We start from the raw sequence: 57,671 nt of genomic DNA, 5'->3' as shown, positions 1-57,671 counted from the left end.
TAAACCCAACTTCGATAATCGGAGCCGAAACTTCGGTAGATAGCTTATTGAAACGAGGTGTAAAAATTCAGAAGATTTTCGGTCCGGAGCATGGCTTCAGAGGCAATGCAAGCGCCGGAGTAGCAGTAAACGATGAAATTGATGAAAAAACCGGAATAAAAGCGGTTTCACTTTATGGAAAGCACAGTACACCAACCACCGAAGATTTGGCTGATATAGACATTATGGTTTTTGATATTCAGGATGTTGGCGTTCGTTTTTACACGTATATTAACACATTGCAACATGTAATGGAAGCCTGTGCAGCCAACAAAAAACCGCTGTTGATACTTGATCGCCCCAACCCGAACGGCTATTTAATTGATGGGCCGATTTTAGATCCAAAATACAAATCGGGCATTGGTTTACAGCCCATTCCAATTTCGCATGGCTTAACAGTTGGCGAGTACGCTCAAATGCTTAATGGCGAAGGCTGGCTTAAAGACAAGGCAAAATGTGAGATTACGATTATCAAAAATGCCAACTACAACCACGACATGGAATATACCTTACCGGTAAAACCATCGCCGAACTTGAACACCGCACAGTCTATACTACTTTACCCATCTACTTGTTTGTTTGAGGGAGTATATTTAAATCATGGCCGCGGTACAATGTTTCCTTTCACCATTATTGGTGCGCCATATTTAAAGGGCAAATATGATTTCAGCTTTACGCCAAAAAGCATTAAAGGAATGTCTGAATCGCCATTGTTTCAAGATCAGGTTTGCTATGGCTTAGACCTGAGAAATTATGATGTAGAAAAATTGCGGGCATCGAAACAGGTAAACATCTCATGGCTGATCGAGCTTTACAATGCGTCTCCAAGAAAAGAAGATTTTTTTAACACCAAACTGAGTAAGGCTTTAGGAACAATTGAAAAGCTGGTGGGTGATGGCAATTTCAGACAACAGGTCATTGATGGAAAGAGCGAAAAAGAGATCAGAGCAAGCTGGGAACCCGGCTTAAGTGCATACAAAACAATGCGCAAAAAGTACCTGCTTTATGAGTAGAACAATTGAATGAAGGAGCGAGTGAATGATTGAATTATAGAAGTCATCCGATGAATATGTGCACTACGCTGAGATTCATCGGATGACTACATTCCAAAAAGTACCTGCTTTATGAGTAGAATAATTGAATGAAGGAGTGAGTGAATGATTGAATTATAGAAGTCATCCGATGAATATATGCACCATGCTGAGATTCATCGGATGACTACATTCCAAAAAGTACCTGCTTTATGAGTAGAACAATTGAATGAAGGAGTGGGTGAATGATTGAATTCTAGAAGTCATCCGATGAATACATGCACCATGCTGAGATTCATCGGATGACTACATTCCAAAAAGTACCTGCTTTATGAGTAGAACAATAGAATGAAGAGGTGAGTGAATGATTGAATTCTAGAAGTCATCCGATGAATATATGCACCACGCTGAGATTCATCGGATGCTTACGTTTCCAAACAATAGCTAAATGAGTTTGTTATTAAGTGGAATTGACATTTATAACTGCAATTCAATCATTCTCTAATTCAATAATTTATATTATGAGCGGTCCGAAAGAAAAAAGTGATAAACCAGGCAGTAATTATGAGCAGGAAGTGCCAAAAGGTCGCGAGCCTGTAGACCACAAAACTGTTAGACAACCGAATGACAGCACGCCAAATAAGGCACCAAAAACGAACGATCCGGCAAAGCAAAGGGAACAAGAAGAACAACCTGTTCATTCAATTAAGAAAGCGCCGAAGGAGTAATTATTGGTTGATTAGTTTATTAGTCATTGGTTCATCGGTTCATTTGCTAATTGGTCATTGGTTATTGGTCAATGCTAATTGGATATTGCCCATTGCTAATTGCCAATTGCCCATTGCCCTACAACTCAATCGGATTGATCTTTAAGCTAAAGTAAAAAGTGGATCCTTTGCCTTCTTCGCTCTCGACCCAAATTCTGCCGCCCTCACTCTTCACAATCTCTGCCGATATGTACAACCCTAACCCCAAACCGGGATAGGTGTGCTGTAAATTTCCCGATACCCGGTAAAACTGATCGAACACCAGATGTTGCAGTTCTTTCGAAATGCCGATTCCATAGTCCTGAACGCTCAAAACGATTTCATTATCTCTGGCGTAACTGCTTACATCAATGCTATTTGCATCAGACGAATATTTAATTGCATTGGCAATAAAATTTGTAATTACCTGCCCAATTCTCTCTTTATCGGCATAGGCTATTGCATTGCTATTTAAATGCATGTTGATATGGTGCTTGGCTGAAATATGCTGCATTTCTTCAACAATTTCTATTACGGCCAAATCAAAATCGAAGTTTATTGGGTTAAAGGTCATTTTACCCGATTGAATTTTGGTTACGTCGAGCAAATCGCCAATTAAACCCGTTAATCGGTTTAGCTGCAGGTCCATTTTGTGCACCATTGCCGCCTTTTTCTCATCGCCATCGTTCCTGATCATCCGCTCCAGCACCTGCGTATAAGCTTTAATGCTGGTAACAGGTGTTTTTAATTCGTGACTGGCAATCCCTAAAAATTCATCTTTTTGTTGTTGGAGCTGCACCTGTTTGGTTACGTCCATAGCCGCGTGTAAAATGGCATACACTTGTCCGTCGGCATTGCGCAGCGGTTTGTAGGTAAAATTGAACCAGCTTGTTTTCGGTTGACCATCAACAACCAGGGTGGCTTCCTGCTGATCGGCATGGTACGGAACTCCCGTTCTATAAACTTCTTTGATGATGCCAATAAATGGCTGGCTCTTAAGCTCAGGAACGGCGTCTTCTAACTTTTTACCCAGTATGCTCTTATCTTTGCCCCAATAGTTAAGCATTTCATCGTTTACGAGCGTAAGTACAATATCCTCCGTTTCGTAGTAAGCGGTAGCCATAGGCGTATCCAACAGCAGGTTTCTGAACCGTTCTTCGCTTTTGGCCACTTCCATACGCGATTTTACCAGGGTGGTAATTTCATTGGCCACCACCATAATGCCGGTTACTTCATTGTTGCCATTGCGGATAGGATCGTAAACGAAGTTGAAATAGCAATCTTGCAGTACCCCATCTCGCTCAATCTTTGCCATTGTTTCGTAGCCATGATGCGAAACACCCGATTCATATACACTGGTAAGCAATTTAGGAAAAGGCTGATCGATCAGTTCCGGCAATCCGTCAATAAGTTCCAGTCCTATAACCGATTCGGTTTTGCCCCACAAATTAAGTAAATCGGCATTTGCCTGTTCAATTACAAAGTTCTTTCCTCTTAAAATACCTATCGCAACGGGCGCATCCTGAATCATCTTTCTAAAAAGCTCTTCATTGGCTTTAATTCTTAACCGTGCATTTACCAACTCGGTAATGTCGGTAGCATTGTTCAAAATTCCCCAAACATTGCCATCGGTATCTTTTAGGGGTTTATAAATAAAATCAAAGTAAAATACTTGTAAAGTGCCGTTGTTGATCAGCTCAACCCGGTCTTCTTTTCCTTCGTAAGCGACGCCAGTGTGGCGTACCCTTTCCAAAATCTCAAGAAAAGGCTGATTTATCAGTTCTGGTAATGCCTCGCTTAGCGGTTTACCAATTACGGCTTTATCTCTGCCCCACGCTTTAAGCAAAGCCTTGTTGGCCACCTTAATAACCATTTCTTCGCCAACATATAAGCCAATTGGCATTGGCGATTCTTCGATCAGGTAATAAAAAATACTGGCGTTGTCGTCGAGGTTGATTTGCATACAAGAAAAAAACAAATATAATAGTTATCTATTTATTTGTGGATTTTAGAAATGACAATAACACTTTTTCATCATGCGCCAAACCAACTTTGCTGGTGGCCTTGTTTTTATTCATCATTTTCAGGTATTTCTCCAATTCATTATTCTCGTAGGCGGTAATTAGCAAGGGGTAAACATAAGAGCTTTTACAAACGGCCCGCGTATTCCCAAGTTTTTGGGCAACACAATCCAAAACCTTAACTATTGTTTTTTTCGAATTCAATTGCAAATCTTCATCTACGCTGCACTTGGCAAATTGACGTAAGGCTTCGAGCGTTCCACCCCAGGTCCTAAAATCTTTCGCCGTAAAGTCATCACCCGTAATTTCTTTGATATAGCTGTTTATTTTGCCCGAATCGATGCTTTTATGCTCTTTTCCGTTGGTATAAAATTGAAATAGCTCCTGCCCCGGAATGTCGCGGCATTTTTTCACCATTCTGGCCAACGATCGATCGTTAAGTTCCAATTGCTGCTTAACCCCTTTTTTGCCTATAAAATCCATAACGATTTTACTGCCGTTGATTTTTACGTGCTTATCACGAAGCGTTGTTAACCCAAACGATCCATAAAGCTGCTTATAACTCTCGTTCCCTACCCTAATCAGCGTTTTTTGCAATACATCGACCGAAATGGCCAGCACCTTTCTTTCGTCAAACTCTTTTCGGCGCAAATCTTTGGCCAAATTCTTGCGGGCATTCGGCAAAGCCCTGCCAAACTCCAGAAGCCTGAAGTATTTATGCTCAGAGCGGCGACTTGTCCATTTGGTGTGATACTTGTATTGCTTCCGCCCCGCTGCATCTATCCCCGTAACCTGCAGGTAGGCATTTGGTTTATTGGCTATCCATACATTTTGCCACGCTGGCGGTATAACAAGTGCCTTTATACGGGCAAGGTGTTTCTCATCGGAAACCTTGTTGCCGTCTTTGTCTTCGTAATAAAATTTTCCGGGTTTGCCCTTTCGATAAAGACCAGGCATCGTATCGGTTACATAAACTAATCCGCTCTCTTTAACAACATCTTTGCCTTGTACCATTTTTAGCCTTTAAGTATGGGTTTATTTTTAGTTATTTTGTAAAACTTTAATGTGGACAGCCACGTTATTTTCAGAAACACAACATCTATCTATGAAAATAGTTTTTATGGGTACGCCCGAATTTGCCGTTGCTTCTTTAGATGCTATCGTGAACGCTAATTTTAACGTTGTTGCGGTTGTGACGGCGCCAGATAAACCCGCCGGACGCGGGCAAAAATTAAACGAAAGTGCGGTTAAAAAATATGCCGTAGAAAAGGGCATTCCGGTTTTGCAGCCCGAAAAACTTAAGCAACCAGAATTTATTGCAGAGCTGAAATCTTACCAGGCCGATTTACAGGTTGTTGTGGCTTTTAGAATGTTGCCCGAAGTAGTATGGAACATGCCGCCCAAGGGAACCATTAATCTGCACGGCTCCTTACTTCCCCAATATCGTGGCGCTGCACCCATTAACCATGCCATTATTAATGGTGAAAAAGAAAGTGGCGTTACCACATTTTTTCTGAAACATGAGATTGATACGGGCGATATTATTTTAAGCGACAGTGTTGCAATAGCTGACAATGAAACGGCCGGAGAGTTGCACGACAAGCTTATGGGAATTGGTGCGCAATTAATAGTGAAAACGTTAAAAGCAATTGAAGCGGGCGAAGTAAGTGAACAGCCGCAGCCGCAAAGTGATGCATTGAAACATGCACCGAAGATTTTTAAGGATGATTGTAAAATCAACTGGAATTGTCCTTCGCAAACGGTTCACAATTTAATACGTGGTTTAAGCCCGTATCCTACGGCCTTTACCACGCTGAACGACAAAACTTTTAAGGTTTTTAAAGCCGAAATTGAAGATAAAGAGCCTGCAATAGCTGCCGGAGGTTTTTTAACGGATGGAAAAACGTACTTAAAGTTTGCAACCAAAGACGGTTTCATCAAGTTATTAGATGTTCAATACGAAGGGAAGAAACGGATGGCAATTGAAGATTTTTTAAGGGGAATGCGGTTGTAATAGGCTCAGTGTTGTCACCTCGCCATTGTTCCTAAACGTGCAAATGGATGTTTAGAACCTATTTCAAAGAATCGTCAATTTTCTTCAAAATGAGCGTTTAATGAACTATAAAACGGTCGGTTAATATTAAATGTTGTGGCTTCCTTTGCTGAATATGAAGGGGAATTAATAAGAGAGCGAACAAATGCAGGTTTACAGTCTGCAAGAGCAAGGGGGCGCACTGTTGGCAGACCAAAAGGTTTTACAAAAGATATCATTTCCAAATTGTTAGTTATGCCCTCTGTTTATAAAGCTGGTGACCAAACACCCAATTAAATTTGTAAAAGACTTCAATTGACAAGAGCGACATTTTACAGATGTGCCAAAATACTTGATACGCACAGTAACGGGGAAATAAAACAGATGCGGGTAAAAAAATAATTACGTGTATATAATGTGTATTTTGTATATTTAACACGTAATAACAAAAGATGATGAGAAAAAATATAGATATTGACGAAAGCGTACTTACAAAGGTTAAAATACTTTCAGCATTCGAGGATTTAAGCGTAAAAGCTCTTTTAGAAAAAGCTGTTTCTTTTTATGTTGAATATAAAGAAAACGAGCGTTTAAAAGCATTAACCAATGAAGAAAAAGAAGATTTAGGATTGCTGTTACTGATGCAACAGGCAGACAGAAACGATATCGCAACTCGTGAAGAAGTAATGAATATTTTAGACTAATGGAAGTAGTTTTTTTACGATCATTTGTTAATGATATTAAAAAAATCACTGACAAATCTCTAAAGGCAAGAATAAGAGATTTTATACTTCAATTAGAAAATGCGGATACATTAAATGATGTCACTGGTATAATCAAGATGCAAGGTTTTTCAACAGCTTATCGCTATCGTATTGGAGATTATCGTCTAGGTTTTTTTAAAAGTGAAAATTTAATAGAATTGGCCCGATTTGTTAAACGCAATGATGTATATAAGGTTTTTCCTTAATAACTAATTACCGGCTAATAGCCCCGCTTTTACCCATAGTCCTCGCTTTGGCCAACCCTCATCACCCCGGCCCGCTCCGGGCTATTTGGCGCTATCGGGTTTAACAACAGCGAATGGTGTTTGCCTGAGAAACCATTTAAACGGCATCAACATATTTCGCGGGTTAATCCACTTACTTTTGTTAGCTTTGAAAATTGCCAACTCCGCAGCGTACTCACTCGCAGAGTTGGCAATTAGGCAGTACTATCGGTTATAAACATCGAAAGCACTTTCGACTTTTTTCAAGCCAGATCGTTGTTTTAAAAACCCGCCAATTCCGAGTCCACCGCTCATAGCAGCGAGGATGAAACTTACCGTGTAGTTTTTCGACTTATAATCTGGCAAATGCCCGAATGTAGGTGTATTCTGCTTTTTAAAACCTGAGTTAGAAAGGAGCGTAATTGCACTTGCAAGAAAAGCCGCACCAGCGCCTACATACATTGCAGTGCCAACCCTCATGCTTTTTCTATATCCTTTGAGCAAATCCAAACTCTCTTGGTTGTCGGCCATGTCGTTGCTTAGGTTGTAATAGCTGATCTTCTTTAAATCCGAAAAACCTTTGTTATAAAACATTCTTGCATTAACAGATTGTTCGCGGCGATGTCTAAAGTGGTAATTGTCCAAATCAAAAGGAACGGGATCGTAAGTTACTTCTTGATAGAGGTTAATTTTCCCTTCCATTATGCGTTCAGCAAACGAAACCCGACTAAAAAGATCATTATTTCGGGTGTTGGCAAAGAAACCATCTTCGTTGCTAAAAAACTTAACCTGTTTTATCGGTACCCGCCGAGAATCTGCCCGAAGTGACCAGGAGCCAGTAAAATCGGGACGAAGCCGAATCTTTTTGGCATAGATTGCAGAATCGGAATAGAGGTACAGAAAATTTTCGGAATCGTTCACCTGCGAACGAGCGTTGAGGCCATAGCAAGCCATGACCAAAATGAGTAATTTTTTCATAATGATTTACATTTGTGTGTGTAATCAATATTACTAAAATTTTCGACGAAATTTATGTAAGAATAAAATATGGGCGACTGGCGGCTTTAAATCCATCGGAAACTGATGTGCGGTATGTCCTTTTGTAGGTTGGGGATTCTTCCTTCGTCAGATCCGATAGCTATCGGATGACAGAGTAAATGAAAGAAATAGGAACGCTTGTTTTTGATTAATAGACTTTCTTCGTTCTGGATTTGTATGTTTTATTCATTTAAACCAGCATCAATATCCATTCGCTGATGTAATATTCTAATAATCTCTATCGCGTTTTCTTCCTGATTGATTTTATAGAAAATAATGTGAGATTGTATGTTCGAACGTAAATATCCTTTTCTTACGTGGTCATATTTTTTTCCAGCCTCCGGGTTTTCGGCTAAATATTCAATTTCATCAAGTAATAAATTATAATATTTGTCGGCTTGACCTGCGGACCAGGTTTCGAAAGTATAAAGCCAAATATTTTCTATGTCGTTTTGAGCCTCGTCACTAATTTTATACCTCATTCTTTTGCAAGATGTTTTTCATGAAGCGTCTTTAAAACAACGTCTCGATTAAACTCATTTGCAAAGCCAGATTTTTCTCCCTTTTTCAGCTCATTAATGAGTTCGGCTTTTCTAGTTTCTTCATACTCAAACATTCTCAATGCTGCTCTTATAACTTCGCTTGCCGATGAAAACTTTCCGGATTTAACTTGCTGACTGATAAAATCCTCAAAATAATCGCCTAACAGTATAGATGTGTTTTTTGCCATGACTTCAATTTTCTATAAAGATACCAATTTATGGTATAGAGTGAAAGAAGTTTGTCAGTTTGATCTTAAAGGAAAGCTTATAGCCTGATGAACTCGGCTTTCAACTACAACACATTCAATTTCTCGCTTAAAAATTTAGATACCTCGTTAAAATAACGTTTCCGGCCATAGCCCATCACCCATTGTACGCCCTGGGTAGCGTTGGTAATAAAAACTTCCTCGGCTTCTTTTAAAATTTCGGGGTTGATCTGCGCTTCAATAAGGGCGATATCATTCATTTTGCAGATTTGCATCATTGCAGTTCGCATTACTCCACTTACGCATCCCTCGGTTAATGCCGGCGTATAAATTTGCCCCTTGTACACTACAAATACGTTGGCGCTGATACTTTCGCACAGAAAGCCGTTTTGGTTCAGAATCATGGCTTCATCCAGTCTGTTTTGGCTTTTGAAAAGTCCGGCCATAACATACAACAGCGCATTGGAGGTTTTGAAGTTAGCCAGTTTGTTGATCGGCTTGGTGAGCTCGTCAAAAACATCGATAATCAAGCCTTTGCTGTTTAGGCTGTAGCTTGTTTCTTTCAGTGCAAATCCCTCCAAAATATAACCAGCCTTGTTTATTTGCGGTGTATACACACCTGCGCCCCCTCTGTATATCGAAAGCCGAAAGCGGGCATTGCCGTTCCAACGATTACGCTTGGCCAAATCGGAGGTTTTCTGGCGGATAAAATAATCATCCATCAGTGCATAACCTTCCATTTTCAAGGCTTTCATGCCAGCCACCAATCTATCGGCGTGTAAGTCGGCAAACTGAAGCTTGTTGTTAATCATTCTCATGCTTTCGAAAAGCCCATCGCCAAATTTAAAGCCCCGGTTTGAAGCGGCTAAAACGGGTTTTTCTGCGTCGTGAAATTCATCATTAAATAAAAGGTATTCCTGAGGCATATATTATGATGTAACAATATAGTTTTCCCACTTGGTAAGTGCAGCTTTAAAATCGGCTGGAAGCGGAGATTCGAAAAACATATATTCTTTTGTTGTAGGATGAATAAAGCCCAAACTTTGCGCATGTAACGCCTGTCTGGGTAACAAATCGAAGCAATTATCAACAAACTGCTTGTACTTATTAAACGTGGTTCCCTTTAAAATCTTATCGCCACCGTACATTGCATCGTTAAATAGCGGGTGCCCAATGTGTTGCATGTGCGCCCTGATTTGGTGCGTACGGCCGGTTTCGAGTTCGCAGCTAATTAAAGTAACATAGCCAAGGCGTTTTAACACCTTATAATGCGTAACCGACCATTTACCTTTTTCTTCATCATCGTAAATATCCATTACCCGCCGGTCTTTAACGCTTCTGCCGATGTAGCCCGTTACGGTACCATCATTTTCTATATCGCCCCAAACCAGGGCAATGTACCTTCTGGTGATGCTGTGATCGAAAAACTGTTTGGCCAAATGGGTAATCGATCTTTCATTCTTGCTGATCAGTAACAGGCCCGAGGTATCTTTATCAATTCGGTGTACCAAACCGGGGCGGCCATCGTTGCCTGGTAGTTGCGGCAACTGCTCAAAATGGAAAGCAAGCGCATTAACGAGGGTGCCCGTGTAGTTGTTAAAACCGGGATGAACCACCATGCCCGCGGCTTTGTTAACTACAAGTAAATCGCTGTCCTCGTAAATAATGTCAATGGGTAAATCTTCGGGGTAAACCTCGGTATCGCGTGGCGGATGAGGCAACACAATCGAAATCTCATCGAAAGGCTTTACCTTATAACTGGCCTTAATCTGTTTCTGATTGACTAATACATTTCCCGCGTCGATGGCATTTTGAATACGGTTACGCGAAGCATTTTCTACACGAACCATCAAAAACTTATCGATTCGGAGCAATGATTGCCCTTTATCTACAATGATCTTAAAGTGTTCAAATAATTCTTGTTCTTCCTGCTCTTGCAAATCGACCGCATTTTCCATTCGGCAAAAATAAACTTTTAAGCGCAAGATTTTGTAATTAAAAAAACAGCTTATATTTACGTTAAATCTAATTTTCCCGAAGATAAAATATGAAAAGACATTACTTAACAAGGACTGCGCTGATGTTATTTACGCTGACCTTGGCACAAAAGGCAAGCGCCCAGCAAGATGTGGGCGACTTATTTATTTCCGGCCCTGCCGATGCCACGAAGCTGGTAAACGCCTATTTCGACCCGCTATACAAGGGTTTGGGGATAGGTTTAACGGATGGGTGGACGAACACAGCGAAATCAAAAGGTTTTTTGAAATTTGATGTCAGGGTTTCTGTTTCTGGAGCTATGGTACCGCAAGCGGCCAGAAGTTACGACGTGAACACGTTGGGCCTCAATAATATCAGACCGGCGGCAGGTTCATCGTCGATTGGGCCTACTGCTTTTGGCGATGATGAGCTTGGGGGCAAAATGGAGGTTTACACCAGCGATGGCTTGCCGACTGGAAAGTTTTTTAATTTGCCTGAAGGCGTAGGCTTTCATACCGTTCCATCGGCACAAATCCAAGCCACATTGGGCCTGCCAAAACATATCGATTTAACGGTTAGGGCAATGCCGAAGATTAAATTTGGCAGCGATTTGGGAAGCCTTTCTATGATTGGTATTGGCGCAAAGGTTGAGTTGCTGCCGTTGATAATGGGTAAAACGGAAAAGTTGCTCCCTGTTGATTTAGCTGTTGCCGGTGGTTTTACGCAGTATAATTACAAGCTGGATTTGAATATCGATGATGCCCCAAGCTCGGATCAGCGGATAGATGCGAAATTTAAGGGTGTTAATATCGATGCCGTTGTATCGAAAAAAATCGCCTTTTTTACGCCTTTCGCCAGTGTTGGTTATCAAACATCAAATACGGACTTAAAAGCGTTGGGAACTTATAATTTTGAAACCAGTGCAACAACATCGGCCACTTATGTAGATCCGATTTCGGTTAAACAAACCGATATAGACGGGTTGAAGGGCAGTTTGGGCTTTCAGCTAAAATTCGGTTTCTTTAAGGTTTATAGTTCGTACACCCTAGCAAAGTATAGCATGTTTAATTTTGGTTTGGGTTTTGGAACGGGCGAATAGAAATTTCTCTGATGCGGCTTTTGGCTGTAATCCTGATTTTTTTGGAGCGCAAAGCCTGTAGTCCTTCGGTAAGGTTTGGTCCCGTGCCAAAGGCACTCCTTTTGGAGCCAAGGCTGTAATCTTTTATCAGTTCATTACCAAACAAAACCGTCATTGCGAGGCTGGGTATGAGCGAGCCGAAGCAATCTTTTGTACTTATTGGCTCAAAGATTGCTTCACGCTACGGCAAAGGCCATTTCTTCGTTCGCAATGACGAAATGCGAGCCAAAATTCACGTTATTATAAATTAACTAAGTAATAAAATCGCATTATTTTTGCCAAAAACACCTGAGATAATCGGGTGTTTTTTACTTTTATAGCGTGTTCGAAAATATTAATAGTCCCATACAAAAGATTAGCCTGGCGCCGTTTGATAACTTGTTTGTTAAACGCGATGACTTAATCGATCCGTTTATCTCCGGAAATAAATGGCGAAAGTTAAAGTATATCCTAATCGATGTAAAGGCGCAAAAAAAATCGCATCTGGTTACTTTTGGGGGTGCTTATTCTAACCATTTAGTGGCTACGGCCGCAGCCGCATCGCGATCTAACCTAAAGGCAACTGCTTTTGTTAGAGGCGAGCAGGTTCACAACGAAATGCTCATGCTATGTAAGTTATTTGGCATGCACCTCATTTTTGTAGATAGGGAAAGCTACCGGGATAAACAATTACTATTTGAAGGTTACTTCGGCAACGATGCGGAAGCCTATTTTATTGACGAGGGCGGCGCATCGCAGCAAGCGGTAATTGGCTGTGCAGAAATTATTGACGAATTGCCGGAAAGCTACGACCATATTTTTTGTGCCGCAGGTACGGGAACGACGGCCGCAGGGCTTTTAAATGGCATCGAAAAGAACAAGTTAAAAACAAAACTGCATGTTATTCCGGTGTTGAAACAGGGCGATTTTATCCGAGATGAGATGGAAAAGTATATTTCTATTTCCGATCAGCTGCAATTACACACCGAATATCATTTTGGAGGCTATGCTAAAACTACACCGGCGCTAATTTCTTTCATAACAGATTTTACAACAGCCACTGGGCTACTGATTGACCCGGTTTATACAGCGAAAATGTTCTTTGCTTTGGTTGATTTACAGAAGCAGGGAATAATAAAGAAGAACGAAAAGATATTGGCCATCCATACGGGAGGTTTGCTGGGTATGTTTGGAATGAAGGAGAAGTTTAATTTAGTATGATAGTCGAGCGTTACGAACTCAGTGGGCGCTTGGTTATTGTTGCGCTCCGCAGGTATTAATCGATTGGTTGAATGTGCCTTGAGTTATTTTTTGGAAATGAACGGTACAAAGTTGATGGCGGCCTGTAGCCCCGCTCCCGCTTCTGCCGATTGAAGAAATCGGCATCCCGCTTTGATCGGGTTTATAAACAAAGGTTGCCCCAATCTGCTTGAGGTAATTTTTTGTACTTTTTTAAAAAGAAAAGGCTCCTCAGTTAACTGAGGAGCCTAATAAGATTTCTAAATCGTCCCGTTGATTTAATTCTTAATGTAAAGGTGCGCTTTTAACATTATCCAAAAAACAAAAATCGATGTATGAGGATATTTAGTAGATTTAATCCGCCTTTTATAACTTTTGATTACAAAATGATCGATTTCCGCGGCAAAAAGTCAAAACTAATGTTTAAGACAATTTCCAATCCGGGCGTTCGTAATGGCAGGTGTAACCATAAGGGATTTTTTGTAAATAATCCTGATGGTCTTCTTCTGCAGTCCAGAAATCTGTAGCAGGAACTACTTCGGTAACAATTTTGCCCGGCCAAATGCCCGATTTTTCCATTTCCTCTATCAAAGCTAGAGCTGTTTGCTGTTGCTCTTCGTTTAAATAAAAAATCGCCGAACGGTAAGAAGTTCCCACATCATTTCCTTGTCGGTTTTTTGTAGTTGGATCGTGGATTTGAAAAAAATATTCCAACAGCTTTCGGTAGGATATGATTTGAGGATCAAAAATAATCTCAATACCTTCTGCATGCGTTCCGTGGTTTCTATAGGTGGCATTTGGAACATCGCCACCTGTGTAGCCAACGGTTGTATCTATAACTCCAGCTTGTTGGCGAATGAGGTCTTCAACTCCCCAAAAACAACCGCCCGCTAAAATGGCTTTCTCTGTGCTCATATTCTTAAGTTTTATAAAGATAAATCAATATTTTTATCAGTGTAACACTAAGATCGGGAACAAAATTGGCTTTCATTGCAGCTCAATAAAAAACTTACATAAACTAAACGTTTGAGGTTGTTTTGAAATTTCAATATTGACTATATAGGCTTATAGAACATATAGCTTTTTCTAGAAAACCCATCCTCTATGATCTCTGTGCCTTGATGGTTAATTTAAGCCTTGCGCATTCCAATCAGCTGCATTCTAACTTTGACCACATAGAAACATAGTAATATAGCTTTTTTCGGACACCTTCTCCTCTATGATCTCTATGCCTATATGGTTATTTTAAGCCTTGCGCATTCCAATCAGCTGCATTCTAACTTTGACCACATAGAAACATAGTAATATAGCTTTTTCTGGACAACCCGCCCACTATGGTTTATATGCCTATATGGTTATTCTAAGCCTTGCGCATTCCGATCAGCTGCATTCTAACTTTGACCACATAGAAACATAGTAATATAGCTTTTTTCCGACACCTTCTCCTCTATGATCTCTATGCCTATATGGTTATTTTAAGCCTTGCGCATTCCAATCAGCTGCATTCTAACTTTGACCACATAGAAACATAGTAATATAGCTTTTTTTCCGACGCCTTCTCCTCTATGATCTCTATGCCTATATGGTTTACACCTTTGGGCTCACGCTGATCAAGCATCGCTTTATTTATAAAAACAGTTTCTCGCGGTTAAATCTTCCCATTCACCCGGTTCTGCTTTAAACTGTAACGTAATTTTCTGTTGTGGCTGGCTTTTTACCGAATAAATCGTAACTGGATGATAACCCTCCTCTAAAATCACATCTCTCTGCACTACTTCACCAGCTTTGTAATTAAAATCTGCATCTAGAAGATTCGCTTCATGAAGTTTTACGAAAGCTTTCCCGCCTGTTGAAACTTTAAATGAGTAAAGCCCTTTCTTATCGATCTTGATAAATGTTTGATACACCATTATGCCTTTCGAGGTTTTAATTGAGTTCAACGATTTAGCCGTACCACATTTAGCAGCAGCCTGGTCGCTCAACGACGGCACATAATCGAAATCTCCTTTAAAAAATGACCATTTTAAACCTTTCTTTATATTGCCAGTCAACCCAACTCCCGGCACCGCAGCATTATCGTAGGGTCGAGGGGCTTCGGGGTCTGAAATTCTGGCCTGCAGCACTTTTGCTTTCATTTGCGCTTGCAACTTATCGAAACCGCTTTGGCTTGCCAGGTTATCTTTCTGCTTCGGATCTTTTACGACATTGAAGATCTCAAAGTTATCGTCGGCTGATTGAATATCATACCGAACGCCAACAAAATCGCCAACCCTAATGAACTGCATCTGATTGCGTTTTCTGTTTGCATGGTCTGGCTCAAACTCCTTAAAGTCGGGAGTTTTGCCCGCTTGAAAATATTCGCTATATACCAATCCGTTTTCCTGTTTGCCAATATCGGTTAACGATGGAAGCAGGGAAACCCCTGTTGAACGGACTGGCGCAAAGGTTTTGGCCGCCCGGGCAAACGTGGGCATCCAATCAGACAGCATGGATGGTGTAGCAACCACCTTGCCCGCTGAGATACTTTTTGGCCAAACCACAACGGCCGGCATCCGCACGCCACCCTCCCAACAATCGCGTTTAATGCCATCAAAAGGACCGTAACTTTGGAAAAAAGTAGGCTTTACGTCCACGTAGGATTTCGGCAGATAAGATTCAATTGAAGGACCATTATCTGAAGTAAAAACAATCAACGTGTTATCGCTGATCTTCAAATCAAGCAGTAATTTTCTAATGTCTCCAACCGCATCGTCCAAACGTCGTACTGCTGTTGCATATCGTTTATACGTATCAGGCCACGGCACATTCGGCGTTTTCCGGTCATTATCATCATCATAAGTGGCATTGGCATAATCGGCATGCACATAAGAGTCGACGGTTCCCGAGGCGGTGCTGATCATTTTTCCTTTTTGGCCAATCCATTGTACGCCACCGTTCAATCCGCCACCTGTGGGGTAACTCTGTGTGGGCAACTCGAGCACCGCATGTGGTGCATCGTAGGCTAAATACATAAAAAAAGGCTTTTTATCCTTGTTGTTCTTCTCAAAACCGATGATATAGTTTTTGGCCTTTGCCGTCCATAAATCGGTGGTATAGCACTTCTCAAAGCCCTCAGAAACCTCTTTGTAATTGGCCCAAATTTCCTTTTTTCCTCGGTAAATGCCCTCTACAGGGTAGTGCTCGTGACCATCTGCATGGCGCATGTACCCAAAGTAATCGTCAAAGCCCCGTTTTAAGGGATGAGCAGGCCAGTTAAGTTTTTGCTTTTCATCGGTACCTTGTAAGCCCCACTTGCCAATTGCAATAGTGGCATAACCCGCGTTTTTTAACATGGTGGCCATAGTATGGTTGTTTTCCAGCGCCTTATCAAATTGATTATCCCGCACATGCGCATTGCCTTGATTAACTCCCGTTAATAAAGAAGCTCTTGATGGTGCACAAACCGGGGCATTTGCGTAGTGCTGGGTTAGGATGGCACCTGATTGCGCCATTTCATCTAAATGTGGCGATTTTAAGGCGGGAAGCTGTTTTAATCGCTGGTTTTGAAAAAATACACCTAAATCGCCATAGCCAAGATCATCGACCAAAATGTAAATGATATTCGGCTTTTGCTGTGCAAGTACACTAGCGCTTAGTGATGAAAAAACAATCGTAAGTAAGAGGACGACTAAGGTGTTGCTTTTGTATTTATTCATATTTGTAAATAAAGGAACCAAAAAAATACGGTAATGCATAAAAACCGTTGCCTTTAATAAAACAACGGTTAATCTGCCGGGCCTATTTCCACCGGGGTTTTGTACAATCTTAGGGTTGAGGACGATTTGGTTTGATGGAATTGGGTACAGATTGGGCGAAATGCGCTTTCAACTCAATATGGCCGGATACCAAAGAGAAGTCAAGTTTTTAAAACTTGACTTCTCTGGTCTGTTCAATGCGGGCTATTAGATGATGCTCCGATGGTAAATCGAAGCGAATAATTAATCGTTACATGGCTTGCTTAATCATCTTCGAAATTAGGTAAGCGGGCGTAACCAAGGTGCAGGTTCTGCTAAATCTGGCAATGTTTATTCCCAAAAAATTTCCTTGAAAATCGAACACCGGCGAGCCACATTCGCTATTTTCTATCGCACCGTCGTGGGCAAAAACGTGTAGAAAGCCATCGCGGCGTGCCGATTTGCCGCCCCTGAACTTTTCTGCCGGATGGTTTGATGCCGGTTGATGCTGTTCTGCCAACGCGAAAGTCTTTGAAACCGTTCCACGCTCGTTCTTCCAGCTCATTGTAATTAGATCATTGGGCCACAGCTTTAAAATTTCGGGTGCAAATTCACTGGCTTTTGTAATCGCCTTGCCGTTAATGCTCACCAGCTCGTCGCCAACCTTTATGCCGGCAGTACTTGCCGGCCCATCGGGCTTAATTAACGAAAATTGTGCCGGCTCTGAATTAAACATCACCATTGCGCCCAAATATGGCAAGCTAGTTTGCTTCGCCAGGCCAAAAAGACTACTGCTTAAAACACTCGGTAAAGTTTGTCCATCGGCCTTGGCCGAGTACACCATTTTGCCCATTTGTACCAACGCAGAATCGGCAGTAACATCTTCAATGTCGATGCCCCCTTTAGTGGTGTGCTTTACCTCCAATAAGGCCAAATCATTCGGCTGATCTCTTGAAACAATTAAAATTTCAGCTCCGGTATTAGATACCAACTTGGGTTCCTCACCCATCAGCGAAAGCTTAGTTACCACAAATTGTCGCGTTACGCCATTATTGTTTTTTGCAGTCAATAGCGTTCCCTGAACCTCTTGCATTTTGCCCTTTAACGTGCTTACAAGTTTAACACCTCTAATACTTTTGTTTGCCGCCTTTTTAAAGTCAGGATGCAGGTTATTTTGCTTATTTTCTTTTTGGATTACAGCAGCCAGAGGATCGGTCGCAATGGAATCTGGCTGATCAGGAAACGAAGTAAACGTTCGCTCCTGTTGAAGCGCAGTCCAATATTTACGGTATAAATCTACCGGGATTTCAAAGTTCTGATCCTCGGCAACATCAATCGCACTATGCAGGCCAATAACCCGTCCGTGGTAATCGAACAAAGGACCTCCAGAATCGCCAGGCTCCATTTTGCACGTAGAGCGGATAAAGCCATATTTATTTTTTACTTCTGCCACCTCTCCCAGCCTTAGGGTTGGCAAAGTTTGGTTCAAGGTTTCAGGGTATGAAATGCTGATACACGGTTCGTTTGGTTGCAAGGTACCCGAATAACCCATTTCGGCGAATGGCCAAACGCCATTATCGGTAATTTTCATCATCGCCACATCGGGCATGCCCGGCGTTTTCGGATTATCTATCCGGCCCAGGGCCAGGGCAATACATTCCTTTCCGTCAGGAAAAAATACTTTATAATTTTTTCCGGGAATAGTGGTGTGCGCTGCCGTTAAAATATAACCGTCGGCACTTACCACTACGCCGCTAAACTGGGCGCTGGTTCGCTGATTTTGCTGAACGTCAAAGCCCCACATTCTAACGCTTGCAGGATAAGCCTTTTTAACCGCTTCGCCGATGATCTTTTCAAACTGCTTAACGTGTTTTTTCTGCGCCCGGGCGTTTGCCGCAAATAACAAGGCGAAGAAAATATAAATGATGCTTCCGTATCTTTTTTTCATGATTTTTTTGAATGAGTTTTGACAGTTTCACTTCTTAAAGGAACGGTTGTCATTGCCTCGAAAGGGCTACTTTGTAGCGAGACACAGCCTGTCCCGATTTCTCCTATGATGTGGGCATATCTCCTTTCGACTGTTCGTCTTTCCCGCGCAGGCGGGAATCTTAATGCAAGGCACCCAATTTTTGCACATTAAGATCCCCTACCGATAGCTATCGGTACAAGCTACCAATGACAGCACCGGTTTTGTCATTCTGACGAAGGAAGAATCCGCAACCTACAGCTTACCGTCATTGCCCCCTTCACTTGCCTTCTTTTGGCAGTGGTTTATTGGCGTTTGGCATTTCATCGCCTTGGGATTTACTTCGTAGCTGCTTCGCGGTCTTCACTGCTTTCATAACCTCTCCCTGGGAGCGTTCGGGTTAAAAGCAATACCTCTGCGTTCCCTCTCCTCGAGGAGAGGGATGTATAGACGGAGAAAAAACCACCGACATTAAAAGGGAGAGGTTTAGGGCGCCAAATTTAATACTGCCTTTAGGCTCCCGCTTTGCCTTTTGATACAGCTCCCTCAGTTCCTTATCCTCAGCTACTTAAAAATTTCTGCCAGTTTTGTGTTTAGGGGTTCTCCCCTTAAGCCGTTGCCGATTATTTTACCATCAGCATCGACCAGAAAACTTGCCGGCACGGCACGCACACCGTACAGGCGACCCACTTCGTTGTTCCATCCTTTAAGGTCCGAAACATGCGTCCATGCCAGGCCATCTTTTTCAATCGCTTCTAACCAGCGTTCTTTTACGTTATCGAGCGATACAGAGAGAATTTCGAAGCCTTTATCTTTATAGGTTTGGTATTGTTTTACCAGGTTTGGGTTTTCGGCCCTGCACGGGCCGCACCAGCTGGCCCAAAATTCTACCAGCACTACTTTTCCTTTAAAACTGGCTAAAGAAACGGGCTTGCCTACGGCATTGTTCTGTGTAAATAAAGGTGCTGCATTTCCAACAGCGGTAATGCCATTGGCTTCAATGCGCTGGGCAAGTTCCTGGCCCATGTCGGTGGCTTTCAGTTCTTTTGAAAGGGCATTAAACAATGGCTGCACTTTGGCTACGTCAACCTTGCTTCCGGCGGCTTCAGATAAGGCCACCAATGCAAAATAAGAACTCGGGTGCGCCTTTGCGAAGGCAAATTGCTTATCGGTACGGTCTTGCAGGTTTTTACGGTAACGTTGATCTACTGCTTTGATGTAAACCGGATCTTTTTGTTGTTCGGGAGTTCCACTGTTAAAATCGATATTTACAGCCTTGGTTAACGCCATAATGGTACCGCCAATTTCTTTGTTATAGGCTTCCGATTCATTGTAAATTTTCGATCCGGTAAACAATGCATTCTGTAACGAATCCTTTGAAGTAACCATAACCTGTTCTTTTCCAAAGTAGAAATAAATTACATCGCCGGTATAAACCGCTCGGCCTTTACCGTCGCCGGTATGATCTAAGGCCATGCGGGCATAGGCGATCCCCGAAATGTGACCAGAAAATTTGAAGCTTCCGTTAACTACCGCAGCCGAATCCTCGTGCGATACGCCGTTGTCCATATAATCGATATAAGCCATGGCTGGCTTCCCCAAAGTTCCTATTTTGCCAGTTAAACTAAAATTTGGTGCTTGTGCCAAAGCGAAAAATGGCGCCAGCAGGGCGAGTAATATTAATCTTGTCATTTTCATATGTAGTTTTTTATTTTACTTCGGATGCAGCAGCGTCCGAAAAGGTTTTGTTTTTTGATTAAGGTTTATTTTCTGATTACGATATCAACCGGAGAACCAGGTATGCCGTTTATAGTCTGAGAAATTGTGCCGTTTTTGCCTACGCTTACATCAACCGTATACACCGTGCCCAATGTGCCAACCGTTAGCGTATTATCATCTGTGCTGATTTTCAGCATGCTAATTTTCTTGCCCGCAAAATCTGCATCTAAGGCTTTAAGGTCTTCATTAAGTGGGTTGTAGCGATAAATTTTATCGTTTGAAGTGAAATAAAACACGTTTAGGCTGTTGCGTTGCCATTTGGTATCGGCATTTACCAGCGAGGCGCCCTTAAAAATGCGCTTGCTTTCTGCCTTGATCTGTCTGTTTACCGAATCGAACGTGTAGCTGAAAGCCAACTCAACGATGCTTCCATCTGGGGCTTTGAAAAAGGCGTAGAATTTGCCCGCCTGGCCAGTTTGCATGTATAAAAGCTCATCCATGCCAATGTTTTTCGGATCGAAGCTTTTACCATCTGCATCTACCAGATAATCTTTACCCAAATAGCTGCCATCTCCAGAAAACGTTACAAAACCTTTAGATTTGGTATCAAAGCCAAAATAAAAACTGTTAGTGCGGCTAAAGTATTTAGATAGATTGTAATCTCCCTCCTGGGCATTGGCAAACTTGCCATAATCGGGTGCAAATGGAGCTGTAGACATTACGCCTACGTATAACTTTCCGTTTACAACGCCCGTAGGTACGGTACCCATGTAAGCTTCCAACCGGCCGACATTTATGGTCGGCGGAGGGGTAAAAAACTGATCGTTAAAATAGGCTTTCCGCAAAAGGGTACTGGCATCGAGCAGCGGACTTTTTTTAGCCGGATCGTTACACAAAACCCAAAACTGCTGATTGGTAATTGGCTGATAAGGCAACGGATCGGAAAAGTAAAGCTGAACGGGATTGGATGGCAAATCTTCATCGTGAAACGATTTATAGATGTCTGCCAGCACGGTTTTGTTGTCTGGTTTTACAAATGAGAGTCTCGCCACGCCATTATCGTCACTTAGCACCAATTTACCCACGCTAAACTGTGTGGTGCCCAACACTTTAAACGGCACTACATATTTTAACCCGTTTCTATTATCAGTAATGGTTAGTTTGGCTGTTCGCAGGCCGGGACCGAGGTTGTACACAATCTTTAAAGGATAGCCGGTATATATGGCATCTCTCAATTCTTCGGCAACCGAAATTCTCCATTCAAACGAAAGGTCCTTCTGCGGATCGGCATCGGCTAAGCCAACTTGTGGGTTAAGAATTAGTGAATCGCCCAAAAGCGCTGCAAATGTCGAATCTCTAAAGGCACTTAATGTAGGCGCCGAAGGCGGATGATAATCGTAATTGCCTAAATCCTTTTTGCAGGCGGTATATAAAACAGCCATTACGGCCAGTAGTAAAATCAATTTAAATTTCATGTCTACGTTTGTTTAACGAAGGTTAAATAATAAGCTGTTTGCCATTCTCATCAACAAAGAAATAGCTGTTTACCTGAGCAAAATATTTGAGCACAAATCGTTTGCCTGGCGCAGCCTCGGCATAAAACTCGTACTCGTTGCTACTTTCCTTTTTAACCAGCACGTAGCCCTTATCCGGGTTTCTTGCTATCCACGTTGCCGGGTCTTTTAGAAAAAAACGGAAGTTATCGATGTAATAAAGCGTACGCGGGATCTGAAGATAGGCATCTGGTTTGGACATATCGACAAGGTCGACGGTTCCGGATGCAATTAAGAACAGCTGATGCTTGATGCGCCCGTATTCGCCCAGTTCCGATTGCCAGTAAATCCACCAGCTTGGTCGTTCCAATCGGTTAGAGAAAATTACTTTTTTGGTGCGCAGCGGCAAAGGCAAATCTGCAGCAAAATCGCCGCCGGCAGTGGTTCTTAACCCCAGCGTTACCGATTTGGTCTCCAAAGCTGCGTCGGTGTTTTTAAGAATTACCGGAATTTTAAACGTCGATGAATCTGCAGGCAAAGTATAGCTGGTTTTCAGCGCCTCGTAATGCGTTCCCTTAACGGCCGTAGTTAGCGAATCTACAACGCTCAGTACAAATTCGCGACTATGCGATACCTTTGGGCCCGTTACAATAACGGGCACCCAGAGCGTATCTTGCGCCAGGCCGGGGTTATAGGCAAACGAATAGCTGATTGTTGTGGTATCCTGATTTTTATCTTTATCCAAATAGTGCAGGTAAACATTATCGGCAGATAAATAAGGCATCATTTCATTCTTTTTGCAAGCCCAAAATACGAGGCTTAAAAGCAAAAAATAAATCATTTTCTTTTTCATTGTCTCGTCTGGTTTTTAGTTTCTGTAAGCTTGCTCATCAACAGGAAGCGGGAAAACAAATATTTTATCCGAAGGTGGATAAATCAATCCCACAGTGGTAATAATGCCCAGGTTAAGGCGCTTGTGCATAAAGAAATTCTGGCTTTCGCCATAAAACTCCTTCCGATACTCGCCTTCAAGTAAGGTGATAAAATCGTTTTTAGCAACCGTGGCATCAACGTTCGCACCAATACCGCGATGTATCCGAAGTGTGTTAAAATACTCAACCGCGGTACTGGGGTTGGTATCAAAACTGGCTTCGGCGGCAATCAGGTACATTTCGCTCAGGCGCAATGCTGGTGCAACCAGGGGATGCAAATTGGCAATTGGCGAAGAGTTTACCACGTATTTTTGCAGGTAAAAACGATCGGCCGTTCCGCTGGCCTTTACCAGTCTGAACCATTGCTTATAGCGCCAATCGTCCGCACCTACCGTACCCAAATTGTAAATTGAATTAATTTGATCGGCAGTGGCCGAATAATCGGGATTATCCCTCGAAAAGAGCCCGGTTAACTGATCTTGCGACTTTGGCACAAACCACCCGAACAAAATTTCGTTATAAAAAATACGATCGCGTTTTGAGATGTCGTTGTTGAAAAAATCTTCTTTAACCGTCCATGGGAATTTTTGCGAATCGATGACTTCTTTGGCGCTACTCAAGCTATTTACCTGGTCGCCTTTGTATAAGTAAACCCTTGCCAGTTCGCCCACCACAGCGAAATAGTTCATGCGGTGCCTTCTGTTCTGTAAAAACAAATTCGAGCTTTTTAACTCAGTGGCCTTTTCGCCATTGGGATAACCTACCACATAGCTTGCCGGTATAATCGGGTCTGTGCCCTTTAACAAACTTTTTGCTTCCTGCAGGTCGGCAATTACTTTATCAATTACCTCAGTCACGGCAGAATACGGCGTGGTTTTGGTACTTACCGTGGTTACGTAGGGAATAGCCTTAAAACTGGGATTGCTTTTATAAGCGGTTCCGAACATACGGAGAAGATCGAAATGCATGTAAGCCCTTAAGGCCAGCGCCTCCCCTTTTACGATTTCGTAATTCTGATCTTTAAAAATTCCTTTTCGTTGATCAATTATCTCCAAAATTTGGTTTACGTTGCCAATTTGTTTGTAAGCGTTGGTCCAGATCACACTGATCTTGTCCACATAACTGGGCAAGGTATAATCAAAAGCGGCAATGCGCTGATAATCGGCACTGCTAAACTGGTAGTTTTGCGCCATGATATCGAGGTTGCTAAAGGTGAGGTTTCCACCGTAAAGGCTCGCCCCGGCAAAGCCCACATAAGCACCATTCAGCGCTTCTTTAAAACCTTCTTCTGTGCTAAACAGCTCTTCTTTGGATACCTCCGATTCGGGCTGGATATCCAAAAACTTCTTACAGGAAGATAAAGCGATCAGGCTGATGAATATAAATAAGTATTTTTTCATGTTCGTGTGTTTAGAATGAAGCCAATAACGAAACGGTTAAACTGCGGGCAAAAGGATAGCTCGTTCCTCTTTCCATTTCAATGCTCGAGGTACGGAAAATGTCGTTCAGTGTGAGTGTAGTGCGCAGGTTTTGAAAGCCGTATTTTTTGATAAGTTCACGCTCAAAATCGTAAGAAAGATATACCGAACGCAGCTCCAACAAATTATCTTTTTGGATAAACCTTGATGACACGTTGGTAATGGATAAATCGGCGATGTTCTTAAAAAAGGTTTGATCGCCTGGCTTAATCCAGCGCTGATCGAGCACTCTGCTATCAACATTGAAACGTGGATCGGCATTTTCGATGCGATCTACCAGCGTTTGGTTGTAGCTGTAACCGCCGAAACGATAGTAAAAACTTAAGCTTAGCATAAAGCTTTTGTAAGTTATGTTCGGGTTAATATTGCCTTCGGCCTTTGGCGCTCCATCTGCAAGCGGCGCAATGTCTTTAACATCCCAGACGTAGGTTAACGATCCATCTTTCTTTAAGAAAATTTCCTTACCCGTTTGCGGATCGATACCAAGCGATTTCACGGCATAAATCATACTCATCGACTGTCCTTCGTTGTAGCGAAGCAGTGGCGTAGACTGTGCTTTCTTATCCGGGTTGGTTTGGTAATCGTCGATCTTTTCGTTAAGCGTTTTTAGGGAATTGGACAGACTTACGAGCTTATTCTCGTTGTGTGCCAGGTTTCCGGTAATATTGATGTTAAAATCGCGGGTTTTAAGCGCGTTGGCAGTAAAATAAAGCTCGTAACCTCTGTTAGATACATCGCCGAGATTTTCTTTGTAGGTGGTAAAACCTGTAGATGGCGAAAGATCGATGTCGGTAATCAATCCTTTGGTTAACTTGTAGTAATAGCGTGGCGAAATCACAAAGCGATCTTGAAAAAGACCTAAATCGATGCCAAGATCATAGGTTTTTGTTTTTTGCCATTGCAAATTACTGTTTCCATAACCTAAAACCTGTGCGCCCAGGCCTGTAGAATACCAGTTGTTAGGCTCGTATTGATAAAGCGATCGCGATAAATAAGCGGGGAAGGAAACCGAGCCTACAACACCTGCGCTACCTTTTAAGCGCAACTGGCTTACAAATGGCAGGTTCTGCATAAAAGCTTCCTTGTGCACATTCCAGCCTAATCCGGTTGACCAAAACGGCGCAAAGCGTTTATTTGATCCGAAAGTTGATGACCCCTCGTATCTAAAAGAAGCATCCAATAAATATTTGTTCTTAAACGAATAGTTGCCTGAGAAAAAAGCACCAGCCAGGCGGCTTTCGGTTACGTTGCCTCCGGGGGCCGAGTTTTCTTTATAAATGCGGGCAAAGCCGATGTTGGTAAAGCGATCGTTCGAAAATCCCTGAGCCTCAACTAGTTTGTCGTCCGATCGTACAGCAACGATGTTTGTACCCAAAACAAGGTTAAAATACTGATCGCCAATTTGTTTGTTATAACCTAAAGTAGCCTTACCATCTATCGCCAAACGGTCGCTCTGTAACAAGGTGTACGATCCCTTGTTGTTCAATTTATCGGCAGCGTACTCATAAAACACGTTGCTCAACGGCGACACAAATTTATCGTTGCTGGTTTGGCTTTTGTTTAAACTGATCTGACTTTTGAAGTTTAAGCTGGGCGTTAATTTCCAGTCTACAGAAAAGGCATCGATTATTTCGAGATTTGACGATTTATCAAAACTGGCCAGCGAGCCCTCAAACAGCGGGTTAAAAACGTAGCGTGGTTTTATTTGCTCGGCGCCCGATTGATGGGTGTCTATTTTCCATGCCGCCAGCTCCTGAATGATGTTGCCATTTACATCGGTTTTAGGGTAATAAGGATTCATTCTTACATAGGTAGAAAAATCGCCATAGGGCGAATTGTGTCCATTTACCTGTGTTACCGTTACCTCGTTTCTGAACAAGAGCTTCGAACTTGGGTTATAAGTGAAATTCATTCCACCGCTATACCTGTTCCTGTCCGATTCGAGCATTACTCCCGGCGTAGTCTCGTAGCGCAAATCGACACCATACCTAAATTTCTGATCGCCTCCCTGAACGTATATTGCGTGCTTTTGGCGGTAGGCGGTGCGCAAAGCCTGCGATAACCAATACGTATCTACTCCACTGGCCACATTTTTCAGCCTGTTAAAATACTCAGCGTCAAGTTCATCCTGGTTATAGGCGGCATCGCGACTGGCATCGTACAAGCCTGCAAGTTTCTCGTAAGCCAGCTTGTCGGTAGCGTTTAACACATGGTAATCGGTTAAATCGGGGGCGTTTACACTCAGCTCATAATTGTAAGAAAGCTGCAATTTGCCTGCAAGCGGTGCTTTGGTGGTAATTACGATAACCCCATTGGCGGCTCTCGATCCGTAAACCGCAGTTGCGGCAGCATCCTTCAGCAAGGTTACCGATTCAATCCGGTTGATATCCAAATCCGTTACCTTTTGCAAAGTCACCTCAAAACCATCCAACATAAAGGCAGGCAGGTTATAGTTACTGGACAGGTTGTTACGATCGAGAATGTTGTTTGTATCTTCAATTGTTGGCAACGCGGTTGCCCCCCTGACGTTTATTTTAGGTAAGGCATTTGGATCGGAACCAAAAAGATTGTTATCCAATACCTTAAACGAAGGGTCGAAAGTTTGAATACTCTTTAACAGGTTCTGCGGATTGTTTCGCTTCAAATCATCGCCCTTAATGGTAATTGCGTTACCCGTATAGTTTTCTTTTTTGATGGTTTGATAACCGGTTATCACCACATCGTTCATTTGGGTCAGCTTGGGAATAAGTTTAATGGTCAGGCTTTTTGTTCCTGCTACCTTGGCTTCAAAAATCTCGTAGCCAACATAACTGAAAACGAGTGTGGTGCCATCATCAACACTTACCCTAAACGTACCTTTTTCGTTAGTTACCCCGAGGCTGATTCCGTTTTTTACCGAAATGTTTACCCCCGGAATGGTTTCTCCGGTTGCCTGATCGATAACTACGCCCCTAATCTCAATCTTGCTGGCCACCTGCGTTACCGGTTTTGGCAAGTCGTCGCTCTTGCTGATTACGATGGTTTTGTTAACAATGTTAAAATTGAGTCCTTGATTTTTCAAAGAGGCATTTAACGCTTCGGTTAATGAAGCATTCCGAAATTCGATTTCAACGTCGGGTTTGCCCTGAAGCAACTGCCCCTTGTAAAAGAAGAAATAACCTGTCTGCTTTTTAATTTCCTTAAAGATGTTTTTAAGGGATGTAGTTCTGCGAGACAATGTTACGGTTTGAGAAAAGCTGGCCGCCGATAAGTGAAGTGCGCCAACGAGTAGTAAAATTGTAGTCAATTTCATGACCAATAAAAATTTAATCCTTACCCTCCGCATTTCGCACGCGGGGTTGTAAAGGGTAGTTAATTTCATACCTTTGCATTGAATGAGGTTAATAATGAGCAGCTGGGTCTAAAACAGGCTGCTTTTGTCCAAATTTCTTCCGGGGGCGTTGTCGCGCTTCCGGTTTTTCTTTTTAAGGCAGATCTAAATTTCTGGTAGTTTTTTCATCATAAAGTTCGGTTTGGTTGTTGATTAATTTATTTTGGTTTTTGAGGCAGTTGCAGATCAGTTTCCGATGATGGTTATCACCTTTCCTTCGATCTCGATATTCAGGTGGTTCAGTTCCAAAATCTTAAATACATCAGAAAGGTTGCTGTTTCGGGGGATTTCTCCAAAAAACTTTTCGGTGGTAATTTGTCCTTTGTATACCACATCGATATCGTACCAGCGAGAAATCTGTCGCATTACGGTTCTCAAATCGTCGTTGTTAAAGGCGAAGATGTCGTTCTTCCAGGCCACTTCCTGATCGGTATCCACATTTTGGCCCAGCGATAATCGGTTAGTTCGCGTATCAAGCCTAGCCTGTTCGCCCGGCCGCAAGTTAACAGCACCCGTTTCGTTGCTCACCTTTACGGCACCTTCTAACAAGGTGGTTTTTGCCATCAGTTCGTCTACGTAGGCATTAATATTAAAATGCGTGCCCAGTACTTCAACAGTCTGACTGTTCGTTTTCACCCTGAAAGGCCGGCTTTTATCTTTTGCTACTTCAAAATACGCTTCGCCGTTCAGCTCAACTAAGCGTTCGCCCTTTGCAAAAGAGTAAGGATATTTTAACGAGGTTGCTGCATTTAGCCACACCTTGGTACCGTCGGGCAAACTCACCTGGTACTGGCCACCACGCGGTGTAGAAATGACGTTGACGCCTGTAGCACCTGTTGGATTATCTTGAATAATGTATTCTAATCGGCCGTCTTTGTCCTTGCGGATAATGATTCCGTTTTGACTGGCAATTTCGCCATTTTTCGCCTGATCGAGATCAACGATACTTCCGTCGGCTAGCGTCAATATGGCTCTGTTCCGTCCCGGAAGCACATCTTTGAGCTCCTTTTTGGCCAACAAAGCCGGTGCTTGAGGCTTGTGGTTATAATAATAAAGCGCAATGGAAAAACATACGAGCACTGCCGCAGCAACAGCAACACGTTTGAGGCGCACTAGTTGCCTAACCTTTTGTGAGGAACGTAGCCTTTGAAAAACCTCACGCTGGCTGGCCTCAATTTCGGCATAACCGGGCGCATCTTTTTTAAATGGCAATTGAAGATACCAATCTTCAACAATAGCTTTTTCTTCTGGCGTACAATTGCCAGAAAGATATTTTTCTAAAAGCTTTTTTGCATTATTCTCCATTAAAAAAGGAAATTTAGTTTGGTTGATTACAGTATATACGGCGAAGCCTACTAGCTGGGGGTATATAAAAAGAGATATTTTTTATCTTTTTTGAATTAACATGGATTTTGCCAGAAAATTGGCCACAAAAAGATACAAAACAAAATTTATTGATGTATTTTGAGGATAAATGCAATGTAAACAACCGCACCGAGGCGCGATCTTAAAATACGCAGCGCATTTTTAACCTGTGTTTTAACAGTTAATTCAGAAAGGCCGAGTTCTTCGGAAATTTCCCGATGCGTTTTGTTTGCTTTGCGACTTAAAATAAAAATTTCACGCATTTTGGGAGGCAGTGCATCAATTTCCTGTTCAATAAGAGCAGCCATTTGCCGCTCCCGAACACGATGATCGGTACGAACATGATCCTGATCCATAAAATGCTGAAGAGAATCGACATATTTATTTTCTACCTTTTGATGGGCAAATACATCCAACACCCGATTTCTGACCGCGGTGTACAAATAAGCAGAAAGGTTTCCATCGGGGTCGATTTGCGCTCGTTTTAACCAAAGCGACTCAAATAGCTGGTGAACCACGTCCTTTGCCTCTTCATCATCGTTAAGGCGCTTGCTGGCATGGATAAACAATAAGCCATAAAACCGATTATAAACCTCGGTAAAAGCCTGTTCGTTACCCTTGGTGAGCAATAACGCCAATTCACGATCTGAACATAAATGATAAGGATGCATAGACTTATCACAAAGATAGTTGAATTTTAAGGAACTTGCTAAGCCAAAGCACTTCAGCATGTTTTAATATTGAACACCGACATTACAAGCTACGAATGACAGCGCCAGTTTTGTCATTTTGACGAATAGCCTGTCCCGACTTCTCGGGAAAAAATCCCCGTCTGAACGGACGGGCAGGCGTGACCTACATCTCACCGTCCTTGCCCCCTTCACTTGCCCTCTTTTGCCAGTGGGCGTTCGGCGTTTCATCGCTTGGAGATCCTTCCCCGAACTATCCGATCGTGTGGACACATTTCCTTTCAACTCATCGTCATTCCCGCGCAGGCGGGAATCTTAATGCAAGGCACCCAATTGTTGCGCATTAAGATCCCTCCCGAAGTTTCGGGAAGGATGACGACCGTTCTTGGATAACCCCCTAAAATTTTATCGTTATTTTGAGTTTTCGTAGTTTGAAAACCACGTTTCAAAGATGCGTCCACACGATAGGAAGTATCAGGACACGCGTTGCACTATCATTGACGTTTTTTGCAACAATTTAAAAATCGTCATTTCGAGCGCCCGCCTGATCCGGACGGACAGGCAGCCGAAAAATCTTTATTCAGGGTTCAAAGATTTCTCCACTTCGGTCGAAATGACGACCCTTTCTAGGCGTCCTCCTCTAAAAGCGTCACTAATATTGATTTCATTTCTAATAATTACCCCTCAGGATGACAGCATTGAAACCTGTAATGCTAACCGATGCTCTTTGCAAACCAACCTCTGAAAATGACCACCGCTCTTAAATAAGGTATACAAAAAAATCATGTGCCTTGCACAAAACACGACGAAAACTGACGCTTTGCGCATTATTTTTCGCCCATAACCCGTCTATTTGGCGCAGCTGAAAAACAAATATTTTGCAACTCCGCTCCTTCAAAAACCAAGTTTAATTCATTTAAACGCATATTGCATTTTTTGTCGATCTTTTTTGACTCAAAAAATCGTGGTTTAAACCATTTAAAGTGTCTTTTTTTCGCATATATGGCTTTAAACAGTTTAAACTCACTTTTTAGCTTTTTGAGTACAAAAAGTGCCTGAATTTGGATTTTAGGCACTTTTTACTAAATTTGAAATATACCAAGACCAAATTTATGTATCAATTAACCGTACCTGCCGATCGCGTGCGCGAATCATTAAATAAACACATTTTAGCCGATGGCTTCGACCTTACCTATGATATAGAAAAAAGTCAGGGCGCCTATATTTACGACGCTAAATACAATAGAAAACTGCTTGATTTTTTTACCTGCTTTGCCTCAGTTCCATTGGGTTATAATCATCCGAAAATGGTTAACGATGAAGGCTTCAAGAAAAACCTTTTGCTGGCGGCAATGGCCAACCCATCTAACTCTGATGTTTACACACAACAATTCGCTCAGTTTGTAGAAACATTTTCGGCGGTGGGTATTCCCGATTATTTGCCACATGCTTTTTTTATTGCCGGCGGTGCTTTAGCGGTAGAAAACGCCATTAAGGTTGCTATGGATTGGAAAGTTCAAAAGAACTTTGCCAAGGGCTATAAAGAAGAAAAAGGCGTTAAGGTGCTGCATTTTGAACGGGCTTTTCACGGCAGAACCGGTTATACGCTGAGTTTAACTAACACCTTGCCCGATAAAACCAAATGGTTTGCCAAGTTCGACTGGCCGCGGGTAGCCGTTCCTGAGGTCAAGTTTCCGCTTTCTGGAGATCATTTGGCAAAGGCCATTGAGACGGAAGAAGAATCGATAGCGCAAATAAAAAAGGCCTTTGCTGAAAACAAGGATGAGATTTGCGCCATCATTGTTGAGCCCATCCAATCGGAAGGTGGCGACAACCATTTGCGAGAAGAATTTTTAATTCAACTGAAAACCCTTGCCGATGAAAACGACGCTTTTTTAATTTACGATGAAGTACAAACCGGCGTTGGCCTAACGGGCAAATTTTGGTGCCATCAGCATTTTAGCGAAAAAGCCCGCCCGGATATCATCGCTTTTGGTAAAAAGATGCAGGTTTGCGGCATATTGGTGGGTAAAAAAGTAGATGAAATTGAAAAGAACGTATTTAACGTGCCGAGCCGCATCAACTCTACATGGGGTGGCAATTTGGTTGATATGGTACGCTCAACTCAAATTCTTCAAATTGTTGCCGAAGATAATCTTTGCGAAAATGCGGCCACACTTGGTGGATATTTAAAAGATAATTTAGCTGGTCTTGCCCAAAAATTCGATAAAATGAGCAACGTTCGCGGACGCGGTTTACTTTGCTCGTTCGATTTCCCAACCAAAGAAATGCGAAACGATTTTATTACCAAAGGACTCGAAAATAACGTGATGTTTTTAGGTTGTGGCGAAAAAACAATTCGCTTCCGCCCAGCACTTTGTATTGAGCAAAAACATATTGACGAAGGCTTGACGGTTATGGAAAAAATATTGCCTTTATTGTAGCGATGAGCAGAAAATCTTTAATTTATTCTATCACAGCGATCGTTCTATTGATTGTTTTTTTTATGGTTCGTGCTATTTTCAACCAGCCAGGCATCGACGATATGAAAGCTGGTTTTAAGGAAATCGTAAAGTACAGAAACGCAAATAACACTGGCCCGGTACAACGGATTTATGTGGTAACGGTTAAAGATTCTGTTTGGAGCGAAATGAAGGATTATGGAAATTTAATGCCCCACACCAAATATGGCAATACCAAAGTGTTTTTTTTCATGGAAAACTCCAGCGTACCCCAAACGTTGCACCCCGGCGACGTTAATTTTGATCCTCAGTTTAACAGTTCATGCGTCGCACTATTCGAAAAGAGCGCCATGAGTCAGGTAGCGTTTAATAAATATCCGTTTTGATGGCTTTCTGCACAGCCTATCATCAAATTTCAGTGGTCAATAATCAATTATCAAGGAAGTCATCCGATGAATACCTGCAAGCCGACTATATTCATCGGATGACTTAATTAGATTGACAGATATTCGTTTCCTAGTTTTTTCTCGATAAGTTGCCGCCTTAAGTAAACCGATGCTTTACGCATACCCGTCATGTGCGAAATTTTAAAATAAATTGTTTAGACCTCTTATTTTTTTTAGGGAAATGAACGTGCAGCTCATTTTGGCATCTTACGCCCCGTGCCAAAGGCACTTCCTTGGAGCTTTCCCTCCTGCCAATTAGAAAAAAATTGGCATCCGTTCCAATCCTATGGTGTGGACACATCTTTGAAACATCGTTTTACGAGCTGGAATAATCAAAATAACAATAAATTTTATAGCGTCTTCTAATAACGGTCGTCATCCTCAGAGGTCAGTTTTTGAAAAAACAAAGGAGTTAGGATGAGATTTTTTTCAGCGAATCATCATTGCGAGGCCAGGTTCGTGCGAGCCGAAGCAATCTGATTTACGAAATGAGATTGCTTCGTGCCTCGCAATGACGATCTTTCATATGCCTGTCATTGGTAGCTTGACTGGGGATCCTAATGCGCAAAAATTGGGTGCCGAGCATTAATCCCGTACGTACGGGACCGCCTGCGCGGGAATGACGGCAAGAAAACGGAGATGCGTCCACACGAAAGGTTCCAATCGGGTTTAGATACAACAGCCGCTGCACAGAAGCATCGTTAATAAACCCGACAGCAGCGGCAGCCCCGAAACCTTTTCGGTGAGGGCTACAGCGCATGGCGGGACTAAAGAACCGATGTAAAACTGATGTTCATTTCCAAATTATTGCCTGCAGCACGGCTCCTTTCTAAACGCATTACGGTTCAACTAGGCCAAGTCATCCGATGAATACCTGCAAGCTGCCTATATTCATCGGATGACTTAATCACCAGTGAACCAATAACACCAATTAACCAACCCAAACAAATCAAAACGCATAACTAAGCTAAGTCATCCGATGAATACCTGCAAGCTGCCTATATTCATCGGATGACTTAATCACCAATGAACCTAAACAAACGCCGAGAAACCGGTAATAGCCCGGCCAACGATTAAGGTATTGATTTCTTTTGTGCCCTCGTAAGAGTAAATGGCCTCGGCATCGGCAACGAACCGGGCTACGTTATATTCGAGCAGTATGCCGTTTCCGCCCATCACTTCACGGGCTTTACTTACCACATCGCGGGTACGCAACGAGCAAAATACCTTTGCCAGCGATGCGTGTTCATCTTTCAATAAACCCTGATCTTGCAGCTGCGACAGTCTGAAGCACAAGGTTTGCATAGCCGTTAAATTCGATAACATTTCTACCAAATGGTTTTGAATCAGTTGGTACGACGCAATTGGTTTACCAAATTGTTTACGGGTTTGGGTGTAAGCAAGCGCATTTTCGTAGGCGCCACGAGCGCAACCAACAGCTTGCCAGGCCACTCCTGCCCTGGTCATCTGCAAAACCTTGGCAGTATCTTTAAACGAGTTGGCGTTTTGCAAGCGGTCAGCGTCTTCTATTTTGCAATTTGTTAACGTAATTATTCCATTTTGAACGATTCGCAAAGCCATCTTATCCTGCATTTTTTCGACTGAAAAACCAGGGTTGTCTTTTTTAACAATGAAGCCCTTTACCTCGCTGCTGTCCTCATCGCGAGCCCAGATGATGATGATGTCGGCGAAAGTGGCATTTCCAATCCATTTTTTCTGCCCGTTCAGCATCCATTTTTCACCAACTTTTTTACACGTCATGGTTAAGCCTCCGGCAGCGGCCGACCCAACTTCGGGTTCTGTTAAGCCAAATGCGCCAATTATTTTAAACTGTTGCATTAGCGGCAACCATTGTTGTTTCTGCTTTTCTGAGCCACATAAATAAATGGAACCCATTGCCAGGCCGCTTTGAACACCGAAAAACGTGGAAATAGAGGTGTCGATTCGGGCCATTTCCATGGCCAAAATGCCTTCCATTAAGTTCGATTTGCCGGGACAGCCGTAGCCTTTGTAGGTTAAGCCACAGATATTGAGCTCGGCTAGCTTTGGAATAATCTCATACGGAAACTCAGCCTTGTTCCAATAATGGTTTACAATGGGTTTCACTTCTTTCTCTAAAAATGCCCTAACTTTTAACTGCAAAGCCCGATCTTCCTCATTCAGCGCCTCATCACCCAAATGATAAAAGTCGCCCTCGATTGGCGGAAGTTCTCTTTTTTTACCAGATCTGCCCATCATTTTCATCATTCCTTGAATCTGTTTCTCATCCAGGTTTGATATAGTTTCGACCATTTTGGGTAAATCGACTTTTTTTGATAACGCGTCTAGCTTATCAAAATCTACATGTTTAAATAGCTTGTACGCATTTTTGAGTGAAGAAAGTATATTCGCCATTATTATTCGTTTTGAGAATAACAAACGAGTGCTGATTTTGTTGGCGAGGGGTTGTTGTGGTCACTTTGAACCTTTCGTCATTTCGATACTATTGCCCCTTCTTGGTACTAATTGGCAACAAATATCTCAACCGATGAAGGATCGCTTTTCAATATGACGGTGTATTTATAATCCATCATTTCGAGCGCAGCCGAGAAAATCTGTTTGCTAAGTACTGCTACCCTTCATTTTCACGTCATTTCGACCGTAGCGGAGAAATCTGTTTGCTAAGTACTGCTGCCCTTCATTTCCCGTCATTTCGAGCGCAGCCGAGAAATCTGTTTGCTAGGTACTGCTGCCCTTCATTTTCCCGTCATTTCGAGCGCAGCCGAGAAATCTGTTTGCTAAGTACTGCTGCCCTTCATTTTCCCGTCATTTCGAGCGCAGCCGAGAAATCTGTTTGCGAAGTACTGCTACCCTTCATTTTCCCGTCATTTCGACCGTAGCGGAGAAATCTGTTTGCTAAGTACTGCTGCCCTTCATTTTCCCGTCATTTCGACCGTAGCGGAGAAATCTGTTTGCTAAGTACTGCTGCCCTTCATTTTCCCGTCATTTCGACCGTAGCGGAGAAATCTGTTTGCTAAGTACTGCCGCCCTTCATTTTCCCGTCATTTCGACCGTGGCGGAGAAATCTATTTGCTAAGTACTGCTGCCCTTCATTTTCCCGTCATTTCGACCGTAGCGGAGAAATCTGTTTGCTAAGTACTAAAGGATCGCTTTTCGATATGACGGCGTATTAACGTTCTTCGCCTAAAACCTTACCGCAGATCGAACAAATTATCAACGCCCAATAACTTTCTTGAGGTAAAGCCCTCGCCAAAAGTGGCGCCAATACTCTTACCGAACTCCCTCGAACGGCCAATAACGGTTTCAAAAAACTCTGGCGACGAAATATAAGTTTGTTGTCCCGCAACATCTGGATTGTAAAACTGCGTTTTAAATGCCTTAATCGACTCAATCTTTTTGTCCATATGATCAGAAATATCGACAATGATATCAGGCTTAAGATAACGGTCCTGAATAAATTGAAGCAATAACCGAGGGCGGTGGGCAGTTTGTTTAGCTCCGTCAACCTCAGTTTCAATCTTGGGCAATCCGGATAGAAAAACAGCATCGTACACCAAATCGCCTGCTCTACCGTGATCTGGGTGGCGATCTTCCAACGCATTGCTTAAAATAATTTCTGGTTGGTATTTTCTGATGGCCTTTATGACTTCCAAACGGTGAAATTCATCATTTTGAAAAAATCCATCACGCAGCCTTAAGTTTTCACGGGCGTGCAAACCTAAAATTTTGGCCGAATCAGCAGCCTCTTCATCCCGCGTTTCGGCGGTTCCCCGGGTTCCCAGTTCACCGCGGGTTAAATCTATTATTCCTACCTTTTTACCAAGGGCTATGTGCTTCAAAATCGTTCCCGAACAGCAAAGCTCTGCATCATCGGGATGAACGGCGATAACTAAAATGTCTAATTTCATTAATTTATTGTTGGTGGTCTTCAGTCAGTAGGCGCTGAATTTTCTTTTTAATCTTTGAGCTCAGGGGCTTGGTAAACGGCAGATAATAATCTACAAGTTCGCCCTTTTTGTTAATGAGGTATTTATGAAAGTTCCATCGCGGTTTAGAGCTTAGACTGGCATTCTGCTTCTTATCGCCTAAAAACTGATACAGCGGATGAGCATGTTCGCCACGAACCATAATTTTATCAAATACAGGAAATGTTGCACCGTGATTGACCTCGCAAAATGAAGCGATTTCCGCCCCGTTAAGCGGCTCCTGCTTACCAAAATCGTTAGATGGAAAACCCAAAATTTCGAAATCGGGATTGTCAATTTCGTCTCTCAACAATTGCAGCTCCTTTAACTGTGGCGTAAAACCGCACTCGGAAGCCGTATTTACGATTAAAAGCACCTTGTTGCGGTAAGCAGACAAAGGCTGGTCTTCGCCATTGATCTTTTTAACCTTGAAAGAATAAATATTCGGAATGCTCTCCTGCATTATAATTATTGATAAAAACCCGAGGTACGGATGATGGATTCGATATCCCTGTCCTCATTTGGATCGTAAGTACTTTTTAAATTGTGGCCAACCACACGTGCAATAATCTGATATGAAAATGCTGCAAAGCCGCCCTTTGTTTGTTTAACAATATCGTAGGTAGTTCTGCCTACTTCGCGGTCGATCAGCTTGGTTAAAATTTGCCCTTGCGTAATGGTCAGTTCCTTTATCTCCCGGTTAAACATGTCTTTTATTTCCTTATCGCACTGTTTAACCAATTTTTTTTGCTCCTTTTTTTCGGGTGTATGGGCAATATCCTGTTCTAATTGTTCGTACCGGCGCTTGGCATACAAGGCATAGGGCATCACCTTTAATACGTTATAGCGCAACCGGTTAAAAGCGGCCTGTTCGGCAGGCGATTTCCAGATCCTCGCCGCGTAAATGCTCACATCCTGCAGTTGCATCCAGGGAATCATTACACCATGATCATTTGTAGAGGCCACTCTGATGGTGTCTGCCTTGCCCAATTTCGGAAAAACCGGAGCAATAGAATCTTGCGCTTTTAGCTTTACGCTAAAAATCATGACAATAAACAGAATGATTAGCCCTTTAAATTTCATAAATTTATACTTTTACAAAGTTAGGTGTTATTTCATATATTAGTTGTTCAACCAAACTAATATAAGTTTTATTACTAAATAAGACGCAAATTTTACGCAAAAAAAACAAATGAAAACAGAGTTAGTGATTGATTTAGAGGCGGAAAAGCAAGAAATTCTTAAACGATATAGGGCATTATTACGGGCGAGCAAATCAACTTTACAACGGGGCGATAAAAAAGAAATCAGGAAAGCTTTCGATATGGCGCTGGAGAGCCACAAAGATATGCGCCGTAAATCTGGCGAGCCTTATATTTACCATCCTATTGCCGTGGCGCAGATTGCTGCCGAAGAAATTGGCCTGGGCACAACCTCCATTGTGTGTGCCTTGTTGCACGATGTTGTAGAGGATACGGACATTACGCTCGAAGATATTGAGCGAGAATTTGGCAAAAAAACCGCGAAAATTATCGATGGACTAACCAAAATCTCGGGCGTTTTTGATACCAATAGCTCGCTACAGGCCGAAAATTTTCGGAAGATGTTACTTACGCTTGCCGATGATGTTCGCGTTATTTTAATCAAGCTTGCCGATCGTTTGCATAACATGCGTACGATGGATTTTATGCCTCGCCATAAACAGCTTAAAATTGCCTCAGAAACCATTTACCTCTACGCCCCACTGGCCCACAGGTTAGGGTTATATGCCATAAAATCAGAGTTGGAAGATCTTTCAATGAAGTATCTCGATCCTGACACCTATAAATTCATCGCCAAAAAGTTAAACGAAAAAAAGGCTGAGCGTGCGCTGTTTATCAAGAAATTTGTTGAACCAATTGATGAAATCGTTCACGAGCAGGGTTTAGTAGCTGATGTGTACGGAAGGCCCAAATCTATCCATTCGATATGGAATAAGATGAAAAAGAAGAACATTCCCTTCGAAGAGGTTTATGATCTTTTTGCCATTCGCATCATCCTTGATTCGGCCATAGAAAACGAAAAAGCGGATTGTTGGAAAGCGTATTCAATTGTAACGGATTTGTACCGCCCCAATCCGGATCGCCTCCGCGACTGGGTGTCATCGCCGAAGGGTAATGGCTACGAAAGTTTGCACACTACTGTAATGGGACCCCGCGGACAGTGGGTTGAGGTTCAAATCCGCACACAAAGAATGAACGAGATTGCCGAAAAGGGATTTGCAGCACACTGGAAATACAAAGAATCGAGCAATGATAATGGCCTGGATCAATGGATTCAAAAGGTTCGCGAAATGTTAAGCAACCCGGAAGCGAATGCATTGGACTTCCTTGATGATTTCAAAATGAATCTTTTCTCTGATGAGATTTTCATTTTTACGCCAAAAGGAGCCTTAATCCAACTCCCATTGGGTGCAACCGCTTTGGATTTTGCATTCGAGATCCATACCGGAGTCGGCGCAACGTGTATTGGGGCCAAGGTAAACCATAAACTGGTTCCTATTTCCTACAAACTCCAAAATGGAGATCAGGTAGAAATCATCACCTCGAACAAGCAAACACCAAAAGAGGATTGGCTGAATATCGTGGTTACCGCGAAGGCAAAATCGAAGATAAAGTCCTCGCTCAAAGAAGAAAAACGTAAAATTGCCGACAATGGCAAGGAGATTTTGGAACGTAAAATGAAGTCGCTCAAAATTACCTACAATACCGATAACATTCAGAAGCTGAGTTACTTCTTCAAGCTGCCATCTACGCAAGAGCTTTTTGTAAACGTGGCTTTGGGTAAAATAGAACTCAAGGATATTAAGGAATACCTGAATACCGAAAAAGAGGTAGAAAGCCGCGGGCCCGAGCGTCCTGAAAACCTTAGCGTCGAAGGAGTTAAAAGCAAAATTAAAGGTGGCGATTCGGACATTCTGTTAATTGGCGAAGATATGCAGCGCATCGATTACACGCTTGCAGCTTGTTGTAACCCAATTCCGGGCGATGACGTTTTCGGTTTCATAACAGTTAGCGATGGCATCAAAATCCACCGGACTAATTGTCCGAATGCTGCCCAATTAATGGCAAATTATGGCTATCGGATTGTAAAGGCAAAATGGAACAAGCAACAGGAACTGACTTTTTTAACCGGTTTGCGCATTGTAGGGATAGATGATGTTGGTTTGATAAACAATATTACCCGGGTAATTTCTACCGATTTTAAGGTAAATATGCGATCGATTACCGTTGATACCAATGAAGGCATTTTTGAGGGATCGATCATGATTTTCGTTAACGATACAGAGCATCTGGAAAACCTGATTAAAAATTTGTTGCAGGTAAGAGGAGTTACAGGCGTAACAAGGTTTGATGCATAGTCTTGAGTCGGGAGTCGTGAGTCCGGAGTCGTTAGTCCGAAGTCAGAAGTCCGAAGTCCGAAAGTCCGAAGTCCGAAAGTCGGAGGTCTGGGTGCATACGACACGACTTTAGACTACAGACTAAAGACTGTCGACTAAAGACTATGGACTAAGCACTTCGGACTTCCCGACATATTACAACAATTCAACAATCAAACACTACAACAATCAAACAATTTATATACCTTTGAATGGAGTTTAAAAACTATGTCTGAACAAAATACAAATGAGCTCGTTCGCAAGATTTTTGAGGCTTATTTAGAAAACAAGAATCTACGCAAAACACCTGAGCGTTTCGCCATATTGGAGGAAATATATTCCAGAAACGACCACTTTGACGTTGAAACCCTATATATTCACATGAAGAACCAAAAGTACCGCGTAAGTCGTGCTACGGTGTATAACACGTTAGAGCTATTGGTTTCATGCGATCTGGTTACCAAACACCAGTTTGGCAAAAACATGGCGCAATTCGAGAAATCTTATGGGTACCGCCAGCACGACCACGTAATCTGTATTGAGTGTGGTAAGGTTGTAGAATTCTGTGATCCCCGTATTCACCAAATCCAAACCATGGTTGGCGATCTATTAAAGTTTGATGTAAAGCACCATTCTTTAAACCTCTATGGTTTCTGCTCAGATTGCAGCATGGCCCGAAAAGTAAGCGAAAGCACCGAAGCGGCCAAGGTTGAAGCAAACTAAATCAATTTACAAAATAAAACCAGCTTAAATTTTTAATAATGACGCAAGTAGATGTACTTCTCGGCCTGCAATGGGGCGATGAAGGAAAGGGAAAAATCGTTGATGTACTAAGTCCAAAATACGACCTGATTGCCCGTTTTCAAGGCGGCCCAAATGCCGGACATACGCTAGAGTTCGATGGCAAAAAATTCGTTTTAAACACCATCCCATCCGGAATCTTCAACGAAAAAACCATGAACTTAATTGGTAACGGTGTAGTTATCGATCCCATCATTTTAAAAAGAGAGTTAGATAATTTGAAAAAAGCTGGTCACGATCCGGTTGCCGAGGGTAAATTAGTTATCGCCCGTAAAGCACACCTGATTTTACCAACCCACCAGTTATTAGATGCGGCCAACGAAGCACGCATGGGTAAAAACAAGATCGGTTCAACCCTTAAGGGAATCGGCCCAACATATATGGACAAAACCGGTCGTAACGGCTTACGCGTTGGCGATACTACCTTACCCGATTTCAAAGAACGCTACACCAAACTGGTAGAAAAACATACCGAAATCCTTTCTCATTACGAAGGTTTTGAATATGATCTTACCGAAAAAGAAGCTGCATTTTTTGAGGCAATCGAATTTTTAAAAGCAATTCCACATGTAGATAGCGAACACTTCGTTAACGGTTACTTAAAAGATGGTAAGGCTGTTTTAGCCGAAGGTGCCCAGGGTACATTACTAGATGTAGATTTTGGTTCATACCCATTCGTAACTTCAAGCAATACTACAACTGCAGGCGCTTGTACCGGTTTAGGCATCGCACCTAACAAAGTTGGCGCAGTTTACGGCATTTTTAAAGCCTATTGTACTCGTGTCGGTGGCGGTCCGTTCCCTACCGAATTAGACGACGAGGTTGGCGAAAACCTACGTGCTTTAGGTCACGAATTTGGCGCAACAACAGGCCGTGCACGCCGTTGCGGATGGATTGATCTTCCTGCACTGAAATATGCCATCATGTTAAACGGGGTGACAGAATTAATTATGATGAAAGCCGATGTTTTAGATACTTTCGACACAATTTACGCTTGTACACACTACGAATACAATGGTGAAACAATCGATTATATGCCTTACGACATCATTTCAATCGAACCAAAACCGGTATTGAAAGCAATTGATGGTTGGGCAACCGATGTAACCAAAATCACTTCTGTTGAACAAATACCAGCAAAACTGACTGATTACATTGCATTTTTAGAAAAAGAATTAGAAGTACCCATTAAGTTCCTTTCAGTAGGGCCTGATAGAGCACAGACTTTAGCATTGAGATAAAACGCCTTCTCGCCGCAAACCGTTGACTGAAGTCAACGGCAATGGAGTGCAAAATATCTATCATCAAAAAGCCTTTAAAAAGCAATCCAAAATTGGGTTGCTTTTTTTTATACATCAAGTCGTCATCTCATCCGCAGCCCTCATCTCGGCCGCAGCGGAGAGATCTTTTTAACTCGCTCTTTACCTTCTTCAACCGTTGACTGAAGTCAACGGCAGTGAAGTGCAAAGTATCTATCATCAAATCGCTATCAAACCATTACCGTCAGTTTCAACTGACGGAGCCAAAAACAATCCATAATTGGGTTGCTTTTTTTATACATCAAGTCGTCATCTCATCCGCAGTCGTCATCTCGACCGCAGCGGAGAGATCTTTTAAACTGGTTCTTTACCTTCTTCAACCGTTGACTGAAGTCAACGGCAATGAAGTGCAAAATATCTATCATCAAATCATTGCCGTCAGTTTCAACTGACGGAGCCAAAAGCAATCCAAAATTGGGTTGCTTTTTTTCATGAATTAATCGTCATCTCGACCGCAGCCGTCATCTCGACCGCAGCGGAGAGATCTTTTTAACTCGCTCTTTACCTTCTTCAACCGTTGACGGCAATGAATTGCAAAATATCTATTATCAAATCATTACCGTCAGTTTCAACTGATGAAGCCAAAAGCAATCCACAATAGGGTTGCTTTTTTATTTTGGAAAGGAAAAACAGCAATTTGCTTATAACATTCTATTTATGTAAATTTGAGTATAACACATCATTATGGCAATTATCTTAGAAAATGAAATGCTTAATTATTTTACTCAGCTAGATGATGCCGAAAAAATGTCTGTGGTCAACATGTTGAAAGCGTTTATAAAAAGTAAAGGCGAAAATGGCAATATTACTTTAGACCAATATAATAATGAACTTTTAGCTGCAGAAACTGAATTTAAAAACGGCAATTTCATCACGCAAAATGAGCTATTGAAAGAAATCAAAAGTTGGTGAAGAACACTTTAGAAATTGTTTGGACTAAGCCAGCGCAAAACCATCTGAAAGAAATTCACGATTATATCAGCAAAGAATCTGATAAGGCTGCAATCAAGGTGATTAATGATTTAGTTATTGCTGTTGAGAATATTGCAAAATACCCCGAAAAGCATAAAATCGACCAGTATAAAAAAGATAACGATGGAACCTATCGTGCTTTTGAAAAACATCATTTTAGAGTATCTTATCGTAATGAAAACGAAATAATTCGAATATTAAGGGTTAGGCATACCAAGATGAACCCTAAACAACACTGACTTTTCTTTTACAATGTCGTCATCGGCTGCTAGCTAAGTCATCTCGACCGCAGCGGAGAGATCTTTTAAACTGGTTCTTTACCTTCTTCAACCGTTGACTGAAGTCAACGGCAATGAATTGCAAATGCCTATCATCAAATCGCTATCAAACCATTACCGTCAGTTTCAACTGACGGAGCCAAAAGCAATCCATAATTAGGATGTTTTTTTTAGGAATTATTCTCAATCGCAACCGTCATCTCGACCGCAGCGGAGAGATCTTTTTAACTCGCTCTTTACCTTCTTTAACCGTTGACTGAAGTCAACGGCAATGAATTGCAAATGCCTATCATCAAATCGCTATCAAACCATTACCTTCAGTTTCAACTGACGGAGCCAAAAGCAATCCAAAATTGGTTTGCTTTTTTTATACATCAGGTCGTCATCTCATCCGCAGCCGTCATCTCGACCGCAGCGGAGAGGTCTTTTAAAGTGGGTCTCTGACCAGAATCCCAATATCCTCAAAATTCTCTACATCGCATCTTTCCACTTCTATTGCGTTTACTTACCTTTGGCGCATCTTGGAAACCCTACAAAACACATCCGATTTTAAACAAAGCGCATTGCGTTGGGCAAACCAGTATGATGTGTGCTGCTTTTTAGATTCCAATCATTATAAAGATGCCTATTCGGCTTACGATTTTATCCTTGCTGTAGATGTTCAGGCAGAACTAAAATGCGCTAACGGAAACGCATTCGAACACTTAAAAACATTTTACGAACTCCATAAAAACTGGCTATTCGGTTTCTTTAGCTACGATTTAAAGAATCAGACCGAAGATCTTCAGTCGAACAACGCCGATTATCTAAATTTCCCTGACCTCTTCTTTTTTGTTCCCAGGTATTTAATCGCTTCAAAGGATGGGCAGTTACAAATGCTCATGGGTGACAACGCCATTTTGGAAGAAATCAGCAACTTCATTATTACCGAAAATGACGCAAACGAATCGATAAAAATAAAACAACGGCTTTCCAAGCAAAATTACCTGGAAAAAGTCGACGCCTTAAAAGACCATATTGCTCGTGGCGACATTTATGAGGTAAACTTTTGTCAGGAGTTTTTTGCAGAAAATGCGACAATTAACCCTTTGCCAACTTTCGAACTGCTGAATAAGGTATCTCCCACCCCCTTCGCTGGCTATTTCAAGATTTATGAGCAGTACATTTTATCTGCAACACCCGAGCGATTTTTGTGTAAACGTGGTTCAACTTTAACGTCTCAACCCATTAAGGGAACGGCACGGCGAAGTAACGATCTGGCAGAAGATGAGCAGATCAAAATTCAGCTTAAAAATGATATCAAGGAGCAATCAGAAAATGTGATGATCGTCGATCTCGTCCGTCACGACCTCACCAAGTCAGCCGTTAAAGGCTCTGTGAAGGTAGATGAACTGTTTGGCATTTACAGCTTCCCCCAGGTACACCAAATGATTTCAACCATCAGCTGCGAACTAGATGCGCAAGTCCATTTTATCGACGCAATTAAAAATGCTTTTCCGATGGGTTCCATGACGGGTGCACCGAAAGTTAAAGCGATGAAATTAATCGAAACCTACGAGGAAACCAAAAGAGGAGCTTATTCCGGCTCCTTCGGTTGCATTACGCCCGAAGGCAATTTTGATTTTAATGTCGTAATACGAAGTATCCTTTATAACGCCAGCAGTAAATACTTATCCTTTCAGGTCGGTGGTGCAATTACATTTCAATGCGATGCAGAGAAAGAGTACGAAGAATGCTTACTAAAGGCAAGCGCAATATTGAAGGTATTGGGAAATTAGTTCATTGGTTCATTGGTTCATTGGTTCATTGGTTCATTGGTTCATTGGTTCATTAGGGTGAACAGCTCCCTAACGCCATTGTTTTTGTGAACTGCATTCAACCAGGTGCAACGCCTATTCATCAAAAATCTGTCTTTCAAAAATACAAAAGGTGAAAAGTTTCTGCATCACGCAAAAACCTTTCACCTTAAATCATTGTATTTTTCACGTTTCTTAGGCACCTAGACTTTGCTTGGTCTTTTATCTTTAGTCTTTCAGCTTTAGTCTTTTAGCTACCTTAAACCTTTCTATTTTATTTCTTATAATATTTCATCGCCTCTGGTAAATCTCTTTGTATTTGCGCAATACGCGATTGATCAGTCGGGTGGGTACTTAAAAAAGCTGGTGGTTTTTGTGAACCTGCACTGGCTTGCGCCATTCTTTGCCAAAAAGCGACAGCATTACTGGGGTTATAACCGGCCATTGCCATGAAAGACAAACCCATTTTATCAGCTTCCAACTCTTGATTTCTGCCATATTTTAAAATAGTCAACTGTCCGCCTATACCGTAAGCCTGGTTGATATAATCAGCGTATTTTGAATTAGATGACGCTGCTCCTACTAATGCTCCTCCAACCTGTGCAGCTTGCATTTGAGAAGCTCTTTCGGCAGAATGCTGGGCAATAGCGTGCGCAACCTCGTGTCCCATTACAGTGGCCAAGCCAGCTTCATCTTTCGTTACCGGTAAAATCCCCGTGTAAACTGCAATCTTACCGCCCGGCATACACCATGCATTGATTTCCTTACTATCGATCAAATTATATTCCCATTTATAATTTTTTATCTGCTCACCGTAACCGTTCTGGTTCATGTATTGAGTTACTGCGGCGGCGATTTTTTGCCCAACGCGTTTTACCATGGCAGCGTTGCTATTGCCCGCTGAAATTACTTTCGTTTGCGGGTCACTCAACAATTGTTGATATCCGATTGCAGCTTGTTGTTGCAAAGAACTCTCATCCACTAAGCTTAACCTGCTTCTGCCTGTTAAGGGAACAGTAGAACATGAGTTGAATAGTAAAATTCCGGCAACACTTGCCGATAAAAATAACTTTTTCATAAATTTTGTCGTTAATGTCAATCCTTTCTGCGATTTTGAATAGTAACAGCGATTGAACAAATATGTTTCGAAGAATCGTATCGATTGATCAATTCGTCTTTTTCCTGAACAAATAAACCTTCGATTCTTTGCCTTTTAACAGTCTTTCGAGATTTTTCTGGTGCGTAACCAAAATTAAGATACAAACTACCATTCCATAAAGGACTTCGGATTTGATAGAGACCTGAAACAGAAATACAACACTTAAGGGGAAAGTAAATCCCGCACAGATTGAACTTAGAGAAACGTACTTTGTAATTAGTAAAATAACTACGAAAACCAGTACACAGAGCATCGATGCTTCGAAATTTACTGCCAGTATCATCCCAAAAAGAGTGGCAACACCCTTGCCGCCCCTAAAACCTGCAAATACCGGAAATAAATGGCCCATTACAGCAGTAACGCCCAGGGCAAGTTGGTAGTTTACAAAAACAACTGAGTTTTGGGGGCCTGTTACAGAAAGTCCGATGAAATAGGCCAGATTTGTTGCGGTATAGCCCTTTGCAATATCAATCACCATTACGGCGATTCCAGCTTTTTTGCCTAAAACCCGAAAAGTATTGGTTGCACCGGCATTACCGCTGCCATACTCGCGTACGTCAACGCCATAAAAAGCCTGGCCGAGCCAAACAGCCGTTGGTATTGATCCAAAAAGATACGCAACTAATAATGCGCTGAGCGAATAAACCGTAACCATAGCCTACAATGATACAAAAAATAAGCTTTCAATTTTATACGAATTCACCTTAATATGCTTTTAAACTAATGTCGAGGCTTTTAACAGAATGGGTAAGTGCACCCATTGAAATAAAATCGACTCCGCAAGCCGCGTATTCTGCCACATTTTCCTCAGTAATTCCGCCCGAGGCTTCGCTGATGAATCGTCCATCAATCATTTTAACAGCTGTCTTTAGGTTGTCGAAAGCAAAGTTATCGAGCATAATTCGATCTACTCCGCCAATAGCCAGCACCTCCGACAACTCCTCGAGGTTGCGCACTTCGATTTCGATTTGAAGCTTCTTGCCATTCTCAGCAAGGTATTTTTGAGCCGATTTAATAGCATTTGAAATCCCGCCCGCATAATCAACATGGTTATCTTTAATCAATATCATATCGTAAAGCCCGATACGATGATTAACGCCACCACCAATTCTTACTGCCCATTTCTCCAGGTAGCGTAAACCGGGTGTAGTTTTACGAGTGTCTAAAATCTTAGTTTTCGTATCTTTTAACAGCGAAACGATACGATGAGTTTTCGTTGCGATACCACTCATCCGCTGCATGCAATTCAACACCAAACGCTCCGCGATTAAAATAGAATGTGTACTTCCCGAAACCGTTAAGCCAATATCGCCAACGCTAACCTCAGCACCATCGTTAAGCAAAACAGTAACCTTTAAATCGCTGTCTACTACTTTGAAAATTTCAACGGCAAGTTCCATTCCGGCCAAAATCCCATCCTCTTTAATAATCAGTTTAGCCTTGCCCTGCGTACCCGCTGGAATTGTTGAAAGAGACGTATGGTCACCATCGCCAACGTCTTCGGCAAGTGCATTTTTTATGAATTGATCGATCAGCTGAATGTCCAAAATATTGATTTTATACAGCAAAAATAAGAATTATTTATTAGCTGACAATTTTAAGTTGGGATACGAAGTTGGGAGTCCGGAGTCAGAAGTCCGGAGTCTGGAAGTCCGAGGTCCGAAGATAAAAGCTAAAAAATAAAGCGTAAGAAAGTTGGGAGCGCGGAGTTGGGAGTGCGGAGTTCGAAGTCCAAAGTCTGAATCTCAAAGATTAAAGCGGAACGCAATTCGCAAGTAACGAGTCGAAGTCTGCTCCTCGCCCATGGAGATCAATGCTATTAAATTAAGTTATCATTTGTCAGTCTGAGCGGAGTCGAAGACCTTTTCTGTATGATAAAACAAAAATATCTTCGTTGGACTGCGCTACCATTGACGTGTTTTTGCAACACACTGATAAACAGCGCCACAAGTTAACCACCCCAACCTCCCGAATTGGTCGGGATAGGCTCTCCTAAAATGGGAAAGGAGTAGCAACTGCACAACCATTTGGCCTCGAAAACATCAAAGATCACACTTTCCAACTCCTCCCGATTTCTTCGGGAGACAAGTGCCAAAGGCATCGCTTTGGGAGGGCGGTTGTTTTATACGTTATTCATGTTGAATCTTTTTCTGAATAATTTAAACTTAGAACAACAATATTTTGTAGTTTTATCCTTAACTCAATACATCAAAATAGAGAGTTGCAAGAGGCTCCTAATCTTTCGCTGGTTCTATTCTCAGCTCGGTAATCAGATAATTGCTATTAAACTTTTTCATTGTAACCGAAACCCTAAAGGTCTCTTTCGATGTGCTCAGCAAAATGACGCCAAAGCGATAGTTGGGATTGGTGTTTATCTTATGAAAAATACTTGTTTTAACCGGCGGGTGCTTAATAAAAAAATCTTTCAGAATCTGCTCGCCCTGTGCTTTTGAGTATACATCTTCTTCGTCAACGATTATCAGTTCAATGGTAGAGGCGAAATTTCTTGCTATTTCTTTAGCATTGCTTGATTTAAAATACGACGATAAATCATCAATAATATCGGCCTGAAACGGCTTTGAACTAAATAATGATGATAAACTAATAATGAGTATAAATAAGCTTCGGGTCATTTCTGTATTTTATACAGAACCATGTAGCTAAAATTATGCCATTAGCTCATCAAAAAAACCAATTCATAATTTATATAAGCTTCAAGAAAGCTATATTTGTCCTATTAATAAAACGAAAAACATTATTTTTCGGAAAATGTTTTTCGTTAGATATAAATTTTTTTTAGAAGATGATAAATAACAAGAAACTCGCACTCATAATTTTAGACGGTTGGGGCTACGGAAAGCAAGATAATTCTGATGCTGCTTATGCTGCCAACACCCCATTTTTCGATTCATTGTTGCAAAATTATCCCAATTCGAAGCTTGAGGCCTCTGGCGAAGCAGTCGGACTGCCAGCCGGTCAAATGGGCAACTCTGAAGTTGGGCACATGAATTTAGGTGCCGGACGTGTTGTTTATCAGGAACTGGGAAGAATAAACAAAGCGATTGTTGACAGAGAATTGCACAACAATCCGGTTTTGGTTTCAGCCTTTAATTACGCAAAGCAAAACAACAAAGCGGTACACTTTATCGGGCTTGTTTCAAACGGTGGTGTACATGCACATATTGAGCATTTAAAAGCGCTATGCGACGCTGCAAACGAAGCACAAGTTGAAAAAACGTTCGTTCATGCTTTTTTAGACGGACGTGATACCGACCCGAACTCGGGACTTGGCTTTATTACTGACCTTCAAAACCACATTCAAAATACCAATGCAAAGCTGGCCACAATGGTGGGCAGATATTATGCAATGGATCGCGATAATCGTTGGGAACGTGTTAAACAGGCTTATGATGTAATGGTGAATGGCATCGGCGAAAAAGCTACAGACGCCGCAGCCACAATAAAAAAATCGTATGCAGATGGCATAACCGACGAATTCCTTAAGCCTGTTGTATTGACTGATAATAATGGAACAGCTGTTGCAACCATTCAAAATGATGATGTGGTCATCTGCTTCAATTTCCGCACCGATAGAGGGCGTGAAATTACTACCGCACTTACACAAAAGGATTTTCCTGAACAACAGATGCACAAATTGCCATTGTACTACGTTACGATGACTACATACGACGAAAACTTCGCCAATGTAAATGTTGTTTTTACCAAAGACGACTTGACCAAAACCATCGGCGAAGTATTGGCTGAGAACAACAAAAACCAGATTCGCATTGCCGAAACCGAAAAATATCCACATGTAACTTTCTTCTTTTCGGGAGGCCGCGAATCAGAGTTCAACAATGAAAAACGCATTTTAATTCCATCGCCAAAAGTAGCCACTTACGATTTGCAGCCAGAAATGAGCGCCGCAGGAATTACCGAGGCAATTACGGCAGAAATGGAAAAAGGATGGGCTGATTTTATTTGCCTAAACTTTGCCAATCCCGATATGGTTGGCCACACCGGGGTTTTCGATGCCGTAGTAAAAGCAGTTGAAACTGCCGATAAATGCGCTCAAACCGTCGTTAACAAAGGACTCGAGCACGGCTATTCGTTTATTCTTTTGGCAGATCATGGCAACTCAGAATACATGGTAAATGCCGATGGATCGGTAAATACTGCGCACACCACTAACCTGGTTCCCTGCATATTAATTGATAATGACTACAAAGCCATTGCCGATGGGAAACTTGGCGACGTTGCCCCTACTATCTTAAAGATTTTGGGCGTTGCCATACCTGAAGAAATGACGGGTAACGTTTTAGTATAATGACTAAAAACCTTTATGTCTTGTTGTTTGCTTCGATTTTGTTTTCATGTACCGAAAAAAAGACTGAAGCAAACAACAAATTACTGTATTTCGATTTGCAGGGCTATTTTAAGAAAGAAAGCCTGCGAATGAAAAAGGCAAATCCGAGCGTTTTTAAAACCGTGAGCATAAACGGTGCAACAGAAAGCAAGAAGATCAAAATTGCCGATTGGGAAAGAGAATTTGCTGTCTTTATCAATGCCGACATCAACAAAGCCTCGTGGAAAGGTAGTTTTCAAACCAATGTAGCTGATAGCAAAATCAGTTATATCACTAACAACAAGAAAATTCCTGTAAAAAAGGTTACAATCGCCCGTCGCGATTCCACTGTAAGTATGGTGCAGATCATTATTCATAATAAGAATGTGCTGTTCCAGTCTAACGATACCCTAACTTATTATCCTGACAGTTTGTACGACATTTCAAAGAAGCAAAAAATCAGGATTCTTAACGAGAAAAATTATAAAATTACAGGCAGGCTTAAGTAAAAAAGCGGATGCTTTACATTTGTTCTGATATTGTGTAAAGCTGATTAAAGCCGTTGCTGTCGCGTTTATTAACAGCAGTTAGCTGCTAAAGAAGTCAAGTTTTTCTAGCCAGGCGTTTAGAAACTTGACTTCTTTTGTTAGTCCATTGCACCAACCTTATGTTCCTAAACCTGATCGAAGCGGGATGCTCTCCAATCCTTTCTCGGGAGCAGAAGCGGGAGCGCAATGTCATTTAGTTAAGCTCGACGGGTGTCATCCGATACCTATCGGATCTGAGCCTTTCGACTTGAGCTTGTATTGAGCGTAGTCGAAATGCTCAAGATAAACTCAGTCGAAGACCTTTTCTGTAGGAAAAAACAAATAAACATCGCCCTTCGACTCAGCTCAGGGTGACAGTGTTTTTTGTTTTTTCCTTAACTAAATGACGTTGAGGAGCGGGAATGAGAACCGCCACAAGCAGTGAACATACATTTCATAAAAAAGCGTCTCTAAAATTGTCAGCTGCCAGCCTGTCCTATTTAATCTATTATAACGTAGTAACCATCCATTATAATTAATCAAGAAAATTCTGTATATTGTTGCTAACCAATATAAACCAAGCGTTATTTATGATTTTCCTAACCCGTTGCATTGCAATTATTTTCGTTAGTATCCTTTTGATCACAAACCTGGCCAAAGCACAATCAAAACCAAACATTGTTTTTATTTATACCGACGATCAGGCCTACTATACCATCCACGCGTTGGGCAATAAAGAAATTGAAACGCCCAACCTCGATCGCCTTGCAAGGATGGGAAAGAGCTTTACAAATGCTTACAATATGGGGGCCTGGCACGGCGCAGTTTGTGTTGCTTCGCGATCGATGATTATTACCGGTAGAACCATTTGGAACGTTAAAAAAATTGAAGATAAGCTACCCGGTTTTTCTGAGACTACCTGGCCAAAAATGATGGAGCGTGCCGGTTACGAAACCTACATGACCGGAAAGTGGCATGTTAATATCGATCCAAACAAAATATTTCAGCATGTTACCGACGTTAAGCCGGGAATGTTGCCCTACGGAACGCCCGAAAATGCAAAACTTCCGGGGTTTGTGAGCAACAAAAATTTTAACACGCCGGGCTACAACAGACCGCAGAGCGCTAACGATAATACATGGTCGCCCTCTGATGAGCGCTTCGGCGGATATTGGGAAAACGGAACACACCAGTCGGTGATATTTAAAAAGAACTCAATCTCACACATCGAGGCAGCCGGCAGGCAAGAAAAACCATTTTTCTTGTATCTGGCCTCCAATGCTCCTCACGATCCACGTCAATCGCCAGAAGAATATATAGATAAGTACCCATTAAACGGCATTTCTATGCCTAAAAGTTGGTTGCCCGAAAACCCGTACAAAGATTCGATAGGCAATGATGCTTCGCTTCGGGATGAGGCGTTGGCGCCCTTTCCAAGGACCGAATTGGCCATAAAAACGCATTTACAGGAGTATTATGCCGCTGTTACATTTTTAGATAAGCAAATTGGCGAAATATTGGATGCACTTGAAGCCACAGGAAAGATGAACAATACCTATATCTTTTTTACCGCTGATCATGGTCTGGCCATGGGAAGGCACGGTTTTATGGGTAAACAGACGCTTTTTGAACACAGCATGAAACCGCCGGTTATTGTAGCGGGCCCGGGCATTGCACCAAATACAATTTCTGAAATGCCTGTTTATTTACAAGATATCATGGCTACCAGTCTTGAACTTGCCAACGCTGAAAAGCTCAACAATGTAGAGTTTCAGTCGTTTTTAAGCGCTGCTAAAGGAATTTCAAATAAACGAATACACAAAGCTATTTATGGGGGTTATATGAATCTACAGCGTAGTGTGCGGGTTGGCGATCATAAATTGATTCTGTTTCCTAAAATAAATAAAATACTCCTGTTCGATTTGAATAAAGACCCTGAAGAAATGCATAATCTTGCTGACGACAAGAAGTATAAATCGACAGCTAAGCAATTGTTTGCAGCATTATTGAAAGAGCAGAAGAAACTGAACGACCCATTGGATATAACCAACATGGCTGAGCTATTATGATGAATTAATTAAAAAAGTGATTCGGTGACCATTTGCACAAAGCATATTATTCATCGGATCACTAACAATAAGCTAACGTAGATATTAAGCCGGCGAATTTTTACTTGTGGCAATCAAGCTTCGGACTCCAGTTTTTCTGACTTCCGGACTTTTTTAAGATAGGGCAATCAAACTTCGGACCCCGGTCTTTCCCACTTCCAGACTTTTTTCAGCTTTATCTTCGGCCCCCGGTCTTTCCAACTTTCGGGTTTATTCATTTCAAGCTGGCAATCTGCGCTTTATCGTAGGTAATCCAATCGATGATATCTTTTCTGAGCGGCTGCATGGTGAGCACCTTCTGAAAATCGGCAATTGAATTGTTAAACAAGGCAACACAGGCTGTTTTTTCGTCTCTTTTTTTCGCCTTGTACGATTTAAAAATCGCGTAATCTTTATAGGCAATGGCCCGATTTTGCAACATTTGAGCGTCTTCATCGCCGGTAATCTCAATCGCCTTTGTAAAATCCTTTATCGATGCCGTATAAAAATTGTCTCGCATGGCATTTAACGACTCTTTCGGGTCGTTCGCTATATTCAAACGGGCTTTCCCCCGGTAGTAGTAAGAAGAAACCTCGCTGGGCTTAACATTGATCAAACGGCTGTAAGTTGCAATGCATTTTTCATATTCGCCGTTCTGAAAATAGGAATAACCCAACATTTGTAATATTTTTGCATTATCAGGTGTTTTCGAATCGGCTTTTTCCAATTGGCTAACTGCAGTTTTAAAATCACCTTTCATCATCGCCTGCATACTTCTTTCGTAATTATTTTGTGCAAAACTAGTAGTCGATGAGAAAATAATTAATCCTAATATAGCTTGTTTTAAATGGTTCATGTACTGAATAATAAGTTAGATAAATTTTTACCTTATGGCTGAAATTTTTTGCAATATAATCCTATTCTGATAATTTAAAAGTTTTTTAATTTCTTTACTTTAAAATCGATCACCCTAAATAATAGCTTAAACGTTAAAAAATAATTTATATGATATGTATCGGAATATTTAAATTGCCCCTGCCTTTTTAACATAGGTTTAATATTATTTTCACTTTGGCACAAGAGTTGAAATTACTAGTTTAATAATATAAATAAATAACGTGAAGACGACACACCTGCCAGTTTGTCGTTAGAGGAACAGTGATAATGAGCAAACAAGATATATTTGATTTTCATTCTGCAATGCCGATAATAAACGAAGACACCGAATTTTTCCCTTTAATGTCTCAACAAGATGAAGATGAGATGAACAACGAGGAAACGCCAGATACCCTGGCCATTTTACCGTTGCGAAATACGGTTTTGTTTCCGGGGGTGGTTATTCCCATTACGGTAGGCAGAGATAAATCTATCAAGCTAATAAAGGAGGCCTATAAAGGCAACAAGATCATTGGCGTAGTTTCGCAGAAAGACGTTTCTATAGAAGATCCTAGTTTTGAGCAGCTTAATACGGTAGGTACAGTAGCCAACATTGTAAAGTTGCTGCAAATGCCCGATGGCAATACTACAGTGATCATTCAGGGAAAACAACGGTTCAGCTTAATTGAAGAGGTGCAAAATGAACCTTATATTAAAGCGGTTGTTACCAAGTTTGAAGAGCAAAAACACAAAACGGATAAAGAATTTAAAGCACTGATTGCTTCCATCCGCGAAATGTCTGCGCAGATTATACAGCTATCGCCTAATATTCCAAGTGAAGCGAGCATTGCGTTAAAAAACATCGAAAGCAATTCATTTCTGATCAATTTCATATCATCGAACATGAATGCCGAAATGGCCGATAAGCAAAAAATCCTCGAAATGGATAAATTGCAGGATCGTGCCCAAAAGGTGATGGAGCTTTTGATGATTGAACTGCAGATGCTGGAGTTGAGAAATCAAATCCAATCGAAGGTAAGAACCGATTTAGACAAACAACAACGCGATTATTTCTTAAATCAGCAACTAAAAACCATTCAGGAAGAATTGGGCGGAAACTCTGCCGATTTGGAATTCGATGCCTTGCAGGAAAGAGCAAAGCTAAAAAAATGGTCGAAAGACATATATGCTCACTTCGATAAGGAACTGGATAAACTTGGCCGGATGAATCCAGCCGCTCCTGATTATTCGGTGCAGCTCAACTATTTAGAGCTTTTACTGGATTTGCCATGGAGCGAGTTTACGAAAGACAATTTCGACTTAAAGCGGGCACAACGCATTTTAGATAAAGATCATTTTGGTTTAGAGAAAGTTAAGCAGCGCATTATTGAATATTTAGCTGTACTGAAACTTAAACGCAACATGAAAGCGCCGATTTTGTGTCTGGTTGGCCCTCCCGGAGTAGGTAAAACCTCATTGGGGAAATCTATTGCCAAGGCTTTGGGGCGTAAATATGTGCGTATGGCCCTGGGTGGCATCCGCGATGAAGCAGAAGTTCGCGGACACCGTAAAACGTATATTGGTGCCATGCCCGGCCGTATCATTTCGTCAATTAAGAAAGCTGGCGCTGATAACCCCGTTTTTGTTTTAGATGAAATTGACAAGGTCGGAACCGATCACCGCGGCGATCCATCATCTGCATTGTTAGAGGTATTAGATCCGGAGCAAAACAATGCATTTTACGATCATTACGTCGAAATGGATTACGATTTATCCAATATCCTCTTTATTGCCACTGCAAATTCCCTAAGTTCGATCCAGCCTGCGCTGTTAGATCGTATGGAAATTATTGAGGTAAACGGATATACGATTGAGGAGAAAATAGAAATCGCCAAGAAATATCTATTGCCCAAACAAAAAGAAAATCACGGTTTAACAACAAAGGATTTCAACTTAAAACCTGCTTTAATTGAAAAGGTAATTGAAGATTATACGCGTGAATCTGGCGTGCGTGGCTTAGAGAAAAAAATCGGTTCGTTGGTGCGTGGCGTAGCTACAAAAATTGCCATGGAAGAAGAATACAATACCACCCTCACCCTGGCAGATGTTGAACGCATTTTAGGCGCTCCAATTTACGATAAAGACTATTACGAGGGCAATGAGGTTGCTGGCGTGGTTACTGGCCTGGCCTGGACCAGCGTTGGCGGTGATATTTTGTTCATCGAATCGAGCCTGAGCCCAGGAAAAGGTAAACTTACCCTAACCGGAAACCTTGGCGACGTAATGAAAGAATCGGCGGTAATTGCATTGGCCTATCTTCGTGCCCATGCCAGCGAGTTTGGCATTGAATACACGCTTTTTGATAATTGGGACGTGCACGTACACGTTCCGGCAGGTGCCACGCCTAAAGATGGACCATCGGCCGGCGTAACCATGCTTACAGCGCTAACTTCGGCCTTTACACAACGCAAGGTGAAACAACATTTGGCCATGACGGGCGAAATAACGCTGCGTGGAAAAGTGCTTCCTGTTGGCGGAATCAAAGAAAAGATTCTCGCAGCAAAAAGAGCTAATATCAAAGAAATTATCCTTTGCAAAGCCAATCGTAAAGACATTTTGGAGATTAAGGAAAGTTACATTAAAGACTTAAACTTCCATTATGTAACCGAAATGAGCGAGGTTATTGAACTGGCGCTTACAAAGAGCAAAGTTAAAAAGCCATTGGATTTAAGTGTTAAAATTGCTCCGATTGTGAATTAATTATTGGTTCATTAGTGTCATTGGTTCATTGGTGTATAGCTATTCGGTCATTCGATGAATACTTGCATGTTGCGTACATTCATCGGATGACGTTGTAGATTATTGAGAATTAATTATTCAATGTTGGTCATTGCAATCTGCTCATTGTTTATTGCTAATTGGCTATTGCCTATGGCTAATTGAACATTCATTATAAATTGTAATCTTTTAAATTTAGGGTCAAAAATTCGATAACAATAAATACATTTATAGCCTGGGTAATTGCCCCGGCTTTTTTATGAAATCACTCTTTATTACCGCGTTGCTCTGCTTCGTTACGCTTACAGGCTTTAGTCAGTCGTTTAAGAACGAATTTGGATTTAAAACTGAAAACGACGCCTATTTAGCCACCCGAAATGACCGTTATTACACCAACGGACTATTTATTTATTTCCGCAGGGCGATAGATTCAACCAAATATTCATCCAAAATAGAGAAAAAGACTTTCGAGATTTCGGTGGGCCAAAAGATGTACACGCCTTACTGGGGCATGGTGCCGAAGGCCGAAAATCAAGACCGGCCCTTTGCGGGTTACCTTTACGCCGGCGCAGCGTATGCTGTCTTTTTTAACGACGAAAGCGCAATTAAAACCAGTGTTGAGTTGGGTACTGTCGGCCCCAGTTCATTAGCCGAAAAGGGACAGGAGTTTCTTCATAAAACGGTGGGTTTTTATACGCCAGCGGGCTGGGAATATCAGATAAAAAACGAAGTAGCAGCCAA

General features: G+C 41.9%; 48 protein-coding genes (2 of these 48 only partly in view). 21 read left to right on the top strand and 27 right to left on the bottom strand.

Going from position 1 to position 57,671, the window contains the following annotated elements:
* Positions 1-1,052 carry the 3' portion of an exo-beta-N-acetylmuramidase NamZ family protein gene (locus IZT61_RS21885; RefSeq protein ID WP_196099118.1) on the top strand. 217 nt of this gene lie to the left of the window's left edge, so only the last 1,052 of its 1,269 coding nucleotides appear in the window; its start codon lies beyond the left edge, outside the window; the stop codon is at positions 1,050-1,052.
* Between the two features lie 539 nt (positions 1,053-1,591).
* A complete protein-coding gene (locus IZT61_RS21880) occupies positions 1,592-1,798 on the top strand; it encodes a hypothetical protein (protein WP_196099117.1) in 207 nt (68 codons plus the stop codon).
* 118 nt (positions 1,799-1,916) lie between these two features.
* Here IZT61_RS21880 and IZT61_RS21875 read toward each other — a convergent pair whose 3' ends face one another.
* Positions 1,917-3,779, bottom strand: coding sequence for a PAS domain-containing sensor histidine kinase (locus tag IZT61_RS21875; RefSeq protein WP_196099116.1), 1,863 nt, complete (start codon positions 3,777-3,779; stop codon positions 1,917-1,919).
* 28 nt (positions 3,780-3,807) lie between these two features.
* Complete coding sequence (locus IZT61_RS21870) at positions 3,808-4,851, bottom strand: DNA topoisomerase IB (RefSeq protein WP_196099115.1); 1,044 nt, start codon at positions 4,849-4,851, stop codon at positions 3,808-3,810.
* Positions 4,852-4,942: 91 nt separating this feature from the next.
* Between IZT61_RS21870 and fmt the strand changes: the two genes are divergently transcribed.
* The 4 genes from fmt to IZT61_RS21850 all read left to right on the top strand — a co-directional run bounded on the left by fmt (position 4,943) and on the right by IZT61_RS21850 (position 6,839).
* Complete coding sequence (gene fmt / locus IZT61_RS21865) at positions 4,943-5,851, top strand: methionyl-tRNA formyltransferase (RefSeq protein ID WP_196099114.1); 909 nt, start codon at positions 4,943-4,945, stop codon at positions 5,849-5,851.
* A 135-nt stretch (positions 5,852-5,986) separates the two neighbouring features.
* Positions 5,987-6,166: a recombinase family protein gene (locus IZT61_RS22640; protein ID WP_394370731.1), complete on the top strand. Its 180-nt coding sequence runs from the start codon at positions 5,987-5,989 to the stop codon at positions 6,164-6,166.
* 155 nt (positions 6,167-6,321) lie between these two features.
* Positions 6,322-6,573 (top strand): hypothetical protein, encoded by a 252-nt coding sequence (locus tag IZT61_RS21855; RefSeq protein ID WP_230383797.1) that lies wholly within the window; start codon positions 6,322-6,324, stop codon positions 6,571-6,573.
* On the top strand, positions 6,573-6,839 hold the full coding sequence (locus IZT61_RS21850; RefSeq protein ID WP_196099113.1) for a type II toxin-antitoxin system RelE family toxin: 267 nt from the start codon (positions 6,573-6,575) through the stop codon (positions 6,837-6,839). The genes IZT61_RS21855 and IZT61_RS21850 overlap by 1 nt, the downstream gene beginning before the upstream one ends.
* A gap of 243 nt (positions 6,840-7,082) precedes the next feature.
* On the opposite strand, the gene IZT61_RS21845 is transcribed toward IZT61_RS21850, so the two are convergent.
* The 5 genes from IZT61_RS21845 to IZT61_RS21825 all read right to left on the bottom strand — a co-directional run bounded on the left by IZT61_RS21845 (position 7,083) and on the right by IZT61_RS21825 (position 10,601).
* Entirely contained in the window at positions 7,083-7,835 is a 753-nt protein-coding gene (locus IZT61_RS21845) for a hypothetical protein (protein WP_196099112.1), read from the bottom strand.
* A 242-nt stretch (positions 7,836-8,077) separates the two neighbouring features.
* Positions 8,078-8,377, bottom strand: a complete 300-nt coding sequence (locus IZT61_RS21840; RefSeq protein WP_196099111.1) for a type II toxin-antitoxin system RelE/ParE family toxin — start codon at positions 8,375-8,377, stop codon at positions 8,078-8,080.
* Positions 8,374-8,625 (bottom strand): type II toxin-antitoxin system ParD family antitoxin, encoded by a 252-nt coding sequence (locus IZT61_RS21835; RefSeq protein ID WP_196099110.1) that lies wholly within the window; start codon positions 8,623-8,625, stop codon positions 8,374-8,376. The genes IZT61_RS21840 and IZT61_RS21835 overlap by 4 nt, the downstream gene beginning before the upstream one ends.
* A 104-nt stretch (positions 8,626-8,729) precedes the next feature.
* Entirely contained in the window at positions 8,730-9,569 is an 840-nt protein-coding gene (locus tag IZT61_RS21830; RefSeq protein ID WP_196099109.1) for an aminotransferase class IV, read from the bottom strand.
* Positions 9,570-9,572: 3 nt separating this feature from the next.
* Positions 9,573-10,601, bottom strand: a complete 1,029-nt coding sequence (locus tag IZT61_RS21825; protein ID WP_196101387.1) for an RluA family pseudouridine synthase — start codon at positions 10,599-10,601, stop codon at positions 9,573-9,575.
* A gap of 89 nt (positions 10,602-10,690) precedes the next feature.
* Between IZT61_RS21825 and IZT61_RS21820 the strand changes: the two genes are divergently transcribed.
* Both IZT61_RS21820 and IZT61_RS21815 read left to right on the top strand, forming a co-directional pair.
* Complete coding sequence (locus tag IZT61_RS21820) at positions 10,691-11,719, top strand: DUF6588 family protein (protein WP_196099108.1); 1,029 nt, start codon at positions 10,691-10,693, stop codon at positions 11,717-11,719.
* 360 nt (positions 11,720-12,079) lie between these two features.
* Positions 12,080-12,958, top strand: coding sequence for a 1-aminocyclopropane-1-carboxylate deaminase/D-cysteine desulfhydrase (locus IZT61_RS21815; RefSeq protein WP_196099107.1), 879 nt, complete (start codon positions 12,080-12,082; stop codon positions 12,956-12,958).
* Positions 12,959-13,399: 441 nt separating this feature from the next.
* Here IZT61_RS21815 and msrA read toward each other — a convergent pair whose 3' ends face one another.
* The 11 genes from msrA to IZT61_RS21760 all read right to left on the bottom strand — a co-directional run bounded on the left by msrA (position 13,400) and on the right by IZT61_RS21760 (position 30,777).
* A complete protein-coding gene (msrA, locus tag IZT61_RS21810) occupies positions 13,400-13,891 on the bottom strand; it encodes a peptide-methionine (S)-S-oxide reductase MsrA (protein ID WP_196099106.1) in 492 nt (163 codons plus the stop codon).
* Between the two features lie 707 nt (positions 13,892-14,598).
* Positions 14,599-16,671: a sulfatase-like hydrolase/transferase gene (locus tag IZT61_RS21805; protein ID WP_196099105.1), complete on the bottom strand. Its 2,073-nt coding sequence runs from the start codon at positions 16,669-16,671 to the stop codon at positions 14,599-14,601.
* Positions 16,672-16,960: 289 nt separating this feature from the next.
* Positions 16,961-18,637, bottom strand: a complete 1,677-nt coding sequence (locus tag IZT61_RS21800) for a trypsin-like peptidase domain-containing protein (RefSeq protein WP_196099104.1) — start codon at positions 18,635-18,637, stop codon at positions 16,961-16,963.
* 582 nt (positions 18,638-19,219) lie between these two features.
* Entirely contained in the window at positions 19,220-20,347 is a 1,128-nt protein-coding gene (locus IZT61_RS21795; protein WP_230383796.1) for a TlpA disulfide reductase family protein, read from the bottom strand.
* A gap of 71 nt (positions 20,348-20,418) precedes the next feature.
* A complete protein-coding gene (locus IZT61_RS21790) occupies positions 20,419-21,849 on the bottom strand; it encodes a PKD-like family lipoprotein (protein WP_196099102.1) in 1,431 nt (476 codons plus the stop codon).
* A gap of 22 nt (positions 21,850-21,871) precedes the next feature.
* Positions 21,872-22,720 carry a DUF4843 domain-containing protein gene (locus IZT61_RS21785; protein ID WP_196099101.1) on the bottom strand — a complete coding sequence of 283 codons (849 nt, stop codon included), beginning with the start codon at positions 22,718-22,720 and terminating at the stop codon, positions 21,872-21,874.
* 15 nt (positions 22,721-22,735) lie between these two features.
* The gene (locus IZT61_RS21780) at positions 22,736-24,199 is read right to left on the bottom strand and encodes a RagB/SusD family nutrient uptake outer membrane protein (protein WP_196099100.1); all 1,464 of its coding nucleotides are present in this window, start codon (positions 24,197-24,199) and stop codon (positions 22,736-22,738) included.
* A gap of 10 nt (positions 24,200-24,209) precedes the next feature.
* Entirely contained in the window at positions 24,210-27,569 is a 3,360-nt protein-coding gene (locus IZT61_RS21775; RefSeq protein WP_230383795.1) for a SusC/RagA family TonB-linked outer membrane protein, read from the bottom strand.
* A gap of 264 nt (positions 27,570-27,833) precedes the next feature.
* Entirely contained in the window at positions 27,834-28,952 is a 1,119-nt protein-coding gene (locus IZT61_RS21770) for a FecR family protein (protein ID WP_196099098.1), read from the bottom strand.
* Positions 28,953-29,098: 146 nt separating this feature from the next.
* Positions 29,099-29,743 (bottom strand): RNA polymerase sigma factor, encoded by a 645-nt coding sequence (locus IZT61_RS21765; RefSeq protein WP_230383794.1) that lies wholly within the window; start codon positions 29,741-29,743, stop codon positions 29,099-29,101.
* 785 nt (positions 29,744-30,528) lie between these two features.
* Positions 30,529-30,777, bottom strand: coding sequence for a hypothetical protein (locus IZT61_RS21760; protein ID WP_196099097.1), 249 nt, complete (start codon positions 30,775-30,777; stop codon positions 30,529-30,531).
* 36 nt (positions 30,778-30,813) lie between these two features.
* Between IZT61_RS21760 and lat the strand changes: the two genes are divergently transcribed.
* A complete protein-coding gene (lat, locus tag IZT61_RS21755) occupies positions 30,814-32,145 on the top strand; it encodes an L-lysine 6-transaminase (RefSeq protein WP_196099096.1) in 1,332 nt (443 codons plus the stop codon).
* Between the two features lie 2 nt (positions 32,146-32,147).
* Positions 32,148-32,549, top strand: coding sequence for a hypothetical protein (locus IZT61_RS21750; RefSeq protein ID WP_196099095.1), 402 nt, complete (start codon positions 32,148-32,150; stop codon positions 32,547-32,549).
* A 1,092-nt stretch (positions 32,550-33,641) separates the two neighbouring features.
* Here the strand turns inward: IZT61_RS21750 and IZT61_RS21745 are convergent.
* From IZT61_RS21745 to IZT61_RS21730, 4 genes are all read right to left on the bottom strand, one after another.
* Complete coding sequence (locus tag IZT61_RS21745; protein ID WP_196099094.1) at positions 33,642-35,003, bottom strand: acyl-CoA dehydrogenase family protein; 1,362 nt, start codon at positions 35,001-35,003, stop codon at positions 33,642-33,644.
* Positions 35,004-35,800: 797 nt separating this feature from the next.
* Positions 35,801-36,517, bottom strand: coding sequence for a bacillithiol biosynthesis deacetylase BshB1 (bshB1, locus tag IZT61_RS21740; protein ID WP_196099093.1), 717 nt, complete (start codon positions 36,515-36,517; stop codon positions 35,801-35,803).
* 4 nt (positions 36,518-36,521) lie between these two features.
* Positions 36,522-37,037, bottom strand: a complete 516-nt coding sequence (locus IZT61_RS21735; RefSeq protein WP_196099092.1) for a glutathione peroxidase — start codon at positions 37,035-37,037, stop codon at positions 36,522-36,524.
* Positions 37,038-37,042: 5 nt separating this feature from the next.
* The gene (locus tag IZT61_RS21730; protein WP_196099091.1) at positions 37,043-37,657 is read right to left on the bottom strand and encodes a DUF4294 domain-containing protein; all 615 of its coding nucleotides are present in this window, start codon (positions 37,655-37,657) and stop codon (positions 37,043-37,045) included.
* A 109-nt stretch (positions 37,658-37,766) separates the two neighbouring features.
* Between IZT61_RS21730 and IZT61_RS21725 the strand changes: the two genes are divergently transcribed.
* From IZT61_RS21725 to IZT61_RS21700, 6 genes are all read left to right on the top strand, one after another.
* Entirely contained in the window at positions 37,767-39,974 is a 2,208-nt protein-coding gene (locus IZT61_RS21725; protein ID WP_196099090.1) for a RelA/SpoT family protein, read from the top strand.
* 246 nt (positions 39,975-40,220) lie between these two features.
* Entirely contained in the window at positions 40,221-40,715 is a 495-nt protein-coding gene (locus IZT61_RS21720) for a Fur family transcriptional regulator (protein WP_196099089.1), read from the top strand.
* Between the two features lie 38 nt (positions 40,716-40,753).
* Positions 40,754-42,034 (top strand): adenylosuccinate synthase, encoded by a 1,281-nt coding sequence (locus IZT61_RS21715; protein ID WP_196099088.1) that lies wholly within the window; start codon positions 40,754-40,756, stop codon positions 42,032-42,034.
* 762 nt (positions 42,035-42,796) lie between these two features.
* A complete protein-coding gene (locus IZT61_RS21710; RefSeq protein WP_196099087.1) occupies positions 42,797-43,024 on the top strand; it encodes a hypothetical protein in 228 nt (75 codons plus the stop codon).
* Positions 43,021-43,323 (top strand): type II toxin-antitoxin system RelE/ParE family toxin, encoded by a 303-nt coding sequence (locus IZT61_RS21705; protein WP_196099086.1) that lies wholly within the window; start codon positions 43,021-43,023, stop codon positions 43,321-43,323. The genes IZT61_RS21710 and IZT61_RS21705 overlap by 4 nt, the downstream gene beginning before the upstream one ends.
* Positions 43,324-43,883: 560 nt before the next feature.
* The gene (locus IZT61_RS21700) at positions 43,884-45,140 is read left to right on the top strand and encodes an anthranilate synthase component I family protein (RefSeq protein WP_196099085.1); all 1,257 of its coding nucleotides are present in this window, start codon (positions 43,884-43,886) and stop codon (positions 45,138-45,140) included.
* Positions 45,141-45,432: 292 nt separating this feature from the next.
* On the opposite strand, the gene IZT61_RS21695 is transcribed toward IZT61_RS21700, so the two are convergent.
* The 4 genes from IZT61_RS21695 to IZT61_RS21680 all read right to left on the bottom strand — a co-directional run bounded on the left by IZT61_RS21695 (position 45,433) and on the right by IZT61_RS21680 (position 48,950).
* Positions 45,433-46,236 (bottom strand): M48 family metallopeptidase, encoded by an 804-nt coding sequence (locus IZT61_RS21695; RefSeq protein WP_196099084.1) that lies wholly within the window; start codon positions 46,234-46,236, stop codon positions 45,433-45,435.
* Positions 46,237-46,324: 88 nt separating this feature from the next.
* A complete protein-coding gene (gene plsY / locus IZT61_RS21690) occupies positions 46,325-46,972 on the bottom strand; it encodes a glycerol-3-phosphate 1-O-acyltransferase PlsY (RefSeq protein ID WP_196099083.1) in 648 nt (215 codons plus the stop codon).
* 49 nt (positions 46,973-47,021) lie between these two features.
* On the bottom strand, positions 47,022-47,864 hold the full coding sequence (gene nadC / locus IZT61_RS21685; protein WP_196101385.1) for a carboxylating nicotinate-nucleotide diphosphorylase: 843 nt from the start codon (positions 47,862-47,864) through the stop codon (positions 47,022-47,024).
* 687 nt (positions 47,865-48,551) lie between these two features.
* Positions 48,552-48,950, bottom strand: a complete 399-nt coding sequence (locus IZT61_RS21680; protein ID WP_196099082.1) for a DUF4783 domain-containing protein — start codon at positions 48,948-48,950, stop codon at positions 48,552-48,554.
* A 170-nt stretch (positions 48,951-49,120) separates the two neighbouring features.
* Between IZT61_RS21680 and gpmI the strand changes: the two genes are divergently transcribed.
* The 3 genes from gpmI (at position 49,121) to IZT61_RS21665 (ending at position 53,258) form a co-directional block, all read left to right on the top strand.
* Entirely contained in the window at positions 49,121-50,644 is a 1,524-nt protein-coding gene (gpmI, locus tag IZT61_RS21675; RefSeq protein ID WP_230383793.1) for a 2,3-bisphosphoglycerate-independent phosphoglycerate mutase, read from the top strand.
* A complete protein-coding gene (locus IZT61_RS21670; protein WP_196099081.1) occupies positions 50,644-51,171 on the top strand; it encodes a hypothetical protein in 528 nt (175 codons plus the stop codon). Before gpmI ends, IZT61_RS21670 begins: the two co-directional genes overlap by 1 nt.
* 608 nt (positions 51,172-51,779) lie before the next feature.
* Positions 51,780-53,258, top strand: a complete 1,479-nt coding sequence (locus tag IZT61_RS21665) for a sulfatase-like hydrolase/transferase (RefSeq protein ID WP_196099080.1) — start codon at positions 51,780-51,782, stop codon at positions 53,256-53,258.
* Between the two features lie 253 nt (positions 53,259-53,511).
* Here IZT61_RS21665 and IZT61_RS21660 read toward each other — a convergent pair whose 3' ends face one another.
* Positions 53,512-54,132: a tetratricopeptide repeat protein gene (locus IZT61_RS21660; protein ID WP_196099079.1), complete on the bottom strand. Its 621-nt coding sequence runs from the start codon at positions 54,130-54,132 to the stop codon at positions 53,512-53,514.
* A gap of 308 nt (positions 54,133-54,440) precedes the next feature.
* On the opposite strand from IZT61_RS21660, the gene lon reads away from it, so the two are divergent.
* Positions 54,441-56,912, top strand: coding sequence for an endopeptidase La (lon, locus tag IZT61_RS21655; protein ID WP_196099078.1), 2,472 nt, complete (start codon positions 54,441-54,443; stop codon positions 56,910-56,912).
* Between the two features lie 277 nt (positions 56,913-57,189).
* Positions 57,190-57,671: the 5' portion of a lipid A deacylase LpxR family protein gene (locus IZT61_RS21650; protein WP_196099077.1), read on the top strand. Its footprint extends 466 nt past the window's final position; the window shows 482 of its 948 coding nt (coding positions 1-482); its start codon is at positions 57,190-57,192; the stop codon falls past the right edge of the window.

Source organism: Pedobacter endophyticus, from assembly GCF_015679185.1.
GTDB classification, from domain to species: domain Bacteria; phylum Bacteroidota; class Bacteroidia; order Sphingobacteriales; family Sphingobacteriaceae; genus Pedobacter; species Pedobacter endophyticus.
The sequence above is the reverse complement of the archived record's forward strand: the minus strand, read 5'-3'. Positions and strand labels throughout refer to the sequence as shown.

What these genes read in the sequence shown, in the direction of transcription:
- IZT61_RS21825 (WP_196101387.1), bottom strand. Translation starts at nt 10,601, where the DNA reads ATGGAAAATGCGGTCGATTTGCAAGAGCAGGAAGAACAAGAATTATTT.
- IZT61_RS21855 (WP_230383797.1), top strand. Translation starts at nt 6,322, where the DNA reads ATGATGAGAAAAAATATAGATATTGACGAAAGCGTACTTACAAAGGTT.
- IZT61_RS21840 (WP_196099111.1), bottom strand. Translation starts at nt 8,377, where the DNA reads ATGAGGTATAAAATTAGTGACGAGGCTCAAAACGACATAGAAAATATT.
- msrA (WP_196099106.1), bottom strand. Translation starts at nt 13,891, where the DNA reads ATGAGCACAGAGAAAGCCATTTTAGCGGGCGGTTGTTTTTGGGGAGTT.
- IZT61_RS21750 (WP_196099095.1), top strand. Translation starts at nt 32,148, where the DNA reads ATGAGCAGAAAATCTTTAATTTATTCTATCACAGCGATCGTTCTATTG.
- IZT61_RS21775 (WP_230383795.1), bottom strand. Translation starts at nt 27,569, where the DNA reads ATGAAATTGACTACAATTTTACTACTCGTTGGCGCACTTCACTTATCG.
- IZT61_RS21820 (WP_196099108.1), top strand. Translation starts at nt 10,691, where the DNA reads ATGAAAAGACATTACTTAACAAGGACTGCGCTGATGTTATTTACGCTG.
- IZT61_RS21770 (WP_196099098.1), bottom strand. Translation starts at nt 28,952, where the DNA reads ATGGAGAATAATGCAAAAAAGCTTTTAGAAAAATATCTTTCTGGCAAT.
- IZT61_RS21710 (WP_196099087.1), top strand. Translation starts at nt 42,797, where the DNA reads ATGGCAATTATCTTAGAAAATGAAATGCTTAATTATTTTACTCAGCTA.
- lon (WP_196099078.1), top strand. Translation starts at nt 54,441, where the DNA reads ATGAGCAAACAAGATATATTTGATTTTCATTCTGCAATGCCGATAATA.
- IZT61_RS21720 (WP_196099089.1), top strand. Translation starts at nt 40,221, where the DNA reads ATGTCTGAACAAAATACAAATGAGCTCGTTCGCAAGATTTTTGAGGCT.
- IZT61_RS21785 (WP_196099101.1), bottom strand. Translation starts at nt 22,720, where the DNA reads ATGAAAAAGAAAATGATTTATTTTTTGCTTTTAAGCCTCGTATTTTGG.
- IZT61_RS21715 (WP_196099088.1), top strand. Translation starts at nt 40,754, where the DNA reads ATGACGCAAGTAGATGTACTTCTCGGCCTGCAATGGGGCGATGAAGGA.
- IZT61_RS21780 (WP_196099100.1), bottom strand. Translation starts at nt 24,199, where the DNA reads ATGAAAAAATACTTATTTATATTCATCAGCCTGATCGCTTTATCTTCC.
- IZT61_RS21875 (WP_196099116.1), bottom strand. Translation starts at nt 3,779, where the DNA reads ATGCAAATCAACCTCGACGACAACGCCAGTATTTTTTATTACCTGATC.
- IZT61_RS21800 (WP_196099104.1), bottom strand. Translation starts at nt 18,637, where the DNA reads ATGAAAAAAAGATACGGAAGCATCATTTATATTTTCTTCGCCTTGTTA.
- IZT61_RS21670 (WP_196099081.1), top strand. Translation starts at nt 50,644, where the DNA reads ATGACTAAAAACCTTTATGTCTTGTTGTTTGCTTCGATTTTGTTTTCA.
- IZT61_RS21805 (WP_196099105.1), bottom strand. Translation starts at nt 16,671, where the DNA reads ATGAATAAATACAAAAGCAACACCTTAGTCGTCCTCTTACTTACGATT.
- IZT61_RS21835 (WP_196099110.1), bottom strand. Translation starts at nt 8,625, where the DNA reads ATGGCAAAAAACACATCTATACTGTTAGGCGATTATTTTGAGGATTTT.
- IZT61_RS21735 (WP_196099092.1), bottom strand. Translation starts at nt 37,037, where the DNA reads ATGCAGGAGAGCATTCCGAATATTTATTCTTTCAAGGTTAAAAAGATC.
- IZT61_RS21830 (WP_196099109.1), bottom strand. Translation starts at nt 9,569, where the DNA reads ATGCCTCAGGAATACCTTTTATTTAATGATGAATTTCACGACGCAGAA.
- IZT61_RS21665 (WP_196099080.1), top strand. Translation starts at nt 51,780, where the DNA reads ATGATTTTCCTAACCCGTTGCATTGCAATTATTTTCGTTAGTATCCTT.
- IZT61_RS21845 (WP_196099112.1), bottom strand. Translation starts at nt 7,835, where the DNA reads ATGAAAAAATTACTCATTTTGGTCATGGCTTGCTATGGCCTCAACGCT.
- IZT61_RS21850 (WP_196099113.1), top strand. Translation starts at nt 6,573, where the DNA reads ATGGAAGTAGTTTTTTTACGATCATTTGTTAATGATATTAAAAAAATC.
- IZT61_RS21695 (WP_196099084.1), bottom strand. Translation starts at nt 46,236, where the DNA reads ATGAAAAAGTTATTTTTATCGGCAAGTGTTGCCGGAATTTTACTATTC.
- IZT61_RS21730 (WP_196099091.1), bottom strand. Translation starts at nt 37,657, where the DNA reads ATGAAATTTAAAGGGCTAATCATTCTGTTTATTGTCATGATTTTTAGC.
- IZT61_RS21790 (WP_196099102.1), bottom strand. Translation starts at nt 21,849, where the DNA reads ATGAAATTTAAATTGATTTTACTACTGGCCGTAATGGCTGTTTTATAT.
- IZT61_RS21725 (WP_196099090.1), top strand. Translation starts at nt 37,767, where the DNA reads ATGAAAACAGAGTTAGTGATTGATTTAGAGGCGGAAAAGCAAGAAATT.
- gpmI (WP_230383793.1), top strand. Translation starts at nt 49,121, where the DNA reads ATGATAAATAACAAGAAACTCGCACTCATAATTTTAGACGGTTGGGGC.
- lat (WP_196099096.1), top strand. Translation starts at nt 30,814, where the DNA reads ATGTATCAATTAACCGTACCTGCCGATCGCGTGCGCGAATCATTAAAT.
- IZT61_RS21765 (WP_230383794.1), bottom strand. Translation starts at nt 29,743, where the DNA reads ATGCTGAAGTGCTTTGGCTTAGCAAGTTCCTTAAAATTCAACTATCTT.
- IZT61_RS21680 (WP_196099082.1), bottom strand. Translation starts at nt 48,950, where the DNA reads ATGACCCGAAGCTTATTTATACTCATTATTAGTTTATCATCATTATTT.
- IZT61_RS21660 (WP_196099079.1), bottom strand. Translation starts at nt 54,132, where the DNA reads ATGAACCATTTAAAACAAGCTATATTAGGATTAATTATTTTCTCATCG.
- IZT61_RS21795 (WP_230383796.1), bottom strand. Translation starts at nt 20,347, where the DNA reads ATGACAAGATTAATATTACTCGCCCTGCTGGCGCCATTTTTCGCTTTG.
- IZT61_RS21870 (WP_196099115.1), bottom strand. Translation starts at nt 4,851, where the DNA reads ATGGTACAAGGCAAAGATGTTGTTAAAGAGAGCGGATTAGTTTATGTA.
- IZT61_RS21880 (WP_196099117.1), top strand. Translation starts at nt 1,592, where the DNA reads ATGAGCGGTCCGAAAGAAAAAAGTGATAAACCAGGCAGTAATTATGAG.
- fmt (WP_196099114.1), top strand. Translation starts at nt 4,943, where the DNA reads ATGAAAATAGTTTTTATGGGTACGCCCGAATTTGCCGTTGCTTCTTTA.
- plsY (WP_196099083.1), bottom strand. Translation starts at nt 46,972, where the DNA reads ATGGTTACGGTTTATTCGCTCAGCGCATTATTAGTTGCGTATCTTTTT.
- IZT61_RS21745 (WP_196099094.1), bottom strand. Translation starts at nt 35,003, where the DNA reads ATGGCGAATATACTTTCTTCACTCAAAAATGCGTACAAGCTATTTAAA.
- bshB1 (WP_196099093.1), bottom strand. Translation starts at nt 36,517, where the DNA reads ATGAAATTAGACATTTTAGTTATCGCCGTTCATCCCGATGATGCAGAG.